General features: G+C 71.9%; 57 protein-coding genes (2 of these 57 running past the window's edge). 36 read left to right on the top strand and 21 right to left on the bottom strand.

Annotated features, from left to right (window positions below; genetic code table 11):
• The 25 genes from ABKA19_RS09760 to ABKA19_RS09880 form a co-directional block, all read left to right on the top strand.
• Positions 1–510, top strand: partial view of a CDP-glycerol glycerophosphotransferase family protein gene (locus ABKA19_RS09760; RefSeq protein ID WP_353688733.1) — the 3' end only. It extends 795 nt beyond the left edge of the window; only the last 510 of its 1,305 coding nucleotides appear in the window; its start codon lies off the left edge, out of view; its stop codon occupies positions 508–510.
• Positions 507–4,022 carry a glycosyltransferase gene (locus ABKA19_RS09765; protein ID WP_353688734.1) on the top strand — a complete coding sequence of 1,172 codons (3,516 nt, stop codon included), beginning with the start codon at positions 507–509 and terminating at the stop codon, positions 4,020–4,022. The genes ABKA19_RS09760 and ABKA19_RS09765 overlap by 4 nt, the downstream gene beginning before the upstream one ends.
• Before the next feature lie 215 nt (positions 4,023–4,237).
• Complete coding sequence (fliE, locus tag ABKA19_RS09770; protein ID WP_162375341.1) at positions 4,238–4,615, top strand: flagellar hook-basal body complex protein FliE; 378 nt, start codon at positions 4,238–4,240, stop codon at positions 4,613–4,615.
• 18 nt (positions 4,616–4,633) lie between these two features.
• Positions 4,634–6,352 (top strand): flagellar basal-body MS-ring/collar protein FliF, encoded by a 1,719-nt coding sequence (gene fliF / locus ABKA19_RS09775; RefSeq protein WP_353688735.1) that lies wholly within the window; start codon positions 4,634–4,636, stop codon positions 6,350–6,352.
• The gene (fliG, locus tag ABKA19_RS09780; protein WP_162375339.1) at positions 6,339–7,355 is read left to right on the top strand and encodes a flagellar motor switch protein FliG; all 1,017 of its coding nucleotides are present in this window, start codon (positions 6,339–6,341) and stop codon (positions 7,353–7,355) included. The genes fliF and fliG overlap by 14 nt, the downstream gene beginning before the upstream one ends.
• Positions 7,352–7,969, top strand: a complete 618-nt coding sequence (locus ABKA19_RS09785) for a FliH/SctL family protein (RefSeq protein ID WP_162375338.1) — start codon at positions 7,352–7,354, stop codon at positions 7,967–7,969. Before fliG ends, ABKA19_RS09785 begins: the two co-directional genes overlap by 4 nt.
• Positions 7,966–9,396 carry a flagellar protein export ATPase FliI gene (gene fliI / locus ABKA19_RS09790; RefSeq protein WP_353688736.1) on the top strand — a complete coding sequence of 477 codons (1,431 nt, stop codon included), beginning with the start codon at positions 7,966–7,968 and terminating at the stop codon, positions 9,394–9,396. The genes ABKA19_RS09785 and fliI overlap by 4 nt, the downstream gene beginning before the upstream one ends.
• Positions 9,393–9,851: a flagellar export protein FliJ gene (fliJ, locus tag ABKA19_RS09795; protein ID WP_353688737.1), complete on the top strand. Its 459-nt coding sequence runs from the start codon at positions 9,393–9,395 to the stop codon at positions 9,849–9,851. Before fliI ends, fliJ begins: the two co-directional genes overlap by 4 nt.
• A complete protein-coding gene (locus ABKA19_RS09800) occupies positions 9,848–11,050 on the top strand; it encodes a flagellar hook-length control protein FliK (protein WP_353688738.1) in 1,203 nt (400 codons plus the stop codon). Before fliJ ends, ABKA19_RS09800 begins: the two co-directional genes overlap by 4 nt.
• Before the next feature lie 276 nt (positions 11,051–11,326).
• Positions 11,327–11,857: a flagellar basal body-associated FliL family protein gene (locus ABKA19_RS09805; protein ID WP_353688739.1), complete on the top strand. Its 531-nt coding sequence runs from the start codon at positions 11,327–11,329 to the stop codon at positions 11,855–11,857.
• A gap of 13 nt (positions 11,858–11,870) precedes the next feature.
• The gene (gene fliM, locus ABKA19_RS09810; RefSeq protein WP_162375333.1) at positions 11,871–12,890 is read left to right on the top strand and encodes a flagellar motor switch protein FliM; all 1,020 of its coding nucleotides are present in this window, start codon (positions 11,871–11,873) and stop codon (positions 12,888–12,890) included.
• Positions 12,887–13,225 carry a flagellar motor switch protein FliN gene (fliN, locus tag ABKA19_RS09815; protein WP_353688740.1) on the top strand — a complete coding sequence of 113 codons (339 nt, stop codon included), beginning with the start codon at positions 12,887–12,889 and terminating at the stop codon, positions 13,223–13,225. Before fliM ends, fliN begins: the two co-directional genes overlap by 4 nt.
• Positions 13,222–13,638, top strand: coding sequence for a flagellar biosynthetic protein FliO (gene fliO, locus ABKA19_RS09820; protein ID WP_502945757.1), 417 nt, complete (start codon positions 13,222–13,224; stop codon positions 13,636–13,638). The genes fliN and fliO overlap by 4 nt, the downstream gene beginning before the upstream one ends.
• Positions 13,639–13,641: 3 nt before the next feature.
• Positions 13,642–14,409 carry a flagellar type III secretion system pore protein FliP gene (gene fliP, locus ABKA19_RS09825; protein ID WP_353688741.1) on the top strand — a complete coding sequence of 256 codons (768 nt, stop codon included), beginning with the start codon at positions 13,642–13,644 and terminating at the stop codon, positions 14,407–14,409.
• A gap of 533 nt (positions 14,410–14,942) precedes the next feature.
• Entirely contained in the window at positions 14,943–15,212 is a 270-nt protein-coding gene (locus ABKA19_RS09830) for a flagellar biosynthetic protein FliQ (protein WP_162375330.1), read from the top strand.
• A 17-nt stretch (positions 15,213–15,229) separates the two neighbouring features.
• Complete coding sequence (gene fliR, locus ABKA19_RS09835) at positions 15,230–16,024, top strand: flagellar biosynthetic protein FliR (protein WP_353688742.1); 795 nt, start codon at positions 15,230–15,232, stop codon at positions 16,022–16,024.
• A 202-nt stretch (positions 16,025–16,226) separates the two neighbouring features.
• Entirely contained in the window at positions 16,227–18,431 is a 2,205-nt protein-coding gene (locus ABKA19_RS09840; RefSeq protein ID WP_353688743.1) for an EAL domain-containing protein, read from the top strand.
• A gap of 80 nt (positions 18,432–18,511) precedes the next feature.
• Positions 18,512–19,657, top strand: a complete 1,146-nt coding sequence (gene flhB / locus ABKA19_RS09845) for a flagellar biosynthesis protein FlhB (RefSeq protein ID WP_353688744.1) — start codon at positions 18,512–18,514, stop codon at positions 19,655–19,657.
• Between the two features lie 77 nt (positions 19,658–19,734).
• Positions 19,735–21,741: a flagellar biosynthesis protein FlhA gene (gene flhA, locus ABKA19_RS09850; RefSeq protein ID WP_502945774.1), complete on the top strand. Its 2,007-nt coding sequence runs from the start codon at positions 19,735–19,737 to the stop codon at positions 21,739–21,741.
• Between the two features lie 47 nt (positions 21,742–21,788).
• Entirely contained in the window at positions 21,789–23,195 is a 1,407-nt protein-coding gene (gene flhF / locus ABKA19_RS09855) for a flagellar biosynthesis GTPase FlhF (RefSeq protein WP_353688746.1), read from the top strand.
• A complete protein-coding gene (locus ABKA19_RS09860; protein ID WP_202935564.1) occupies positions 23,182–24,063 on the top strand; it encodes a P-loop NTPase in 882 nt (293 codons plus the stop codon). Before flhF ends, ABKA19_RS09860 begins: the two co-directional genes overlap by 14 nt.
• A complete protein-coding gene (locus ABKA19_RS09865) occupies positions 24,060–24,803 on the top strand; it encodes an RNA polymerase sigma factor FliA (RefSeq protein ID WP_353688747.1) in 744 nt (247 codons plus the stop codon). The genes ABKA19_RS09860 and ABKA19_RS09865 overlap by 4 nt, the downstream gene beginning before the upstream one ends.
• A 49-nt stretch (positions 24,804–24,852) precedes the next feature.
• Complete coding sequence (gene cheY, locus ABKA19_RS09870) at positions 24,853–25,245, top strand: chemotaxis response regulator CheY (protein WP_353688748.1); 393 nt, start codon at positions 24,853–24,855, stop codon at positions 25,243–25,245.
• A complete protein-coding gene (locus tag ABKA19_RS09875) occupies positions 25,242–25,865 on the top strand; it encodes a protein phosphatase CheZ (protein WP_353688749.1) in 624 nt (207 codons plus the stop codon). The genes cheY and ABKA19_RS09875 overlap by 4 nt, the downstream gene beginning before the upstream one ends.
• A gap of 13 nt (positions 25,866–25,878) precedes the next feature.
• Complete coding sequence (locus tag ABKA19_RS09880; RefSeq protein WP_353688750.1) at positions 25,879–27,744, top strand: chemotaxis protein CheA; 1,866 nt, start codon at positions 25,879–25,881, stop codon at positions 27,742–27,744.
• Positions 27,745–27,786: 42 nt separating this feature from the next.
• Here ABKA19_RS09880 and ABKA19_RS09885 read toward each other — a convergent pair whose 3' ends face one another.
• The 4 genes from ABKA19_RS09885 to ABKA19_RS09900 all read right to left on the bottom strand — a co-directional run bounded on the left by ABKA19_RS09885 (position 27,787) and on the right by ABKA19_RS09900 (position 32,435).
• Positions 27,787–29,940 carry a M56 family metallopeptidase gene (locus tag ABKA19_RS09885; RefSeq protein ID WP_353688751.1) on the bottom strand — a complete coding sequence of 718 codons (2,154 nt, stop codon included), beginning with the start codon at positions 29,938–29,940 and terminating at the stop codon, positions 27,787–27,789.
• Entirely contained in the window at positions 29,933–30,352 is a 420-nt protein-coding gene (locus ABKA19_RS09890) for a BlaI/MecI/CopY family transcriptional regulator (RefSeq protein ID WP_353688752.1), read from the bottom strand. Before ABKA19_RS09890 ends, ABKA19_RS09885 begins: the two co-directional genes overlap by 8 nt.
• 124 nt (positions 30,353–30,476) lie before the next feature.
• Positions 30,477–31,424: an HDOD domain-containing protein gene (locus ABKA19_RS09895; protein WP_353688753.1), complete on the bottom strand. Its 948-nt coding sequence runs from the start codon at positions 31,422–31,424 to the stop codon at positions 30,477–30,479.
• 90 nt (positions 31,425–31,514) lie between these two features.
• Positions 31,515–32,435, bottom strand: a complete 921-nt coding sequence (locus ABKA19_RS09900) for a M14 family metallopeptidase (protein WP_353688754.1) — start codon at positions 32,433–32,435, stop codon at positions 31,515–31,517.
• Positions 32,436–32,712: 277 nt separating this feature from the next.
• Here ABKA19_RS09900 and ABKA19_RS09905 point away from each other — a divergent pair, with 277 nt between their 5' ends.
• Positions 32,713–32,928 (top strand): hypothetical protein, encoded by a 216-nt coding sequence (locus tag ABKA19_RS09905; protein WP_353688755.1) that lies wholly within the window; start codon positions 32,713–32,715, stop codon positions 32,926–32,928.
• Between the two features lie 113 nt (positions 32,929–33,041).
• Here ABKA19_RS09905 and ABKA19_RS09910 read toward each other — a convergent pair whose 3' ends face one another.
• From ABKA19_RS09910 to ABKA19_RS09920, 3 genes are all read right to left on the bottom strand, one after another.
• The gene (locus ABKA19_RS09910; protein ID WP_353688756.1) at positions 33,042–33,521 is read right to left on the bottom strand and encodes a YciI family protein; all 480 of its coding nucleotides are present in this window, start codon (positions 33,519–33,521) and stop codon (positions 33,042–33,044) included.
• Between the two features lie 126 nt (positions 33,522–33,647).
• Positions 33,648–34,553: a 1-acylglycerol-3-phosphate O-acyltransferase, YihG family gene (gene yihG, locus ABKA19_RS09915; RefSeq protein ID WP_502945758.1), complete on the bottom strand. Its 906-nt coding sequence runs from the start codon at positions 34,551–34,553 to the stop codon at positions 33,648–33,650.
• Between the two features lie 295 nt (positions 34,554–34,848).
• Positions 34,849–35,382: a hypothetical protein gene (locus ABKA19_RS09920; protein WP_353688757.1), complete on the bottom strand. Its 534-nt coding sequence runs from the start codon at positions 35,380–35,382 to the stop codon at positions 34,849–34,851.
• A 237-nt stretch (positions 35,383–35,619) separates the two neighbouring features.
• Between ABKA19_RS09920 and ABKA19_RS09925 the strand changes: the two genes are divergently transcribed.
• Together ABKA19_RS09925 and ABKA19_RS09930 are read left to right on the top strand one after the other, a co-directional pair.
• Positions 35,620–36,015, top strand: coding sequence for a DUF1398 domain-containing protein (locus ABKA19_RS09925; protein ID WP_162375310.1), 396 nt, complete (start codon positions 35,620–35,622; stop codon positions 36,013–36,015).
• Positions 36,016–36,128: 113 nt separating this feature from the next.
• Positions 36,129–37,238, top strand: a complete 1,110-nt coding sequence (locus tag ABKA19_RS09930; RefSeq protein WP_353688758.1) for an NAD(P)/FAD-dependent oxidoreductase — start codon at positions 36,129–36,131, stop codon at positions 37,236–37,238.
• 41 nt (positions 37,239–37,279) lie between these two features.
• Here the strand turns inward: ABKA19_RS09930 and ABKA19_RS09935 are convergent, their stop codons facing one another.
• The 4 genes from ABKA19_RS09935 to ABKA19_RS09950 form a co-directional block, all read right to left on the bottom strand.
• On the bottom strand, positions 37,280–37,471 hold the full coding sequence (locus ABKA19_RS09935) for a DUF885 family protein (protein ID WP_353689002.1): 192 nt from the start codon (positions 37,469–37,471) through the stop codon (positions 37,280–37,282).
• A 96-nt stretch (positions 37,472–37,567) separates the two neighbouring features.
• The gene (locus ABKA19_RS09940; RefSeq protein WP_353688759.1) at positions 37,568–38,608 is read right to left on the bottom strand and encodes a S66 peptidase family protein; all 1,041 of its coding nucleotides are present in this window, start codon (positions 38,606–38,608) and stop codon (positions 37,568–37,570) included.
• A 108-nt stretch (positions 38,609–38,716) separates the two neighbouring features.
• Entirely contained in the window at positions 38,717–39,274 is a 558-nt protein-coding gene (locus tag ABKA19_RS09945; RefSeq protein WP_353688760.1) for a cysteine hydrolase family protein, read from the bottom strand.
• A 45-nt stretch (positions 39,275–39,319) separates the two neighbouring features.
• Positions 39,320–39,520, bottom strand: coding sequence for a hypothetical protein (locus ABKA19_RS09950; protein WP_353688761.1), 201 nt, complete (start codon positions 39,518–39,520; stop codon positions 39,320–39,322).
• Positions 39,521–39,830: 310 nt separating this feature from the next.
• Here ABKA19_RS09950 and ABKA19_RS09955 point away from each other — a divergent pair, with 310 nt between their 5' ends.
• On the top strand, positions 39,831–40,841 hold the full coding sequence (locus ABKA19_RS09955; RefSeq protein WP_353688762.1) for an SDR family oxidoreductase: 1,011 nt from the start codon (positions 39,831–39,833) through the stop codon (positions 40,839–40,841).
• A 90-nt stretch (positions 40,842–40,931) separates the two neighbouring features.
• Here ABKA19_RS09955 and ABKA19_RS09960 read toward each other — a convergent pair whose 3' ends face one another.
• The 6 genes from ABKA19_RS09960 to ABKA19_RS09985 form a co-directional block, all read right to left on the bottom strand.
• Positions 40,932–41,129 carry a hypothetical protein gene (locus ABKA19_RS09960; protein WP_353688763.1) on the bottom strand — a complete coding sequence of 66 codons (198 nt, stop codon included), beginning with the start codon at positions 41,127–41,129 and terminating at the stop codon, positions 40,932–40,934.
• A 13-nt stretch (positions 41,130–41,142) separates the two neighbouring features.
• Complete coding sequence (locus tag ABKA19_RS09965) at positions 41,143–41,433, bottom strand: hypothetical protein (RefSeq protein WP_353688764.1); 291 nt, start codon at positions 41,431–41,433, stop codon at positions 41,143–41,145.
• Positions 41,433–41,648: a hypothetical protein gene (locus tag ABKA19_RS09970; protein ID WP_353688765.1), complete on the bottom strand. Its 216-nt coding sequence runs from the start codon at positions 41,646–41,648 to the stop codon at positions 41,433–41,435. Before ABKA19_RS09970 ends, ABKA19_RS09965 begins: the two co-directional genes overlap by 1 nt.
• 132 nt (positions 41,649–41,780) lie before the next feature.
• The gene (locus ABKA19_RS09975; RefSeq protein WP_353688766.1) at positions 41,781–42,629 is read right to left on the bottom strand and encodes a hypothetical protein; all 849 of its coding nucleotides are present in this window, start codon (positions 42,627–42,629) and stop codon (positions 41,781–41,783) included.
• 220 nt (positions 42,630–42,849) lie between these two features.
• The gene (locus ABKA19_RS09980) at positions 42,850–43,824 is read right to left on the bottom strand and encodes a GGDEF domain-containing protein (protein WP_353688767.1); all 975 of its coding nucleotides are present in this window, start codon (positions 43,822–43,824) and stop codon (positions 42,850–42,852) included.
• Positions 43,825–44,422: 598 nt separating this feature from the next.
• Positions 44,423–45,760, bottom strand: coding sequence for a tyrosine/phenylalanine carboxypeptidase domain-containing protein (locus ABKA19_RS09985; RefSeq protein ID WP_353688768.1), 1,338 nt, complete (start codon positions 45,758–45,760; stop codon positions 44,423–44,425).
• Between the two features lie 212 nt (positions 45,761–45,972).
• On the opposite strand from ABKA19_RS09985, the gene ABKA19_RS09990 reads away from it, so the two are divergent.
• The 4 genes from ABKA19_RS09990 to ABKA19_RS10005 all read left to right on the top strand — a co-directional run bounded on the left by ABKA19_RS09990 (position 45,973) and on the right by ABKA19_RS10005 (position 48,395).
• Complete coding sequence (locus tag ABKA19_RS09990; RefSeq protein WP_353688769.1) at positions 45,973–46,878, top strand: SDR family NAD(P)-dependent oxidoreductase; 906 nt, start codon at positions 45,973–45,975, stop codon at positions 46,876–46,878.
• Between the two features lie 308 nt (positions 46,879–47,186).
• Positions 47,187–47,708, top strand: a complete 522-nt coding sequence (locus tag ABKA19_RS09995; RefSeq protein ID WP_353688770.1) for a DUF2975 domain-containing protein — start codon at positions 47,187–47,189, stop codon at positions 47,706–47,708.
• 1 nt (position 47,709) lies between these two features.
• Positions 47,710–47,931, top strand: a complete 222-nt coding sequence (locus ABKA19_RS10000) for a helix-turn-helix domain-containing protein (RefSeq protein WP_353688771.1) — start codon at positions 47,710–47,712, stop codon at positions 47,929–47,931.
• 2 nt (positions 47,932–47,933) lie between these two features.
• Positions 47,934–48,395, top strand: a complete 462-nt coding sequence (locus tag ABKA19_RS10005) for a hypothetical protein (RefSeq protein ID WP_353688772.1) — start codon at positions 47,934–47,936, stop codon at positions 48,393–48,395.
• A gap of 35 nt (positions 48,396–48,430) precedes the next feature.
• Here the strand turns inward: ABKA19_RS10005 and ABKA19_RS10010 are convergent, their stop codons facing one another.
• The gene (locus ABKA19_RS10010; protein ID WP_353688773.1) at positions 48,431–48,790 is read right to left on the bottom strand and encodes a DUF2200 domain-containing protein; all 360 of its coding nucleotides are present in this window, start codon (positions 48,788–48,790) and stop codon (positions 48,431–48,433) included.
• Positions 48,791–48,881: 91 nt separating this feature from the next.
• On the opposite strand from ABKA19_RS10010, the gene ABKA19_RS10015 reads away from it, so the two are divergent.
• On the top strand, positions 48,882–50,231 hold the full coding sequence (locus tag ABKA19_RS10015) for a hypothetical protein (RefSeq protein ID WP_353688774.1): 1,350 nt from the start codon (positions 48,882–48,884) through the stop codon (positions 50,229–50,231).
• 138 nt (positions 50,232–50,369) lie between these two features.
• Here ABKA19_RS10015 and ABKA19_RS10020 read toward each other — a convergent pair whose 3' ends face one another.
• The gene (locus ABKA19_RS10020; protein WP_353688775.1) at positions 50,370–51,218 is read right to left on the bottom strand and encodes an amidohydrolase family protein; all 849 of its coding nucleotides are present in this window, start codon (positions 51,216–51,218) and stop codon (positions 50,370–50,372) included.
• A gap of 293 nt (positions 51,219–51,511) precedes the next feature.
• Between ABKA19_RS10020 and ABKA19_RS10025 the strand changes: the two genes are divergently transcribed.
• Entirely contained in the window at positions 51,512–51,961 is a 450-nt protein-coding gene (locus tag ABKA19_RS10025) for a VOC family protein (RefSeq protein ID WP_353688776.1), read from the top strand.
• 268 nt (positions 51,962–52,229) lie between these two features.
• A complete protein-coding gene (locus tag ABKA19_RS10030) occupies positions 52,230–52,709 on the top strand; it encodes a VOC family protein (RefSeq protein ID WP_162375291.1) in 480 nt (159 codons plus the stop codon).
• 367 nt (positions 52,710–53,076) lie between these two features.
• Here ABKA19_RS10030 and ABKA19_RS10035 read toward each other — a convergent pair whose 3' ends face one another.
• Complete coding sequence (locus ABKA19_RS10035; protein WP_353688777.1) at positions 53,077–54,021, bottom strand: DUF4344 domain-containing metallopeptidase; 945 nt, start codon at positions 54,019–54,021, stop codon at positions 53,077–53,079.
• Between the two features lie 104 nt (positions 54,022–54,125).
• Positions 54,126–54,380, bottom strand: the 3' end of a protein-coding gene (locus tag ABKA19_RS10040; RefSeq protein WP_353688778.1) for a metallophosphoesterase. The gene runs 1,197 nt beyond the window's last position; 255 of the gene's 1,452 nt are visible here — the last part of the coding sequence; its start codon lies beyond the right edge, outside the window; its stop codon occupies positions 54,126–54,128.

Below are 54,380 nucleotides of genomic sequence, written 5' to 3' on the forward strand. Positions count from 1 at the left end.
GACACCGAGGTGCAACGGCTGAAACTGCTGCTGGAGCGCCACGGCGCCATGCTCGGGATGCGCGGCCACTACCTGGCCAACGCGCCTTCGCCGTTCGCGCGCGAACACTTCGACGGCCGCACCCTGGTCGACCTGGACCACGCCAGCTTCCACGAGCTGGCGCCGCTGCTGCGCGAGAGCGCGGTGGTGCTGACCGACTACTCCTCGGTCTACATCGATGCGCTGTACCTGGACCTGCCGGTGGTCAGCTTCGCCTACGACCTGGAGCACTACAGCCAGCGCCAGAACGGCCTGCTCTACGACATGGAGCTGGCCTTCCCCGGCCCGGTCGCGACCGACTTCCAGGCCTTGCTGGCCGCGCTGGAGGCCATCCTGTCGCGCCCGGCCTGCGTTCCGGACGAGCGCTACCGCGCCGCGCAACGGCTGTTCTTCCAGCACGGCGACGCCGGCAACTCGCGAAGGCTGGTCGAGCGCCTGCAGGCGGCCATCGCCGCGCGGAGCCGGCGATGAGCGGGGAACCGGCGATGCAGGGGCCGCTGGTCAGCGTGGTCATGCCCGCCTACAAGCCGACCTGGCTGCCGCAGGCGCTGGAGAGCGTGCGCCGGCAGACCTACCGGCCGCTGGAACTGGTGGTCTGCGACGACTCCCGCGACGGCCGCATCCAGGCCATCGTCGAGGCGTTCGCCGCCGGGGCCGGGTTCCCGGTGCGCTACTCGCGCAATCCCTCGCGCCTGTGGGAGACCCGCAGCACCGCGCGCGCCATCGCGATGAGCGCGGGCGAATACATCAAGTTCCTGCACGACGACGACGTGCTGCACGACGGCTGCATCGCCGCGCTGGTGGAGGCGTTCGCGCGCGCCCCGCAGGCGGCGCTGGCGACGGTGCGCAGGCGACTGGTGGACGAGGCCGGCGAGCCGCTGCCCGATACCGTGGCCACCGCCTTCCCGCCCGCGGACCTGCTGGTCGACGGCCACGACATCGCCTGCTTCCTCGCCGACCGCACGCTCAACTTCCTCGGGGAACCGAGCGCGGTCATGTGCCGGCGCGAGCCGCTGCTGGCGATGGGCGACGGCCTGTCGGTGCTGGACGGCGTGCGCGTTACCTGGGTCGCCGACCTGGCCCTCTACGTCAAGCTGCTGCGTTCCGGACCGGCGGCGATGCTGGGTGCGGCGCTGGTGGACTTCCGCGTATCGCCCGAGCAGTTCAGCCAGATCGGGCGCGACCGCCCCGGCATCGGCAATCCCGGCCACGAGGCCCTGCGCGCGGGCATCCGCTCGCTGGGCTGGTACCGCGGCGAGGATGGGTCGCGGCAGGTGGCGGCCGGTCCCCTCGACGGGTCCGCGCCGATGCAGCGGATCGACCTGGTCGATGCGCTCGAGCAGGCCCACGCGGCGAGGATGCCGCACTGGCACCGCGCCGATTGGCTGCGGGTACGCCGGCCGGCCGGCGTGCAGGCGGAACTGCTGGACGCGCACCTGGCGGCCGCTGCCCCTCCCCGCCTGGGCGTGCTGGTCGTGCCGGATGCGCGTGCACCCGGCGGCGCGCAGGCCACCGTGCACAGCCTGGCCGCGAACGCCCGGCCCGGCCTGCGGGTGCAGGCCAGGGTGGCGGGTGCGCCGGTCGACGCCGCCGGGTCCATCGACATGCAACCACTGCCCTGGGACGAACGCGACCCGGCCGGCGCGCTCAATGCCGCCATCGCCGGCTGGGACGTGGAATGGCTGCTGGTGGTCGAGGCCGGCACCGAATTCACCGCCGGCGGCCTGGCCCGCCTGGCGGTCGCGCTGGCCGCCAGCGGCAGCCTGCGCGCGCTGTTCGCCGACGAGTGGTACCGCGATGCCGCCGGCAACACGGCGCCGGCGCTGCGCCCGGACCTCAACCTGGACCTGCTGCTGGGCAGCCCCTGCGCCATGGCCGGGCACTGGGTGTTCCGCCGCGATGCGGTGCTGGCCGCGGGCGGCTTCGACCGCGCGCATGCCGGCGCCCACGAACTGGACCTGATCCTGCGCCTGCTCGAACGCGACGGACTGGACGGGATCGGCCACCTGGCCGAACCGCTGCTGGTCTGCGCGCCGCCGCGCCGCGCCGACGCCGCGCAGCGGAACGCGATCGCCCGCCACCTGCACGCCCGCGGCTACGAACAGGCGCAGGTCCATGAGGCCGGGCCCGGCCTGCACCGGATCGACTACGGGCACCCGGCCCAGCCCCGGGTGTCGCTCATCGTCCTTGCTCCGGACAGCCTGGCGGTGCTGGAGCGGTGCGTGCTCTCGATCCTCGAGCACACGGCCTGGCCGGACTACGAACTGCTGCTGGTCGACAACGCCAGCACCCCCGAGGTGCGCGACTGGATGCACCAGGTCGCTGGCCTCGCTGCCGGGCGCGTGCGGGTGGTCGCGACGACCGGCCCGCTCGCCCCGTCCGCCGCCCGCAATCTCGCCGCCGCGGACGCGAGCGGGGTCTTCTGCCTGTTCCTGGATGCGGACGCGGCGGCGGTGCAGCCGCAGTGGCTGCATGCCCTGCTCAACCACGGCCTGCGCCCGGAGGTGGGGATCGTCGGCGCGCGAACGGTTTCGGCCGACGGCACCATCACCCATGCCGGCCTGGTGCCCGGGCTGCGCGAGGGCGCTGGCCGGATGTTCCTCGGCAAGCCCATGCAGGCCGGCGGTTACATGGAGCGCCTGCGGGTGGCCCAGGACTGCTCGGCGGTCTCCGGCAGCTGCCTGCTGGTCGAGCGCGGCCTGTTCGACCAGCTCGGTGGATTCGACGCCGCCGCGTTCCCGGCCGGGGGCGCGGATGTCGATCTGTGCCTGCGCGCCGGCGCGCTCGGGCGGCTGGTGGTCTGCACGCCCGAGGCGCTGCTGCTGCACGGGCCCGACCCGGCGCCGCTGCCGGAACCGGCGTTCGATGCCCTGTGCGAGCGCTGGCTGCCGGCGTTGGCGCGCGATCCCGCCTACAGCCCCAACCTGCGCCTGGACGTGGCCGCTGGCTTCGAGCTCGAGCAGAGCGAGCTGACCTGGGATCCGCTGCCCTGGCGACCGCTGCCGCGGGTGCTGGCGCTGCCCAGCGATGGCCACGGCAGCGGCCACTACCGGGTGCTGCAGCCGTTCGCGGCGTTGCGCGCCGCCGGGACGATCGACGGTGCGGCATGCCCGCGGCCGCTGGACGTGGTCGAGGTCGAGCGCTTCGCCCCGGACGTGCTGGTGATGCAGCGGCGCGTGGCCGATGCCGACCTGGCGCGCCTGCGCCGGCTGCACCGCTTCTCCCCGGCCTTCAAGGTCTACGAACTCGACGACTGGCTGCCGGACCTGCCCGCGGCCAACATCCACCGCCGGCACATGCCGCGCGACGTGACCCGGCGCCTGCGCGAGGGCCTGGCCCATGCCGACCGCTTCGTAGTCTCGACCCCGGCGCTGGCCGAGGCCTGCGCCGGCTGGCATGCCGATATCCGGGTCGCGGAGAACCTGCTCGATCCGCGCCATTGGACGGCACTGCCGGCGCCGGGCAAGCGCGCCGGCAAGCCGCGGGTCGGCTGGGCCGGCGGGGTCAGCCACGATGGCGACCTGGCGGTGATCGCCGAGGTGGTCCGCGCGCTGGCCGGCGAGGTGGACTGGGTGTTCTTCGGCATGTGCCCGGAACCGCTGCGCCGCCACGTGGCCGAGTTCCACCCGGGCGTGCCGATTGGCCAGTACCCGCGGGCGCTGGCCGCGCTGGGCCTGGACCTGGCGGTGGCGCCGCTGCAGGACCATCCGTTCAACACCTGCAAGAGCAACCTGCGCCTGCTCGAGTACGGCGCCTGCGGCTACCCGGTGGTGTGCAGCGACCTGCTGCCCTACCGCGGCGACCTGCCGGCCACGCGCGTGCGCAACCGCCGGCAGGACTGGATCGAGGCCATCCGCATGCACCTGGCCGACCGCCCGGCCAGCCTCGCCGCCGGCCAGGCGCTGCGCGCGGCGGTGCGCCGGGACTGGATGCTGGAAGGCGCCGGCCTGGACGCCTGGCGTAGCGCCTGGCTGCCGGACTGAACCTTCCAGGCCCGCGCCCCTGTAGGAGCCGATCTTTATCGGCGACACGGGCGCCGGGACTATCTGGGTGCCCCCTTTGCCGAGTGGCGTCGGGTCGCCGATGAAGATCGGCTCCTACAACGGGGCACCCGCTCCCCCCAGCGCTCCGCCGGGAACCCGGCACCGTCGCGGCACGCCGCTTGCATCGTGGACGGCGTGCACCGCCCGGGGGTCCCATGACCGATTCGATCAGCTCCGTCCTGTCGCAGATCCGCGCCTACCAGAGCCAGCTGGGTCAGGCCCCGCGGGTGGCCGGCGACATGGCGCGCAGCGATGCGATCCAGGGGCTGCAGGGGCTGCAGGCGCCCGGCCAGGCCGGCGCGGTCTCCGGCCCGAGCTTCAGCGAGACCCTGCGCAGCGCGATCGACGGCGTCAGCGCCGCGCAGGAGAAGGCCGGCGCCTTGCAGCGCGCCTTCGAACGCGGCGACCCCGGTGCCGACCTGGCCCGGGTCATGGTCGCCTCGCAGCAGTCGCAGGTGGCGTTCCGCGCCACCGTGGAAGTACGCAACCGACTGGTACAGGCGTACCAGGACGTCATGAACATGCCGCTCTAACGCAGGGACCGGACCGCGATGGCGCTTTCGATCACCAAGGATTCGTTCAACCGCGAGCAGGCGACCGAAAAGGCCGCCTCGGCCGTGGTCAAGCTGCAGGAGATGCAGCTGGGCCGCAAGGCCGGCACGCTGCTGATGATCGCGCTGGCCGTGGCCGTCGGGCTCTACGTGTTCTTCTGGTCGCAGAAGCCGAACTTCAGCCCGCTGTACACCGGCCTGGACCCGAAGGCCACGGCCGAGGCCGCCGACCTGCTGCGCGCCGCGCAGATTCCGTTCAAGCTCGACCAGGCCACCGGCGCGATCTCGGTGCCCGAGGCCAACCTCCACGACGCGCGCCTGAAGCTGGCCGGCTCCGGCCTCACCGACAGCGGCCGGCTCGGTTTCGAGCTGATGGAGCGCGACCCCGGCTTCGGCGTCAGCCAGTTCGTCGAGAACGCCCGTTACCAGCACGCGCTGGAAACCGAACTGGTGCGCACCATCGCCACCCTGCGCCCGGTCCGCGACGCGCGCGTGCACCTGGCCATCCCCAAGCCGTCGGCGTTCACCCGCCAGCGCGAGGCCGCCAGCGCCTCGGTGGTACTGGAGCTGCGCTCGGGCGCGCTGCTGGAGCGCAACCAGGTCGACGCCATCGTCCACCTGGTGTCGTCCTCGATCCCGGACCTGGCGCCAGAGCGGGTCACCGTGGTCGACCAGAACGGGCGCCTGCTCAGCAGCAACAGCGCCGACAGCGAATCGGCGCTCAGCGCGGCCCAGTTCGAACAGGCACGCCGCCAGGAAACCTCGTACAACCAGCGCATCCGCGAACTGCTCGAGCCGCTGACCGGGCCGGGCCGGGTCAACGCCGAAGTCACCGTCGACATGGACTTCTCGGTCACCGAGGAGGCGCGCGAGCTGTTCAATGCCGAACCGCCGAAGCTGCGCAGCGAGCAGGTCTCGGAGAACAGCTCGGCGGCCGAAGGCCCGCAGGGCATCCCCGGCGCGACCAGCAACACCCCGCCAGGCGCGGTCGCCGCGCAGCAGGCCAATGGCACGCCGGCGCCTGCCGGTGCGGCTCCGGCCGCGGCCACTGCGGCGGCCGCGGCGCCGACGGAAACCTCGCGCAGCGCCACCCGCAACTTCGAGCTCGACCGCACCCTGCAGCACACCCGCCAGCCGGCCGGCCGCATCCGCCGGGTCACCGCGGCGGTGCTGGTCGACCACGTGCCGCGCCCGGGCAAGGACGGCAAGCCGGCGCTGCAGGCGCTCAGCGCCGAGGAAATCAAGCGCGTGGAGGACCTGGTCCGCCAGGCCGTGGGCTTCGACGCCGCGCGCGGCGACGTGGTTTCGGTGGTCAACGCGCCGTTCGTGCGCGAGGACGGCCAGGCGGTCGAGCCGGCGAAGTGGTGGGAGGACCCGCGCCTGCGCGACATCGCCCGCCTGGTGCTCGGCGCCCTGGTCGTGCTGGCGCTGCTGTTCGGCGTGCTGCGCCCGGCCCTGCGCCAGATCGCCGGCCCGGCGCCGAAGGCGAAGTCCCGCGCCGAGGCGCTGGCCGAGCAGACCGCCGAGGTGTCGCTGGTGGAAGACGAGTTGCCGGCGCTGGCCGACGACGTCGCCCAGATCGGCCGGAGCCGGCAGCCCATGGCGCTGCCGTCCGATGCCTACGAGGACCGCCTGCGCAACGCGCGCGAGGCGGTCAAGACCGACTCCAAGCGGGTCGCGCAGGTGGTCAAGGACTGGTTGGGAAATGAAGCCGCATAACGCCCACGAAGACCTCAACGGCGTGCAGCGCGCCGCGGTCCTGCTGCTGTCGCTGGGCGAGGCCGACGCCGCCGAGGTGCTCAAGCACATGAGCGCCAAGGAAGTGCAGAAGCTCGGCCTGGCCATGGCCACGATGAGCGGGGTCAGCCGCGAGCAGGTCATGCGGGTGATGGACGACTTCACCGGCGCGCTCGACAAGCAGACCTCGCTGGGCGTGGGCGCCGACGACTACATCCGCAACGTGCTGATCCAGGCGCTGGGCGCGGACAAGGCCGGCGGCCTGATCGACCGCATCCTGCTCGGCCGCAACACCACCGGCCTGGACACGCTCAAGTGGATGGACGCGCGCGCCATCGCCGACCTGGTCCGCAACGAGCATCCGCAGATCATCGCCATCGTGCTCTCCCACCTGGACGGCGACCACGCCGCCGACACCCTCAAGCTGCTGCCCGAGCGCACCCGCGCCGACGTGCTGCTGCGGATCGCGACCCTGGACGGCATCCCGCCCAACGCCCTCAACGAGCTCAACGAGATCATGGAGCGCCAGTTCGCCGGCGCGCAGAACCTGAAATCGTCGAACATCGGCGGGGTCAAGGTCGCGGCCAACATCCTCAACTACCTGGAGACCGGGCAGGACCAGTCGATCCTCGGCGCGATCTCGCAGGTCGACCAGGAGCTGAGCAACCGCATCCAGGACCTGATGTTCGTGTTCGACGACCTGGTCGAGCTGGACGACCGCGAGCTGCAGTCGCTGCTGCGCGAAGTGTCCGGCGAGCGGCTCGGCATCGCCCTGCGCGGCGCCGACGTCAAGGTGCGCGAGAAGATCACCCGCAACATGTCCCAGCGCGCCGCCGAGATCCTGCTCGAGGACATGGAAGCGCGCGGCCCGGTGCGCCTGTCCGACGTGGAGGCGGCGCAAAAGGAGATCCTCACCATCGTGCGCCGCATGGCCGACGAAGGCGTGATCGCGCTCAACGGTGGCGGCAGCGAGGAGCTGGTATGAGCGCGGCTGTCCGCTGGCTTGCACCGGACCTGGCGGCCGGCCCCCGGGCGGCCGCCGAGGCGGTGGCCGACGTGCCGGTGCCGCGCCCGCCCAGCCTGGAAGAGATCCAGGCGATCGAGGAAGCCGCGCGCCGCGACGGCTACGAGGCCGGGCTGGCCCAGGGCCACCAGGAGGGCTTCGCCCAGGGCCAGGCCGAGGTGCGTCGCCTGGCCGCCCAGATCGAAGGCATCCTCGACAACTTCACCCGTCCCCTCGCCCGCCTCGAGGACGAGGTCAGCGCCGCGCTGGGCGAGCTGGCGGTGCGCATCGCCGGCTCGCTGGTCGGCCGCGCCTACGATGCCGACCCGGTGCTGCTGTCGGACCTGGTCGGCGAGGCCCTCGACGCGGTCGGCGGCACCAGCCGCGAGGCCGAGGTGCGCCTGCATCCGGACGACATCCACGCCCTGGCGCCGCTGCTGGCGCTGGTCTCGGGCGCGCGCCTGGTCCCGGATCCGTCGCTGGGCCGCGGCGACCTGCGCGTGCATGCCGAAAGCGTGCGCATCGACGGCACCCTGGAGGCGCGCCTGCGCGGCGCGCTGGAAACGGTGATCCGCAAGTCGGGGAGCGGCGCATGACGCCGCCGCCCTCCCCGGCCAGCGAACACCCCGTCACCGGCGCGGTGCCGGCCGACTGGCTGGCCGCGCGCAACCTGCGCCTGGCCGCGCGGCTGGAAGGTATCGCGCTCGACACCGCCAGCGGCCGTGGCCTGATCCGCGAGGGCATCCTCCGCCGCGCGGTCGGCCTGACCCTGGAAGCGGTCGGCTGCGAGGCGCCGATGGGCGCGACCTGCAAGGTCGAAGTAGCGGACGGCGGCTGGGTCGAAGCAGAAGTGGTCGGCTTCGCCGGCGAGCGCACCTCCCTGATGCCCAGCGCCGAGCTGCACGGGTTGCTGCCGAACGCGCGGGTGGTGCCGGTGCGCCGCCGCGGCGGCGTCGAGGTCGGCGAAGGCCTGCTCGGCCGGGTGATCGATTCCGACGGCGTGCCGCTGGACGGCAAGGGCCCGGTCCGGGCCGAGGGCAGCGTCGGCATGGCCGGCGTGGCGATCAACCCGCTGGCTCGCGAGCCGATCATCCAGCCGCTGGACGTGGGCGTGCGCGCGATCAACGCCTTGCTGCCGATCGGTCGCGGCCAGCGCGTGGGCCTGTTCGCCGGCTCGGGCGTGGGCAAGTCCACGTTGCTGGGGATGATGACCCGCTTCACCGCGGCCGATGTCATCGTCGTGGGCCTGATCGGCGAGCGCGGCCGCGAGGTGCGCGATTTCGTCGAGACCACCCTGGGCGAGGAAGGCCTGCGGCGCGCCGTGGTGGTGGCCGCGCCGGCCGACCGACCGCCGCTGGCGCGCCTGCACGGCGCCTACCGCGCCACCGCCATCGCCGAGTGGTTCCGCGACCAGGGCCTGAACGTGCTGCTGCTGATGGACTCGCTGACCCGTTTCGCCCAGGCCCAGCGCGAGATCGGCCTGTCGGTCGGCGAGCCGCCGACCACCCGCGGCTACCCGCCGTCGGTGTTCGCCAAGCTGCCGGCGCTGGTCGAGCGCGCCGGCAACGGCGCGGCCGGCCGCGGCTCGATCACCGCCTTCTACACCGTGCTCACCGAAGGCGACGATCCGCAGGATCCGATCGCCGACGCGGCGCGCGCGATCCTCGACGGCCACATCCTGCTTTCGCGCCGGATCGCCGACGCCGGCCTGTACCCGGCCATCGACGTGGAGTCCTCGGTCAGCCGCGTGGTCCAGGACATCGCCGACGAGACTTGGCGCGAGCGCATCCGTGCGCTCAAGCGACTGGTCGCCGCCTACAACAGCAACCGCGACCTGATCGCGATCGGCGCCTACCAGCGCGGCAACGATCCGGTGGTGGACGAGGCGCTGGAGCGCTGGCCGGAGATCGTCGAGTTCCTCGGCCAGGACGTGGCCCGCGCCGCCGACCTGGAGCACAGCCGCGGCGCGCTCGCCGACCTGCTGCAGCGCAACCGGGCGCAACACAAGGAGAACGCCGCATGATGCAGTCCCGCCGCTTCGACCCCCTGCTGCGCCGCGCGCAGGACCACGAGGACGCGGTGGCCCGCGAGCTGGCCGAGCGCCAGCGTGCGCACGAGATGCAGGAATCGCGGCTGGCCGAGCTGCGCCGCTACGCCGAGGAATACGCCTCCAGCCAGATGGCGGCGATCAGCCCGGCGCAGCTGGCCAACCGGCGCGCATTTCTCGACCGCCTGGAGAGCGCGGTGGAGCAGCAGAGCCGCACCGTCGACAGCAGCCGCGAGCGGCTGGAGGCCGAGCGTACCCGGCTGCTGCTCGCCAGCCGTGACAAGCAGGTGCTGGAGCAACTGGCCGCCAGTTATCGCGCGCAGGAGCGCAAGGTCGACGAACGCCGCAGCCAGCGCGAGATGGACGACCTCGGCGCGCGCCGGGTCCGCGCCGCGCAGCAGGCCGGCGAAACGGAAGGAGAACCGCGTTGAACCTGTCGGTGATCGCCGGGACGGCCCCGAAGCCGCCGGCCAATGGCGGCGGCGCGCCGGCCTCGGCTTCGGGGAGCGGCGACGACGATTTCTCGCGCGTGCTCGGCCGCGCCGGGGACAGCGGGCCGCAGGCCGCCCGTGCGGGGACCGGCCCGTCGCGTCCGGCCTCGCGCGACGCGGCCCACTCGCGCGCCGATGCCGAGGCGCCCGCTGCGTCATCGCGGGAAACGGCTGCGAAGAACCCAGCTGCCGAAGCGCAGGCGTCGCCCGCGGACGCGGCCGGCGACAGCGCTACCGATACCGACGTCGCCGAGCGCGCCCCGACGCAGGCCGGCGAAGAGACCGGTGCGACCACCGACGGCTGGCCGCCCCCGGGACTGGCCAGCCTGCTGGCCGCCCCGCCGGTGCCGGCACCGGCCCCGCCGGCAGCCATGCCTACCGTCCAGGCTCCCGCGTTCCCCGCACAACCCTCCGCCTTGCCGACCCTGGACTTGCCGGCCGGACATTCCGTCGGCAAGGTCGCCTCCAGCCCGGGGCCCGCGCCCGTCGCCGGCACCGCCGGCACCGCTACGGCTCCCGCGCCGGCCGGACCCGCCCTGCCGGCCATGGCGGCCGGCGGCGAGGGTTCGGTACCCGCGCTCGTGCTAGCCGGTGCCGAGGCCAATGCAGCGGCCCTGCCGGAACCGTCACCGGCCGCCACGCCGTTCGCGCTCCACCTCACGCCGGCGCCGGGTCACGGCAATACCGCCGGCGCGACCGCGGTTCCGCTGTCGGCGCCGCACGACGCACCGGTGCCGCAGCTGCAGGGCGAAGGCTTCGCCGACGACATCGGCACCCATGTGCAGTGGCTGGCCGGGCAGAAGATCGGCCACGCCCACATCCGCATCGCGCCGCAGGAGCTGGGGCCGGTCGAGGTCCGCCTGCAACTGGATGGCGACCGCGTCCGCGCCGACTTCACCAGCGCCCAGCCCGAGGTCCGCCAGGCGCTGGAAAGCAGCCTGCCGCGCCTGCGCGAGATGCTCGGCCAGCAGGGCTTCGAACTGGCCCATGCCGGCGTCGGCCAGCAATCGCACTCCCCAGGCAATGGCAGCGGCCAGTCGCGCACCGGGCCAGGCGACGAAGTGGCCACCGCGGCGGACGACACGCCGACGCCGGCCCCGCGCACCCTGCGCCTGGGCCTTCTCGACGCCTACGCCTAGCGCCTCTCCCTTTCTGCAGGAGCCCATCCTCATGGGCGACCCGACGCAAGCCCGGCCAGGCGACTCCCGAAGGTCGCGCACGCCGCGCTCGCCCGGCGCCGCGGGCACACACAGTCGCGGTCGCGCGCAGTCGCGGTCGCCCATGAGGATGGGCTCCTACGGAAGCTGGGTCGCATCGCCCCCGTTCGCGCCCGCCCGCGGCCGGCGACGGATTCCCGTCTTCGCCACGGCACGCCGCTTGCATCCTGAACCGGGGACCTTCCTGGAGATCGACGCGTGGCCACCGCAGCCGACAAGAATTCACGATCCCCGGCGCAGAAGAGCGCCGCCCCGCCCGCCAAGGGCGGAAGCAAGCTGCCGCTGATCATCAGCGCGGTCGCCGTCCTGGCCGCCGCCGGCGCCGGCGGCGGCTGGTACTGGAGCTCGAGCAAGGCCGCCGCCGCCGAGCACGCGGCCGCCGAAGCGGCCAAGCCCAAGCTGCCCGCCCCCGCGCAGTACCTGGCCCTGGAACCACCGTTCGTGGTCAACCTCAACGGCGCCACCGGCGGCCCGCAGTACCTGCAGGTCGAGATCCAGCTGATGACCCGCGACGCGGTCGCGCTGTCGGACCTCGAGCGCCACGCGCCGGCGATCCGCGCCCGCCTGCTGATGCTGCTCGCCCAGCAGGATGCGCGGGGCATCGCCGATCGCGCCGGCAAGGAGAAGCTGCAGGCGCAGGCGCTGGCCGAGGTGCGCAAGCTGATGCGCGCCGAAACCGGCAAGCCCGGCGTCGAAGACCTGCTGTTCACCAGCTTCGTCACCCAGTAACCGGCGCGCCTCCATGAGCATCAACGACCTGCTGTCCCAGGACGAGATCGATGCGCTGCTGCACGGCGTCGACTCCGGCGCGGTCAGCACCGAGCCCGAGCCGGTCGACCCGGGGACGGCGCGCACCTACGACTTCGCCAGCCAGGACCGGATCATCCGTGGCCGGATGCCGACCCTGGAGATGGTCAACGAGCGTTTCGTGCGCCTGTGGCGGATCGGCCTGTTCAGCCTGATCCGGCGCTCGGCCGACCTGTCGGTGCGCGGCATCGACCTGGTCAAGTTCGGCGACTACATGCATTCGCTGTACGTGCCGACCAACCTCAACCTGATCCGCTTCAAGCCGCTGCGCGGCATGGGCCTGATCGTGTTCGAGCCCAAGCTGGTGTTCACCGTGGTGGACAACTTCTTCGGTGGCGACGGACGTTACCCCACCCGCATCGAGGGCCGCGAGTTCACCCCGACCGAGATGCGGGTGATCCAGCTGCTGCTCAAGCAGACCTTCACCGACCTGGTCGAGGCCTGGGCGCCGGTGATGGACGTGGAGTTCGAGTACATCAATTCCGAGATCAACCCGCACTTCGCCAACATCGTCACCCCGCGCGAGTACGTGGTGGTCAGTCGCTTCCACGTCGAACTGGAGGGCGGCGGCGGCGAGATCCACGTCACCCTGCCGTACTCGATGCTCGAGCCGATCCGCGAACTGCTCGACGCCGGCATCCAGAGCGACCGCATCGACCGCGACGAGAGCTGGAACAGCACCCTGCGCGAGCAGCTGATGCTGGCCGAGGTCACCGTCTCCAGCGTGCTGGCGCAGAAGCGCATCGACCTGCGCCAGCTCACCCGGCTGAAGGTCGGCGACATCCTGCCGATCGAGCTGCCCTCGAGCGTGCCGGTCTGCGTCGAGGACATCCCGGTGTTCACCGGCGAGTTCGGCCTGTCCCACGGCCGCAACGCGGTGAAGATCGTCCAGACCCGCCCGCCGGGCGCGCCCCAGCCGCGCACGGCCACCCTTTCCGAGGAATCGCCCGCATGAACACCCAGGAAGACTCCGCCACCGCGCTGGCGCAGTTCGACGCGCTGCAACCGGACGCGGCACTCGAGGCCCGCGACCTCAACCTCGACGTGATCCTCGACGTGCCGGTGACCCTGTCGCTGGAAGTGGGCCGCTCGCGGATGCCGATCCGCAACCTGCTCCAGCTCAACCAGGGCTCGGTGATCGAGCTGGAGCGCGGCGCCGGCGAACCGCTGGACGTCTACGTCAACGGCACCCTGATCGCCCACGGCGAGGTGGTGGTGATCAACGACCGCTTCGGCGTGCGCCTGACCGACGTGGTCAGCCCCAGCGAGCGGATCCGGAGACTGAGGTGAGCAGCGCACTGGCCGCCCTCGCCGTCGCCGCCGCACCGGCGGCGAAGGCCGCGGTGCCGGCCGCGCATGCGCCCTCCTCGCCGGGCCTGGCCGGGGCGCTCTTCGCCCTGCTGCTGGTGCTGGGCCTGATCCTGGGCCTGGCGTGGATGCTGCGGCGCCTGCCCGGCGCCGGCTTCCGCCCGGCCGAGGGCCTGCGCGTGGTCGCCAGCCTGCAGCTGGGGGCGAAGGAACGCGCGGTGGTGGTCGAGGTCGGTGGCCAGCAACTGCTGCTCGGCGTCACCGCCGCCGGCATCAGCCGCCTGCACGAGCTGCCGCAACCGTTGCCGCCGGCCGAGCCGCCCAAGCTCCCGAACCTGAAAGACCTGCCCAACTTCGCCCAGCTGCTGTCGCAGCGGCTGCGCAAGGACGCCTGACCCATGTCGCGCCGCACCCTGCTCCTGCTCGTCCTGCTCCTGCTCGCCCTGGTACCGGCGCTGGCCCTGGCCGCCCCCGGCGGCACGCCGCAGGTGCCGTCGCTGCCCAACCTGACCGTGGGCCGCATCGGCGACGCCCCGGTGAGCGTGCCGCTGCAGACCCTGCTGCTGATGACGGCCATCACCCTGCTGCCGTCGCTGCTGCTGGTCATGACCGCCTTCACCCGGATCATCATCGTGCTGGCGCTGCTGCGCCAGGCGCTGGGTACCGGCCAGACGCCGTCCAACCAGATCCTGGTCGGCCTGGCCCTGTTCCTGACCGCGATGATCATGATGCCGGTGTGGCAGAAGGCCTGGGATGGCGGCTTCGCGCCGTACCTCAACGGCGACATCGACTTCCGTACCGCCTGGGACCTGGGCACCGCGCCCCTGCGCGGCTTCATGCTGGCCCAGGTGCGCGAAACCGACCTGATGACCTTCGCCGGCCTGGCCGGCCACGGCACCTACGCCGGCCCGGAAGACGTGCCGTTCCCGGTGCTGGTGGCCTCGTTCGTGACCTCCGAACTGAAGACCGCCTTCGAGATCGGCTTCCTGATCTTCATCCCGTTCGTGATCATCGACCTGGTCGTGGCCAGCGTGCTGATGTCGATGGGCATGATGATGCTGTCGCCGATGCTGATCTCGGCCCCGTTCAAGATCCTGCTGTTCGTGCTGGTCGACGGCTGGGTGCTGACGGTGGGCACGCTGGCGGCGAGCTTCAACGGGGTCTGACGCCTTCGCACCTGCGGTCACGCGCGCCATCACCGAGGCCAATGCGCTTGCGGTTGCGGTCGATCTATTTGCTCTTGATGTCCCCGCCCGTAGAGCGAGCCGAGCATCGTTTGCCCTCGCTTCGCATTGGGCAGATCAAGCGCACAGCTTTCACTCGCTGCTTCGCATCGAGCGAGTCACTTTTCTTTGCTTGTGCAAAGAAGCGCTTTACAGCAGCCAAAGGCTGATCAAAGTAAACAAAAAAAGAAAGCACAGCCGGGGACGCGATCCGGCCGGCTGCGCCGGCCGGTTCCCTGCGCTTCTCGGATGACGGGGCATTTATCCCCTTTTCGGGACGCTGCCCAAACTCGCTTCGCTCAGACAAGGGCAGCTCTTCGGCCCCGCCATCCTGCGATGCTCGGCTCGCTTTACCGGCGGGGAAGTCAAAAGCGGAGGAGCTAGCAGCACTTGCAACGACAACAGCAACCACATCGACAGCGCTATGCGCCGGGATGCCAGCACCACACTGGCACCGTCCTTGCATCAGCCCGCCCATGAGCCCTGAACTTGCCCTCACCGAACTGCGCCGCGGCCTGGAAGTCGCCCTCTGGGTCGGTGGCCCACTGCTGGTCGCGGTGCTGGTGGTCGGCGTGGTGGTCGGCGTGGTCCAGGCCGCCACCCAGATCAACGAGCCGACCATCGCCTTCATCGCCAAGGCGGTGGCGCTGACCGCTTCGCTGTTCGCGCTGGGCAGCTTCCTGCTGGCCTACCTGGTCGACTACACCACCGCGCTGTTCCAGCGCATCCCGCACCTGATCGGCTGAGCCGGGCGCGCTGCACGATGGATCCGGCGACCGCCACCCTGATCGACGGCCAGCAGGCGTTCGGCATGATCGGCACGGTCATGTGGACCATGCTGCGCACCGGCGCGATGCTGATGGCGATGCCGCTGGTCGGCACCCGCGCCGTGCCGGTCCGGGTCCGGGTGCTGCTGGCCGGGGCGCTGGCGATGGCGATCGCACCGCTGCTGCCGCCACCGCCGGCCTCCGCCGGCATCGACGCGGCCACCGTCCTCGGCGTGGCCCGCGAGGTGGCCCTCGGGGTTGCGATGGGGTTCGTCCTGCGCCTGGTGTTCGAGGCCGGGGCCGTGGCCGGCGAGCTGGTCTCGCAGGGCATGGGCCTGGCCTTCGCACAGATGAACGATCCCCTGCGCGGCACCAGCTCGGGCGTGGTCGCGCAGTGGTTCTACCTGGCCTTCGGCCTGCTGTTCTTCGCCGCCGACGGCCACCTGGCGATGGTCGCGCTGCTGGTGCGCAGCTACCAGGCGCTGCCGGTCGGCACGCCCTGGAGCGACGTGGGCGGCAGCCTGGGCAGCATCGTCGAACTGTTCGGCGTCGTGCTGCGCGGCGGCCTGCTCCTGGCGCTGCCGGTGATGGTCGCGCTGCTGGCGACCAACCTGGCCTTCGGCGTGCTCGCCCGCGCCGCGCCGGCGCTCAATCCGATCCAGCTCGGCCTGCCGGTGGCGGTGCTGATGGGCCTGTTCCTGCTGGCGGCGCTGGCCGGGGAGCTGGCGACCCCGGTGCAGCGGCTGTTCGACGCCGCCTTCGAGGCCGGGGCCCGGGTCGCCTCGCCCTGACCGGCCCCGGCGGTAAAGCCCGGCGCCGGCGACGCCGATATCCCGGCGATGGCCGCCGCGGCGCGGCACGGAGCACCCGATGCGACGTTCGTCCCGGAACGGCCACCCGCCGTGCGGCACCGGCCCCGGCCGGGCCGAGCGGCGCTTTCCATTTGCCACGGGCCGCCGCATAGTGGCACCAGGCACTGGCGCAGGGGGCGTCATGCAGCGATGGACACGGCGCAATACGCGTGACGCGATCCTCATCGCGGTGGCCTGCTTCGTCCTTCCCCTTCCTCTGCTCAGGATTCCCTACTGGCCGGGCTTCGGGAGCGGGGCCACCGCGTCGCTGGCGCACCTGCAATGGGGCCTGCTGCTGGCGCTGGCGATGCTTTCGCCGCACAAGCTGTACTTCCGCATCGGCTATCTGTCGCTGTTCCTGGCCTGGTGCGTGCAGTTGCTCTGGCGCTCGCCGCCGGATGTCATGCAGCTGCTGTTGCGCTCGCTGCCGCTGTACGCGGCGATGTACGGCTGGACCGTGCTGTGCGCGCACTGGATGGGATGGCCGCGGCCGCCGGAGCAGGCGCGGATCCGCCAGCGCGACATCGTGCCGTTCGGCGCGATCGCCCTGGTCCTCTATCCGCTGGGCTGGGCGCTGGCCCACGCCCTGGTCAACGGCCTGTTCTCCGCCGTCAGCCCGCCCGACCTGCTCGCGCAGACGCTGCAGGTGGGATTCGCGCGCTTCTTCGGCGTGCTGTGCCTGACCTTGCCGCTGCTGCTGTTCTTCACCGGGCGCGACGAACCGGCGCCGATGCCCAGCCGCCCGCCGTGGTGGGAATGGGTATTGCTGGGCGCCTACTCGATGCTGCTGACCGCGCTGCTGTGGGCGCTGCCCGGCAGCGGCGAACATCCGCTCGGCGGCCTGCTCGACCAGCGCTTCATGCTCGCCGCACTGATGATCTGGGCGGTGCTGCGCCTGCCCTGGCGCTGGTCGGCGCCGCTGATCGCGGCGGTCACGCTCCTGCTCACCTACCTGGTCGGTGCCGGCACCCGCGTCGGCCTGCGCACCGACGCCCTGCACCTGCTGCAGATCGCCTTCGAGATGAGCGTGCTGCAACAGCTGATGGTGCTGACCCAGGTCATCGCCCGCGACAACCGCCGCGCGATCGCGCGCCTGGCCCAGGAAAGCCGCCGCGATGGCCTCAGCGGCGTGCCGAACATCAACGCCCTGCGCCACGACCTGGCCGATGGCGCGCTGGTGCCCACCGAGATCGCCTGCCTGGGGATCGAGCACCTGGACAACCTGATGGCCGGCTACGGCCTGCCTGCGCAGGAGGCCCTGACCGCGGCGATCCACGACCACCTGGCGCCGGACATCCGCGCCTATACCCTGGGAATGGGACGCTTCGCGCTGCTGCCCGCGGCCGGCGAGGTGTCGTGGAAGGACCTGCTGGCCCGGATCGAGCAGGTCGAGTTCAGGCTGGGCGATACCCAGGTCAGGCTCGAACCGCACCTGGGCGTGTGCCCGCTGCGGGACGGCAGCAGCCAGTCGCTGGACCTGGCGCTCGATGCGGCCTACGGGGCCATGCAGGCGGCGCGCCAGCGCGGCGAGACGGCGCCGGTGTTCGCCACCCCGGGGCTGAGCGACCCGGCCGCCCTCCGCGCCGTGCTCGAGACCCACTCCCTGGCGCTGTCGCTGCTGCGGCGGCGGCAGCTGGAACTGCACGTGCAGCCGATCCGCCGGCTCGCCGGAGGCGCGGCGCAGATGGGCGAGATCCTGTGCCGCCTGCGCACCGATGACGGCCGCCTGCTGATGCCGCGCGACTACATGGACGAGCTGGACGCCAGCCGCGGCGTGGTCGAACTGGACCGGGCGGTGATCGAGACCCTGCTGCCGTGGCTGCGCGAGCATGCCGACGCGATGCCGTTCCAGCGGCTGACCGTGAACCTGACCGGCCGCAGCCTGGTCTCGGAGAACTTCCGCAACTGGCTGCTGTACCAGCTCGACGTGCAACCCGGCACCGCCGAACGGCTGTGCTTCGAGATCACCGAGCGGGCGATCACCGGCGGCCTGGGCCAGGTGCGGCCGCTGTTCGACGGACTGAGCCAGCGCGGATGCCTGATCGCGCTGGACGATTTCGGCACCGGCATGCAGAGCTTCGAGCGGCTGCAGCAGCTGCCGATCGACCTGGTCAAGATCGACGGCGCCTTCGTCCGCAACGTCGCCCACAACGCCCGCGACCGCGACCTGGTGCAGGCGATGGTGACCATCGCCCGCGCCTACCAGGCCGAGACGATCGCCGAGTACGTCGAGGACGCCGACATCCTGGCCGCGCTGGAGCCGCTGCAGGTCGACTGGATCCAGGGCTACCACATCGGCCGCCCCGTGCCGCTGTCGACGCTGGACCTGACGCCCACCGGGGCCTGACGCGCCGCCGCGGCCGCTTCTGGAACGGCGCTTGCATCGCTGCTCCCGCAGCCCCGCTCCCGCGGGCACCGGAGCCGGCGATGGCCGAGAACGAGGACGGCCAGGAACGTACCGAACAACCTAGTGCCAAACGCCTGCGCGAGGCCCGCGAGAAGGGCAACATCGCGCGCTCGCGCGAACTGGCGACGGCGGCGGTGTTCGGCGCCGGCGTACTGGCGCTGATGGCGGCCGGGCCGATGATCGCCCGCGGCTCGCGCAACTGGATGCGCGGCGCCCTGCGTCCGGACCCGGCCCTGCTCGACCAACCCGGCCTGCTGTTCGGGCACATGGGCCTGCTGGTCCTGGAACTGGCCTGGGTGATGCTGCCGCTGGTGCTGGCCGCGCTGCTGGCCTCCTTCGCCGCGCCGTTGCTGATGGGCGGGCTGCAGTTCTCCGGCAAGTCGCTGGTGCCCGACCCGGGCCGCCTCAACCCCCTCAGCGGGATCAAGCGAACCTGGGGACCCGAGGGCCTGGCCGAACTGGCCAAGTCGCTGCTGCGCGTGGCCCTGGTGGGCACGGCCGCCGTGCTGACCCTGAGCCACGGCATGGACGTGCTGCGGACCATGCCCAACCAGAGCCTGGAGGACGCCAGCCGCACCGGCCTGCACTTCGCCGGGCGGCTGTTGCTGGCGACCGCCGGCGCGCTGGCGCTGCTGGCCGCGCTGGACGCGCCGTACCAGAAGTGGAACTGGCTGCGGAAGCTGAAGATGACCCGCCAGGAACTGCGCGACGAAATGAAGGAGAGCGAGGGCAACCCGCAGGTCAAGGGCAAGATCCGCCAGATGCAGTTCCAGCTGTCGCAGCGCCGGATGATGGAGGCGGTGCCGGCGGCCGACGTGATCGTGGTCAACCCGACCCACTACGCGGTGGCGCTCAAGTACGACGGCGGCAGCATGCGCGCGCCCACCCTGGTGGCCAAGGGCGTGGACGAGGTCGCGCACCGGATCCGCGAGGTGGCCGACCGGCACCGGGTGGCGATCGTCTCGGCCCCGCCTCTGGCACGCGCCTTGTATCGGGAAGGCCAGCTCGGCAAGGAAATCCCCGTGAGACTGTACGCCGCTGTCGCCCAGGTCCTCTCCTACGTCTACCAGCTGCGCGCCTGGCGCGCCGGCACCGCGCCCGCCTCGCCCGAGCTGGGCGAGGTGGCGGTGGACGAGTTCGCGCCCGGCCAGGGTGACCGGCGGTGAGCGCGGTGCCCGCCCCGCCGCTGTCGCGCCGCCTGCTCGAGCTGGCCCGCAACGGCCTCGGCGCGCCGCTGGCGGTGATGGCACTGCTGGCGATGATCGTCGTGCCGATGCCGCCGATGCTGCTGGACGCACTGTTCAGCGTGAACATCGCCATCTCGCTGGTGGTGCTGCTGGCGGTGGTCTACGTGCAGCGGCCGCTGGACTTCACCATCTTCCCGATCATCCTGCTGACCACCACGATGCTGCGCCTGGCGCTGAACGTGGCCTCCACCCGGGTGATCCTGCTCAACGGCCAGGGCGGCCACGACGCGGCCGGCAAGGTGATCGCCGCGTTCGGCGAATTCGTGGTCGGCGGCAACTACGCGGTCGGAATAGTCGTCTTCGCGATCCTGACCATCATCAACTTCGTGGTGGTGACCAAGGGCTCCGGCCGCATCTCCGAGGTCACCGCGCGCTTCATCCTCGACGCGATGCCCGGCAAGCAGATGGCCATCGACGCCGACCTCAACGCCGGCCTGCTGACCCGCGAGGAAGCCAAGGCCCGCCGCGAAGAGGTGCGCGAGGAAGCCGACTTCTACGGCGCGATGGACGGCGCCAGCAAGTTCATCCGCGGCGATGCGATCGCCGGCATCCTGATCCTGTTCATCAACCTCATCGGCGGCCTGGCCGTGGGCGTGCTCCAGCACGGCATGCCGGTGGCCGACGCGGCCTCCACCTACACCCTGCTGTCGATCGGCGACGGCCTGGTCGCGCAGCTGCCGGCGCTGCTGGTCTCCACCGCGGTGGCGATCCTGGTCACCCGCGCCTCGCGCGCGCAGGACATGGGCCAGGCGATGGTCGGCCAGGCCTTCGGCCAGCACAAGGCACTGGCGATCGCCGCCGGCATCCTGATCGTGGTCGGCCTGGTCCCGGGCATGCCCAATGTCGCCTTTTTGACACTGGGCGTGGCGCTGGCCTACGGCGCCTGGAAGCTGTGGAAGCGCAGCGAACTGGAGCAGGACGGCGGCGGCGAGATCGCCGGCGCCCTGCCCGCCCCCGGCGCCGGCGGCAGTGCCGAGCTGGGCTGGGACGAACTGCGCCCGGTCGATCCGCTCGACCTGGAGGTCGGTTACCGGCTGATCCCGCTGGTCGACAGCGGCCAGGGCGGCGAACTGATGGCGCGGATCAAGGCGGTGCGCCGCAAGCTGACCCACGAGATCGGCTTCCTGGTGCCGCCGGTGCACATCCGCGACAACCTGGAACTGCAGGCCAACCACTACCGGCTGCTGGTCCACGGCGTGCCGGTGGCCACCGCCGAGATCCATCCGGATCGCGAACTGGCGCTGGATCCCGGCGGCGCGCTGGGCGCGATCGAGGGGATCAAGGGCAAGGATCCGGCGTTCGGCCTGGACGCGACCTGGATCCAGCCGCACCAGCGCGCCCAGGCCGAATCGATGGGCTACACCGTGGTCGACCCGGCCACCGTCGTCGCCACCCACCTTTCCCACCTGGTCCGCGAGCACGCGCCGGAACTGCTGGGCCACGAGGAGGTGCAGGAACTGCTGGCCACCCTGGCCAAGCGCGCGCCCAAGCTGGCCGAGGACCTCAGTCCGAAGACGCTGTCGCTGTCGGTGCTGGTGCGCGTGCTGCAGAACCTGCTGGTCGAGCGGGTGCCGATCCGCCAGCTGCGCAAGATCGCCGAGGCGCTGGTCGAGCATGGCGCCCATACCCAGGACCCGGCCGTGCTGACGGCCGCGGTACGCAACTCGCTCGGCCGTTTCATCGTCCAGGAGATCGCCGGCGCCGCGCCGGAGCTGCCGGTGTTCACCCTGGCCGCGCCTCTGGAACGGGTCTTGCAGGATTCCGCGCAAGGCGCTTCCGGCGCCGCGCTGGAACCCGGACTGGCCGAGCGGCTGCAACAGAGCCTGGCCGATTGCGCGGGGCGGCAGGAGGCCCGCGGCGAACCGGCGGTGGTGCTGGTGCCGGCGACGGTCCGCGCCGCGCTGGCGCGGCTGGTCCGCCACAGCGTGCCCTCGCTGTCGGTGCTGGCCTACACCGAGGTGCCGGAAGACAAGCGGCTCAAGCTGGTCGGAACGATCAGCTGACCGACGGAACAAGAACGCGGTAACGAACGAGCGGGTAAGGAGCAGTCATGAAGATCAAACGATTCGTCGCCGCCGACATGCGCACCGCGCTGCGCATGGTCCGCGCCGAGCACGGCCCGGACGCGGTGATCCTCTCCAACCGCCGCACCGAAGAGGGCGTGGAGATCGTGGCGGCCAGCAACTACGACGAGAACGCGGTGCAGAAGGCACTGGTCGATGCGCAGCGCAGCGCCGAGGCCGAGGCCGCCGCCCGCGCCGCCGCGCGGCCGAATCCCTTCCTCGACAACCTGCCGCCGGCACCGGCGGTGCCGCAGCCGGCGCCCGCGCCGCGCATGACCCCGGATTTCGCCGCGGCCATGGCGGCCGCGCTGGCCACGCCGGCCGCGGCGCCGGTCGCCGCGCAGGCGTCGGCGCCGGAACCGGCACAGCCGACGATGGCGGTGGCGGCGCGTGCGGCCGACGCCGGTGAACCCGCACCGGCCACGGCGCCGGCCAGATCCGAACCGGCCCACCTGTCCGCGGTGCCCGCGTCCCCGGCGCCGGCCAACGACGAACAGCTCGTGGCCATGCGCGAGGAGCTGGCGCAGATGCGGCAGATGATCGAGCGCGAAATGCACCGCCTCACCGACGAACGCCTGCGCGGCTCGGCGGTACGCCTGCAGGCGATGGAGCTGATGGAGGACTACGGCTTCGACGCCGGCATCACCCGCGACACCGTGCTGCAGCTGCCGGCCGACACGCCCCCGCATCGCGGCCGCGGCCTGATGCTGGGCCTGATCTCGCGGCGGCTGCCGGTGTGCCCGGCCGACCCGCTGGAGCAGGGCGGCGTGATCGCCCTGGTCGGTCCGACCGGCGCCGGCAAGACCACCACCATCGCCAAGCTGGCCGCCCGCTACGCCGCCGAGCACGGCGCGCGCAACGTCGCCCTGGTGACCACCGACACCGCCCGCATCGGCGGTCGCGAACAGCTCTACAGCTACGGCCGCCAGCTGGGCGTGGCGGTGCACGAAGCCGATAGCGACGCGGCCCTGATCGGCCTGCTGCAGCGCCTCCAGGACTACCGGCTGGTGCTGGTGGATACCGCCGGCCTGGGCCAGCGCGACCGCGCCCTGGCCAACCAGCTCCACTGGCTGCGCGCCGCGCGCGAGGTCCGCACCCTGCTGGTGCTGCCGGCCAACTCGCACTACGCCGACCTGGACGAGGTCGTGCGCCGCTTCGGCCCGGCCAAGCCGCAGGGCGTGGTCCTGACCAAGCTGGACGAGACCGGCCGCCTGGGCAGCGCCCTGTCGGTGGTGGTCGACCACCAGCTGCCGCTGACCTGGGTGACCGACGGCCAGCGCGTTCCCGACGACCTCCACCGCGCCAATGCCGCCAGCCTGGTCCTTCGCCTTGAAGATCTGCGCCGCGCGGCCGATAAGCCGAACATCCCGGAGCACGACCATGCCGCCGCGTGAGTACCCGCCCTTGAGCCTGAACACCGCCAACCCGAGCCTGGCCCCCGTCCGCAGCATCGCCGTCACCGGCGGCAAGGGTGGCGTGGGCAAGACCAACCTGTCGGTCAACCTGGCCGCCTCGCTGGCCGGCCTGGGCAAGCGCACGCTCCTGCTCGACGCCGACCTGGGCCTGGCCAACGTCGACGTGCTGCTGGGGCTGTCGCCGCAGAACACCCTGGCCGACCTGGTCTCCGGCCGCTGCGAGCTGGACGAGGTCATCCTCGAAGGCCCGAACGGCATGCTGGTGGTGCCCGCCGCCTCCGGCCGCCGGCACATGGCCGAACTGCAGCCGGCCCAGCACGTGGGCCTGGTCAACGTCTTCAACGAGCTGCAGCGCGACCTGGACATCCTCATCGTCGACACCGCCGCCGGCATCACCGACAGCGTGCTGACCTTCTGCCAGGCCGCGCAGGACGCGGTGGTGGTGGTCTGCGACGAGCCGGCCTCGATCACCGACGCCTACGCCCTGATCAAGGTCCTCTCGCGCGAGCGCGGCGTGGACCGGGTGCAGGTGGTGGCCAACATGGTGCGCAGCCCGGCCGAGGGCCGCGGCCTCTACGACAAGCTATCGCGCGTGTGCGAGCGCTTCCTCGGCGATGTCTCGCTCAACTTCCTCGGCGCGGTGCCGCAGTGCGACTGGCTGCGGATGGCGGTGCAGCGCCAGCAGGCCGTCGCCACCGCCTACCCGGCCAGCCCCTCGGCCCGCGCCATCGCCGAGATCGCCCGCCGCGCGGCGCGCTGGGAAGCCCCGGCCAGCCCGCGCGGCAACATCGAATTCTTCGTCGACCGCCTGCTCGCGCAGGGCGTGCGGCAGGGAGCGGCGGCATGAACGCCCTGGCCGAATACCGCGCGGTCCAGCGCAGCGTGGCCGACGACGCCGTCGCCCGCCATGCCGACCTGGTGCGCCGCATCGCCCACCACCTGGCGGCGCGCCTGCCGGCCAGCGTGGAGGTCGACGACCTGATCCAGGCCGGCATGATCGGCCTGATCGAGGCCTCGCGCAGCTACGACCCCGACCAGGGCGCCTCGTTCGAGACCTACGCCTCGATCCGCATCCGCGGTTCGATGATCGACGAGATCCGCCGCGGCGACTGGGTGCCGCGCTCGGTGCACCGCCGCGCCCGCGACGCCGCCGCCGCGGTGCGCCAGATCGAGCAGGCCACCGGCCGCGCCGCCAGCCCGCAGGAAGTGGCCGCGCACCTGGAGATGCCGCTGCCCGAGTACCTGCGCCTGCTCGAGGACGCCTCGCGCGGCCAGGTGCTGAGCCTGGACTCGCACGTGGAGGACCACGGCGAGGTGACCATCCACAGCGGCGGCATGACCCCGCAGCAGGTCCTGGAACGCAGCGACTTCGGCCGCGAGCTGGCCGCGGCCATCGGCCTGCTGCCCGAGCGCGAGCAGCTGGTGCTGTCGCTGTACTACGAGCAGGAGCTGAACCTCAAGGAGATCGGCGCGGTGCTCGGGGTCAGCGAGTCGCGCGTGTGCCAGATCCACGGCCAGGCCGTGCTGCGCCTGCGCGGCCGCCTGGGCCAGTACGAATCGCGCGACGCCGGGCTGGAAGACGAATAGCCGGCGCCTCCCACCCGCTACACCGCACCACCCTGAAACGGAGCAAGAAGTGAACAAGAACATGCGCATCCTGATCGTGGACGACTTCTCGACGATGCGTCGCATCGTCAAGAACCTGCTCAACGATCTGGGCTACACCAACACCGCCGAGGCCGACGACGGCCACACGGCCCTGGCCGCGTTGCGCTCGGCTCCGTTCGATTTCGTGGTCACCGACTGGAACATGCCCGGCATGACCGGCATCGACCTGCTGCGCTCGATCCGCGCAGACGAAAAGCTCAAGACCCTGCCGGTGCTGATGGTCACCGCCGAGGCCAAGCGCGAACAGATCATCGAGGCCGCGCAGAACGGCGTGAACGGCTACATCATCAAGCCGTTCACCGCGCAGACCCTGGAAGAGAAGCTGGGCAAGATCTTCGAACGCCTGGCGGCCACCGCATGAGCGCGGTGGCCGTGTCCCCCGAACGCGCCGCGCTGATCCAGCGCCTGCACGAGGCCCTGGATGCGCTCGAGCGCGGCGACGAGACCTCCATGCGCGCGGTGATCGACGCGCTCGCCTCCGCCCGCACCCGGCCGCTGGTGCAGGGCCTGGGCCGGCTGGCGCGCGAACTGAGCCAGGCCCTGGGCGAACTGCCGCGCACGCCCGAGGAGGACGGCCGCCCGGTCGAGCTCGACGATGCCTGCGCGCGCCTGGACCACGTGGTGGCGGTGACCGAACAGGCCACCCACCGCACCCTGGACCTGGCCGACCAGTGCCGCGACCTGCTCGAGAGCGTGCGCATCGAGGGCGTCTCCGCGCGCCAGGACGAAGTGCTGGACAGGATCCGCCACAACCTCACCGAGATCGGCCTGACCCAGAGCTACCAGGACCTCACCGGGCAGATCATCCGCCGGGTGGCCGGCATCGTGCGCAAGGTGCACGAGGGCTTCGGCGCGCTCGGGCTGCCGCCGCGAGAGGAAACCCCCGGCCCGGCGCTGGCCGGCCCCGCCGTGCACGGCCTGGACCGCCACGCGGTGACCCAGGTCGACGCCGACGCGCTGCTGGCCGACCTGGGCCTGTAACGAGACCCATGCCATGAGCGGAGTGACCGCGGAGATCGCGGCTGATTTCATCGTCGAGGCCCAGGAGATCCTGGACCGCCTCGGCGAGCAGCTGGTCGCGCTGGAACATGCGCCGGACGACCGCGACCAGCTCAACGCGGTGTTCCGCGGCTTCCACACCCTGAAGGGCGGCGCCGGCTTCCTCAGCATCACCCCGATGGTGGAACTGTGCCACGCCGCCGAGGAGACGCTCGGCAGCGTGCGCGCTGGCCAGGCCGCGCTCGAGGCGCAGCACTTCGACGCCGCGCAGCGATCGCTCGACTGGCTGCAGGCCATGCTCGATGCGGTCGGCGCCGGAACCGAACCGGCGCACGCGCCGGCCGAGCTGATCGCGCAGTTCAGCCTGGACCCGGTCGTCGCCGCGGCACCGGCCCCTGCCCCGTCCGCGACCTCCCCGGCGTCGCCGGAGATGATCGGCGACGACGAGTTCGAAGCCCTGCTCGACCAGTTGCATGGCGCCGCCGCACCCGGCAGCGCCCCGCCCCCGGCCAAGCCGGCGGCCGCCCGGCCGGCGCCGGACATGATCGACGACGACGAGTTCGAAGCACTGCTCGACCAGCTGCACGGCGGCGCCGCACCGGGCGCCTCCCCGGCGGCGCCGGCACCGGCCACGCACGTCGCGCCGGCGGTGCCCGCCTCGCCGCCGCGACCGGCCACGCCACCACCGCCGCGCACAACGGCACCGGTCGAGGCCGAGCAGACCGTGCGCGTGGACACGCGCCGGCTGGACGCGATCGTCAACCTGATCGGCGAGCTCGTGCTGGCGCGCAACCGGCTCAAGACCCTGCGCGTGCGCCTGAAGGACGAGGAACTCGACCGTGCGGTGGGCACCCTGGACGTGGCCACCGCGCGCCTGCAATCGGCGGTGATGCGCACGCGCATGCAGCCGGTCGGCAAGGTGTTCTCGCGCTTCCCCAAGGTGGCCCGCGACGTCGCCCGCTCGCTGCGCAAGGAAGTCGAGCTGGAGATGGTGGGCGCGGAGACCGAACTGGACCGCAACCTGGTCGAGGCGCTGGCCGATCCGCTGGTGCACCTGGTCCGCAACGGCATCGACCACGGGGTCGAATCGCCGGAACTGCGCGAGGCGGCCGGCAAGCCCCGGGTCGGCCGGCTGCGCCTGTCGGCGCAACAGGAAGGCGACTACGTCAGCATCGAGGTGCAGGACGACGGCGCCGGGATCGACCCGGAGCGGCTGCGCGCCAAGGCCCGCGAGAAGGGCCTGCTCGACCCGGAAGCCGCCGCCCGGCTCGGCCCGGACGAGTGCCTGCACCTGGTGTTCCTGCCCGGCTTCTCGACCAAGGCCGAGGTCACCGACATCTCCGGCCGCGGCGTGGGCATGGACGTGGTCCAGTCGCGCATCCGCGAGCTCGGCGGCCAGATCCAGATCCAGTCCGAACTCGGGCGCGGCACCCGCTTCATGATCCGCGTGCCGCTGACCCTGGCGATCCTGCCGACGCTGCTGGTCCAGGCCGGCGAGGACGTCTATGCGCTGCCGCTGGCGCGGGTGCAGGAGGTGCTGCACGCCACACCGAAGTCGCTGGGCTGGTTCGACGGGCGCCCGGTGCTGGATCGCCAGAGCCACACCCTGGCCCTGCTCGACCTGCGCCGCTGGCTGGGCATCGAGCCGCAGGACACCGCGCTGCTGACCGTGGTCGTGCTGCAGATGGGCGATTCACGCTTCGGCCTGATCGTCGACCAGGTCCGCGGCCGCGAGGAGGTGGTGATCAAGCCGCTGCCGCGCGCCCTGCGCGGCCTGCCCGGCTATGCCGGCGCCACCCTCATCGGCGATGGCCGCCTGGCCCTGATCCTCGACGTCGACGGACTGCGGGCCTCGGGCTGAGGAAGCCGGGCCCCGCGCCGGGGCCCGCTTTCCCGCCCGCCATCACTGCCGCTGCGTCGGCGACAGCGGGCGCGCCAGGCCCGTTTCCAGCGCGTGGTCGATCTGCTGGCGGGTCTCGCGCTCGGCACGCTGGCTGACCACTTCCATCTGCTTGCCCAGGCCTTCCATCTGCTTGCCCAGGGCCTCCATCGGCCGCGAGGCTTCCTCCATGCGCCGCGACAGGCCCTCCATCGGCTGCAGCTGCCGCTGGTGGCGTTCGGCCTCCGCCTCGATCCGCAGCGACTGCTCCTGCATCCGGCGCGACACGGCTTCCTGCTGCTCGGCCAGCGAACGCATCTGCTGCTCGAGCGCGGCGCGCTTGCGCTCGTCGGCGTCGATCATCGCGATGGACAGGCGCGCCTGGCGTTCGGCGATTTCGCCCTGCTGGCGCCCGAGCACCTCCATCTGCCGCGAGGCTGCCTCGATCGCGGCCGGTTCGGCGACGTCGGACAGGTTCTCCATTTCGCGGCCGATCGCCTCCATCTTGCGGCCGTGGCCGTCCATCTGGTCACCGAGCACGCGCATGCGCTCGCCCAGCGCATCGGCGCCGGCCCACGACTTGCGCACCTGCGCCAGCGTGGCCGGATCGGTCACCACGTAGGCCTTGCCGTCGCGGCGGAACCAGAGGAAGTCGCCCTTCATCGAGCGCCGCAGCGCTTCGATCTGCGGCATGTCATCGCTGGAGCCGGACATCAGGTAACCGTCGCTGCCGTTGCCCACCAGCGCGTACGACTCGCCGCCGTTCCCGTGCATGCGTACCTGCACCGCCGGCGGGGCCGGTGGGGCCGGCACGTTCGCCGGACGGGCCGGCGCCGGTGGCGCGGGAGGCGCCGGCACCGCCGTCGGCGTCGCCGGTGCGGGTGGCGCCGGCGGTGCCGGGACGTTCGCCGGCGATGGTGGCGCCGGCGGTGCCGCAGGCGCGGTGGCGACCGACGCGCTTGCCGTCGGCACCGCGGCCGGGGTCGCCCGGACGGCGGTGGTAGCGCGCGCGGCCGGCGTCGGTGATGCCTGCGCCACCGCGGCGACGACGCCGCCGCGCGGCACCGTCGCCGCCGCCGGCGCCGCGGTGCCGATCGCCACTGAAGGCGTGGAATTGAAGACATTCATTCCCGCCGGCGACGCCGAAGGGTCGCGGTGCGCGTGGGCGTAGAAGGCCAGCCCCGCGGCGGCCAGGCCCAGCAGCGGAAATACGATGCGCCCGCCGCTGGTGGCGTGTCCGGGACGTACGAGCTGTTCGATCCGTTTCATGAGCGGTCCTCCAGTGGGAGACAGGGCGGCGAGTGCCGGTTCGGGGGGGGCGCGCAGGCTCGCCTGGTGGTCGGCCAGCGCCGCCAGCGCCAGCGCGAGCCGTCGCGGGTCACCGGTGGCCTCGGCGGCTAGCCGGTCGGCCACGTGTTCGCGTTCGACGCGGATGCGGCGCGACAGCCACCAGGTGGCCGGGTGGTAGAACAGCAGCGCCTCGGCCACGCCCTGCAGCAGGTTGACCAGGTAGTCGTGGCGTCGCACGTGGGCCAGTTCGTGGGCCAGCAGGGCCTCGAGGTAATCGGCCGGCAAGCGCGTCAGCAACGAGGCCGGCAGCAGCACCACCGGCCGCCACCAGCCCACCACCACCGGCGAATCCAGCGCCGCCACCAGGCGCAGGGCCACCACGCGGCGCAGGCCGGAGCGTTCGCCCAGCGCATCCAGGCGCTGCTGCCAGCTGCGCTGGAGTTGCGGCGAGGCCAGCACCGGCAGGCGTCCGAGCCACCACACGCCCGCGGCAAGCCGCAGCGACAGCGTGCAGGCGCCGGCGGCCCAGAGCAGCACGACCGCCGGCAGGAAGGCCTCGACCCCGCGCACCGCTTCGCCGGCGTGGCGCAGCGGCGCGGCGATGGCTGCGATCGCGTTGCCTGGCGCGGGCGCCAGCGCCGCGGCGGCCGGCAGCACCGAGCCGGCAGCGACGTAAGCACGCGGCCATGCCCAGGCGATGTAGCCCAGCGGCGCCAGCACGCAGGCCAGCAGCGCCAGGCAGGCGACCGCGTAGCGCAGCTGCGGCCGCGCATCGCGCAACAACTGCAGCGCGATCGCCGCCAGCAGCGCGACCAGGGTGCCTTGCCAGAGGAAGTGCAGCAGCGCCCGGCCCAGCACCGGCACCAGGGTATCGGTCAGCTCATGCATGGTCCTTCCCCCCCTGGCCGGCGGAATCGTCCTGGCCCTGCTCGAGCAGGCGGCGGATCTCGGCGCGTTCGCGTTCGCTGACATGCCCGTCCAGCGCGGCCAGGACCAGGGCCTTGCCCGAGCCGGCGAACGCCTTCTGGATCAGCTCGCCCAGCAGGTTGGTCTGCAACGCGTCCTGCGCATGCGCGGCCGCATAGACGTGCGAGCGCTGGCTCTCGTCGCGCACCACCAGGCCCTTGCCGTGCATCACCTGCAGCAGGCGCAGGACCGTGGCCGGCTGCATGTCCGGCCGGTCGGCCTGCAGCGCCTGGTGGACTTCGCGCGCAGTGGACGGCCCCAGCCGCCAGATCGCCCGCAGCAGGTCGAGCTCGGCGGCGGTGGGCTTGGGTGGACGCGTGTTCGAACGGGACATCGGCGGGCTTCCACGATGGCGACGGCCGCATCGTGCACCCTCCAGACAAACTTGTCTAGACATTCTTGTCTAGATCAAAAGTCATGGTCCCGGAGCGATCGGCCTGGAACGCGATCCAGGCGCCTCAGTCCCGGGCGGCCGCCCCGTCGCGCATCCGCGCCACCGCTTCGACGCTCGCCTGCGCGAGCAGGCCAGCCAGGGATCCGCGTTCGTGCGGCACCCCGCTGGCCTGTCCCGCCAGCGCGGCCAGCAGCGCGGGCGCCAGTTGCCATTCCTGCGCCACCAGGCGGCCGATCCGCGGTGACCAGTGCTGCAGGAGGCTGGCGATCGCAACCGCGGGTGGCGCTGGCTGGCCCGCACGCATGCATTCGTCGCGCAGGGCCTGCACGACCACGATCGCGCCCAATCCCTGCAGCAGGACCGGCAGCTGGGCGGCGAAGGCGTCGACGCCTTCCCGACGCGCCGCCTCCACCACCCATGCGGACGCATGCTGGGTGTGTTCCCAGAGCCGGGCGGGCAGCTCGCCCAGCACCCCGCCCTCGGTGCGCATCACCGGCTGCATCAGCGCCACCGCCAGCATCCGTCGCACGCCCTCGGTCCCGAGCAGGGCCACGGCCCGCTCCAGGCCTTCCACGGGCGTGGACTGGAGCCGGTACATGGGACTGTTGGCCAGCTTCAGCAGGTTCGCCGCCAGCGCCGGATCGCGCGCGATCAACACGGCGATGTCGCGCGCCGAGGAAGCGTCGTCGTTGAGCATGCCCAGCAACTGCGGAAGCAGCTGCGGTCGCCGCGGCAGCCGTTGCGGTTCGGAGGCGAAGCGCGACAGGACCTGCGCGGCACCCGCGCAGGCGCCCGCATCGGCGGTGGCGGCGTCCCCGCCGATGCCCGCCAGCTCGACCAGGGCCAGGGCCCATCCGCCATCACTTGCGAATGCTTCGGCGCCGGCCTGGGCAGCCGATTCGACGCGCGGCGCCATCGTCGCCGGTGCGGCGCCGGTGCGGCGGGAACGCCACCACCAGCCCCCCGCCGCGAGCGCGATTACCGGCAACCCGATCCAGGCCAATGTCGACATCCGTCCCCTGCACTCACTGCGTGACCCTGCGCCAGGCGCGATGGTAGCAACCGCCGTGCCGGCACACGGCCGCGCCGGCGCGCGCGACGGTCAGCCGTGGGCGAGCGCGTAGTCGATGGCCGCGCGCACGGCGGCCACCTGCGCGGCATTGCACTGTTCCGGGGTGGCCTGCGGGCTGTCCGGATAGACCTCGGTCGTGGTCGTGTAACGCGCATCGGTGGCGCCGGCGCACAGGCCCAGCGACTTGACCGGGTAGTTGATCACCCCGTGAGCCACCACCGGCGAGCCGATCATCTTCCCGTCGGCGTCGGCCGGCGCGATATGCGTGACCCGCTCGACCGCGGCGATGACCGCCTGCTGGAACGCCGGCTGCGGATTCTCCGAATCGCCGACCAGGTAGAACCCGTCGGGAACGCCTTCCGGCTGGAATGGCTTGCCATCGCGCGCGGCCAGGGCCGGGCGGAACTCGCTCTCGTCGGTATCGGTGGTCTCGTGCAGGTCGATGTGCACCAGGAAGCGGCCCTGCATTGGCGCCAGCAGCCGCATCAGCGCGATCGACTCCAGCGCCTTGCCGTGCGCGCTGAAGGACCGGTTCGGATCGACCGCGGCGGGATTCCAGCGCTGGACGTGCTCGTAGCCCCACGGGCTCACGCAGGGCACCACCAGCACGTTGATGCGGCCCTCGTAGGCGCTGCCGTGCCCGGCGGCGAAACGCAGCGCGCCGTGCACGCCGCTGGTCTCGTAGCCATGCACGCCCCCGGTCACCAGGGCGATCGGCCGGTCATGGCTCCAGTCGGCGCTGTGCAGGGCGACCAGGGGATAGAAATCCGGGGCATAGTCCAGCTCGCCATAGGGCTGCACGTCCCAGTGCGCATGCAGGTGCGCGACCGCTTCGAGCACGTCGCTGGCATAACTGCGCTGGCGACGCTGGCGCGAGCGCCACAGGCTGCGCTCCGCCTCCCCCCAAGGCTGGCCGGGGGTTCCGATCGGATGGGCGTGTCGTGGCGTCATGGAAGCACCGGGCCGGGAAACGGGCGACCACTCTAGCAGCGGCCCGCCGTCGGCCGGACGGGGCGGCCCGCATTCGGGCCCGCTTCACGCCGATGGAGTAGGATCGGAGACAAGGCTCGTCGAGGCGCCCGCCGCTCCGGCCCACCGGATCGCCGCCCGCCATCCCTGCCCTGATCGCGCGGAACCTCCGCACGTCCCCGCCGCCGCCACCTCCCACGGAATACCGCGGGGGTGCTGGCCTTCCCGACGAACCTCCCGCACTGGAGACCCGCCCTGCATGGCCACCCGCAAACCCCCAAGCCCACCCTCTGCCGACCGCAGGCCCGCCGGTGACAGCGGCAAGAGCGGCGGCTCGCTGACCAGCGAGCGCATTTCCGGCGACCTGGAAGCGTTCCGCAAGGCCGGCGGCCGGATCGAAGTGCTGGGCAACACGCGCGTGCTCACCCGCATCGAGGAGGCCGCGAAGGAAGACGGGAAGAAGCCCGGCAAGTAGGCGGCCGCAACCGGAACCGGCGGCGCGACCCCGGCAACGGCGTTCGCGGCGCATCCGCCCCACCCCGCCAGCCCGGCGTGCGCCGCGCGCACGATCCCGCGTGGATCCCGGGCTCAGGGCGCCGGTGGCGCCACCGCCGGCTTCACCAGCTGCTTGTGCAGCTCCGGCAGCAGCATGTTCGCCGCGCTGCCGTACCAGCGGTGGTATTCGGCCACCATCTCGCCATTGGCGATGACCGGGTCGGTCGCGGTGAGCGCACGCGCCTGCTCGATATCCTCGACCGCGAACACGAACAGCCCGCGCCAGCCGTCCGGGTCCTTCATGAAGGGACCGGCAAGCGCCAGCTTGCCCTCGCCCGCCAGGCGCTCCATGCTGGCGAAATGCCCGGCGAACATCGCATTGCGCGCCTCGCCGTCGGGCATCCGCTTGGGCCCGGTCTTGAGGATCACCAGGACGTACGGCCGCATCCCGTACTCGTCGGCACCCACGCGCCGGGCCAGGGCCTCGTCGTAGGCCGGCGCAACGGGTCCGGCTGCGAACACCGGCGGTGCCGCCAGCAGGGCCAGCAGCAAAGGAACGGTTGGCCATCTCATGCGCGGGGCTCCAGGCTGGCGTGGCACGCCGCAACGGCGGCGATGGCCGGGATCGTAGTCCCCGCCCGCGCCGGCCGCCAGCCTCCCCACGGGCCGCATCGAACGGCCCAGGAAATGCCGCATGGCTCAGCCGGCCCGGTCGACCGGCGACGCCAGCATGGCCTCGAGATCGGCGTCCTTCTGCTCCCAGAGCCCGTTCATCCATTGCTGGAAACGCGCGCGGAAGGCACGGTCGTCCTGGTAGTTGCCGCCGGCCAGGTCGGCGGGGATCGGCCGCTGGCGCACGCGGATGCTGACCCGCGGCACGCGGTCGGCCATCAGGTCGATCATCGACGGCCGGCCCGCCGGGTAGGCGATGGTCACGTCCAGGATCGCATGCAGCCCCTCGCCCATCGCGTCGAGCACGAAGGCCACGCCGCCGGACTTGGGCTTGAGCAGGTGCCGGTACGGCGACGCCTGGCCTGCGTGCTTGGCCGGTGTGAAGCGGGTGCCCTCGACGAAGTTCATCACCGCCACCGGGATGTCGCGGAACTTGGCGCAGGCACGGCGCGTGGCCTCGATGTCGCGGCGGCCGAGTTCCGGGTTGCGCGCGATCTGGCGGCGGTTGTAGCGGCCCATGAACGGGAAATCCAGCGCCCACCACGCCAGCCCCAGCACCGGCACCCAGAACAGCGAACGCTTGAGGAAGAAGCGAAGCAGCGGGATGCGCCGGTTGAACACCTTCTGCAATACCAGGATGTCGACCCAGCTCTGGTGGTTGGCCAGCACCAGGTAATGGCCGTCGCGCTGCAGGTCGCTGGCGCCGTCGACGTCGAACCGCGCCGAGGTGAAGAGGTCGATCATCGCGCTGTTGACCGCGATCCAGTTCTCGGCCAGGCCGGTCAGCAACGGGTTGCAGGCCCGCCGCACGGCGGCCAGCGGCAGCGCCGCCTTGAACAGGCCTACCAGCAACAGCGGCAAGGCGTGGACCAGGGTATTGGCCACGACCAGCAACAGGATCGACGCAAGACGCAACCCGATCAGTAGGGACACCAGCGGTTTTCCGGGCGATGCAGGGCTGCGAAGGGTATCAAACACCCGCCTGACGCCAGTAGCGGCGCATACGCCGTAACGGAAACAGTCGCTACCTGCTGACCGGTGCAGCGTCGCAGCGATGCGACGTGGCGCCGCGGCGCCCACCGCCCCCGCGTTAACCGTCGATCCGCATCGGCGGCTGCCGCTGCCGGTTTACCAGCGGCATGGGGCTGGCGCAGCGTGAGTACGGGCCGGGCCGAGGCACTGGCCGATGTGGCCCACCCGCGGCAGCTGGACCCCTGTGGCCCGGCAGCTACAGCGTGCGGATCGTCTCGCCGCCATGGGCCGCCAGGACCTCCTGCGCACGATCGCGCTCGCTGTCGTTGAACGCATGCACCACGATCGCGCATCGTCCTTCGTCCAGGGCGGTGCGCACCTTGGCCACGTAGGGGGCGTGGTCCGGACGCAGGGAGACCAGGCCGCCGGCCATCAGGCCGAACACGCCCCCGTAGCCGATGATCAGCGCCGCCGCCAGCCGTGGCGACAGCACCACCGGCTCCAGGCCGGCCAGGTAAAGGCAGGCAAACAGCAGCGCGCCCAAGCCCAGGCCGGCGAGCCCGAGGCGGTAGTGGGCGACCAGGATCGTGCGGAAGATGCCGCGGCCTTCGGGCTCCAGCTTGCGGCCGGGACGCGCGTCGTGCGGCGTTACCACCTGGACCTGCGCCGGTTGCATGTGCAGCATGTGCTGGACCTGGCGGGCGATGGCACGCGCTTCGGACTCGTCGTCGAATACGGCGGCGACCTTGCTGTCGGACATCTCGCCGGTCACGGAAGAAAGGAGGTTCATGGCCTTCTGCCGGCAGTGGGGGTGCGCGCAGGCTGGCATGCGTGCGGTCGCCGAGGCGTGAGCCGGAATCGCCTGTATCGGGCAGCGGTTCAGGCTTGCGGCCGCCTCCTCCGCGCGGATCCAGCGGCCTTAACCGTTCCCATGCATTTTCCTCACGATCGGCCACGCACAGTCCGGCTGTCGCCGCCGCTTCCGTTCGCTTTACCCTGTCGTCGCGCGCATCACCCCGGAGCCCGCATGCCCTCCCCGACCCTCGACCTGATCCGTGAGGCCGCCGCCGGTTCGTCGGAGGGCCGCCTGCAGTTCAGCCAGGTGGTCGGCCTGATGGTGGTCGCGGGGGTGGAGTCCTACACCGTCGATTACCGCAGCGGCCGCACCACCTACTATCCGCGCGACGGCGCACCGCTGGACCTGGCACTGGACACGCCGGAGATGCCGATCCCGGCGATGCTGGACATCGCCGCCCTGCGCGCGGCGATCGCCGGGTCCCAGCGCGGCGTGGTGATGTATCCGCAGTTCAAGCGGCTGTCGATGGCGGCCGGATGCATCGGCTACACGGTGTGGATCGACGGGCGCCACGTCAGCTATTACGGCCGCCGCGGCGAGGTCCACGTCGAGAAGTTCCCGGACTGACAGCCAGGCACGCGCGGCGTCGCGCGTCCGCCGCGCGGCCTCGCTTCACCCTGGCCCCACACACGCGCCGCATGCCGCGCGTAGCTTCCCGGTCCCGCCCCGCCGGAACGACCATGGAAGCCTTTCCCCCGCGCGCCACCCGCTCCGCCCCCGACCTGGTGGTGGTCGGCGCCAGTTTCGCCGGCGCCGCCTGCGCCATCGCCGCGGCCCAGCGCGGCCTGCACGTGGTCGTGCTCGAGCGCAAGCGCGATCCGGGCGCGAAGCTGCGCACCACCGGCATCATCGTCAAGGAGGCCGCCGAGGCGACGCTGCTCGGCCAGCTGCCGGCCGCCCTGGTGCGGCGCGTGGAACAGGTGCGCCTGTACGCGCCGAGCCTGGAGCAGGTCGCGCTGGCCGCGCCCGGCTACTACTTCCACACCACCGACACGCCCGCCGCCATGCGCTGGCTGGCCGGGCGGATGCGGGAGAACGGGGTCGACCTGCGCCTAGGCCAGGCGTTCACCGGCTGCATCCGGGCGGGTGATGGATGGCAGGTGGAAGGCGTCGGCCCCACCCGCTATCTGGTCGGCGCCGACGGGGCGCGTTCGCGCGTGGCGCGGCACTGCGGCCTGGGCCAGGTGCGCCAGTTCCTCTATGGCATCGAGTACGAATTCCCCGGCTCGCTGCTTGCCGATCCCGGCGCACTGCACTGCTTCATCAGCAAGCGCTACGCACCCGGCTACATCGGCTGGATCGCCCAGAGCCCGACCGGCATCCAGGCCGGCCTGGCGCTGCGCCACGACCCGGCCCATGCACGCCTGCCCGACATCGACGGCTTCCTGCTGCGCGTCGGGGTCGCCGCCGGCCTGCCACGCCAGCTCAGCCCCGGCAGCACGCGGGCCGGACTGATTCCGTGCAGCGGGCCGGTGTTCGACCTCGCGCGCGACCGCGCGATCCTGGTCGGCGACGCGGCCGGCGTGGTATCGCCGGTAACCGCGGGCGGCATCCATTCGGCCTGGACCCACGGCTGGACGGTCGGCGAGGCCATCGCCCGCCGCCTGCGCGACGGCGGTCCGCCTGCCGAAAGGGTCGCCATCGACGCCGCGCCCAGGTTCCGCCTCAAGCGCGCCCTGCGCTGGGCCTACGACCACCTGCAGTTCGACTGGCCCTTCGACCTGCTGCTGCACTCGCCGCCGCTGCGCTGGGCCGCCAGCCAGGTGTATTTCCACCGGCGCGGCGGCTGAGATCGCGCCGGCCTGCACGACCGGTGCACAAGCGGTGCCGGTCAGCCCGCCGGCGCCGCCAGCGTGGTCGCGATCCAGTCGTCCACCGTCGCTTCCAGCACCGCCAGCGGGATGGCGCCGTTGCCCAGCACCAGGTCGTGGAAGGCGCGGATGTCGAAGCGGTCGCCCAGCTGCGCGCGTGCGCGCTCGCGCAGTTCGACCATCTTCAGGTGGCCGACCTTGTACGAGCACATCACGTCGCGGATCGGGAGATGGACAGGCGCGGGCGGCGGGCGCCGCTACGGCCGCTCGGGCGAACGCAGGCATGGCGGCCCGGCTGCGCGGTGTCCCTAGCCCGTGAACACCGGCTCGAGCATCCGCAACGTCCCCGCGTCCGCATCCAGTTCCACCACGCCACCGACCGGCAGGATGAACTGCTCGCGGATGTGGCCGATCATGGCGCCGCGGTAGGCGGGGATGCGCAACGGCCGGATGTAGTCGTCGAGGATCTGCTCCAGGGTCAGCGAGCCGTATCCGTCGCCGGGGTCGCAGTCGGTGCACTGGCCGAAGACGAAGCCGGCGATCCGGTCCAGCGCGCCCATCAGCTTGAGCGTGCTGAACATGCGGTCGATCCGGTACGGCGCTTCGGCCACGTCCTCCAGGAACAGGATCCGCCCGTCGAACGCCGGCAGGTAGGAGGAGCCGGCCAGCGCCACCAGCACCGACAGGTTGCCGCCGACCAGCTCGCCACGCGCCTTCCCGCCGCGGAGGGTGATCGTGCGGTTGCTGCGCTGGACCAGCTCGTCGCCGGGGTCGGCGGCGTTGCGGTATTCCATCAATTGCCGCTCGAGGAACAGGCGCCGGAACTGGTCGACGTTGAAGCGGTTCCAGCTGCCGGACCCGATCGGCCCGTGGAAGGTGACCAGGCCGGTCCTGGCCTGGATCGCGCAGTGCAGCGCGGTGATGTCCGAGTAGCCCAGCAGCACCTTGGGATCGCGCCGGATCGCGTCGTAGTCCAGCAGCGGCAGCAGCCGCGCCGCACCCGAGCCGCCACGCACGCACACGATCGCCCTGACCTGGCGGTCGGCGAACATCGCGTTGAGGTCGCCGGCCCGCTGCGCATCGGTGCCGGCCAGGTGGCCCCATCGCGCGCCGTAGTGCTCGCCGGTGCGCACCTTGAAGCCCAGCGCCTCCATCGCCTCGCGCGCCAGCTGCAGGCTGAAGCTGTCATCGGTGGCCGACGACGGGCTGACCAGGCCGACGGTGTCGCCGGGTTGCAGCGGCGGTGGTAGCAGGCGACCGCGCACGGCGGCGAACGCCGGGCTGCTGCCGGCCATCCATGGCAACAGCGACGCGCCCAGGGCGCCTCCCAGGAACTGCCGTCGATGCATGCGTGCCGATCCTCTCCGGTGGATGATCCGCCGAGGGTAGCAACCGGGGGGGATCCGCGCCCGGGCCCAGCGCCGCCCTCCCAGGTGCACATCGCACTGCACCGCGGCTCAGCCGCGGGGAAACACCGCCTGGATCGCACTGGCAGGATCGGTCCGCACTCCCATGGATTCGGCCAGCAGCGCCAGCGCGCGCCGGCCCAGCGCCGCCCTGCGCGAAGCGACGCAGTCGGAGGGCACCCAGATCCCGAACTCGCGCATCTTGGCGTCCTGGGCGGTCGCCAGCACGCACGAATCGGTGGCGATGCCGGCGATCACCAGCCTGGCCACGTCCAGCTGCGCGAGCAGGACCGGCAACGCCGTGCCCAGGAAGGCCGAGTGCCGCGGCTTGAGGATGTAGTAGTGGTCCGATTGCGGGGCGAGCGCTGCGGCGATCCAGGCCGGCGTACCGCCGTTGGCGCGGCAGCGCTCGACCAGGTCGGCGAACTCGCCGCGCCAGTGCGCGAAGTTGTCGTTGACATGGATGACGGGGGCGCCGGCGCGGTCGAAGCGTTGCCGCAACCGAAGCAGCGCCGGTGTGATCCGGCGCGCGGCCCGGGCCATCGCCTGCCCGTCCGGGAAATCGAACAGGTTGAACATGTCCAGCACGAGCAGCGCCGTGCGCGCCATCAGAAGGCCGTCCCCCGACGGTGCGCGGGCCCGGGCCAGTGCGCCTCAGCCGAGGTCCGCAAGGGCATCCGATTCGATGTCGCCCTGGATTCCATCCAGGTCGCTACGCTGGCGCGCGGCCTCGCGTATATAGGCAAGAGCGTGGTCCGGATCGCGGTACACGGCCACCGGATTGCGACGATCGGAGACATGCACCTCCCAGGTGTCACCCGCTTCCACGAGCGAGTATTCGCGACGTTCGACCATTGCCGGTCCTCCAGGGACTGGGATTTTCATTGGGGCGCGAGCCGGATTTATCGTAGATGAAAGACGCGGAAGGTTTTTGTTGGAATGTGAAGCGGTTCACATTGACTGCTTGCATCGCTTCGCCATTGAACCTATGAGTGCAACGAAGCGCGCGACCAGTAGCGCATCGTCCGACCGCCGGTCGCGATGACCGACGCGTGAACGGTCGCCCCCTATGGGCTGCGTACCGCACCGGCGCCACGCTCCCATCACGCAATGGCGACCAAGGGTTTCGCACGCTGCATGCATCGCATTGCAGAGGGTCGACTCCATGGCCAATCCGAAGGGATCCCGCGCGCGGGCCGGCAACAGCGCCGCAACGGCGAACCGCACCGCAGCGCGGCAACGCCAGCTGCAATCGGGCATCGACAGGAAGGATGCCAAGCCCGGGAAGAAGGCTGCGCCGAAGAAGGCGGTACAGGCCGGCGTTCGCCGCCAGCCCGTGCGCATGCCTGCGCAGCACCTGGCCAAGCCCGGCCATGAGTCCGACCTGGCGTTGGCGCCCCGGTTCGAGGCGCGCGACTACGTCGGCAGCGGCAAGCTCGCCGGGATGAAGGCGATCGTCACCGGCGCCGACTCGGGAATCGGGCGTGCGGTGGCGGTGCTGTTCGCCCGCGAAGGCGCCGACGTGGCGCTGTTCTACCTCAACGAGCACAAGGACGCGCGCGAGACTGCGCGCTGGGTCGAGGCCGAGGGACGCACCGCGGTGCTGGTCCCGGGCGATGTCCGCGATCCGGCATTCTGCAACCGCGCGGTGAAGCGCATCGCGCGCAAGTTCGGGCGCATCGACGTGCTGGTCAACAACGCCGGCTTCCAGTTGCACGCCGACCGGCTCGAGGACCTCACCGACGCGCACCTGCAGGAAACCCTGCAGACCAATGTCGCCGGCTACATCCAGATGGCGCGCGCCTGCCTGCCGCACATGGAACGCGGTGCGTCCATCGTCAACTGCGGCTCGGTCACCGGTCTGTTCGGCAGCCCCGGCCTGATCGACTACTCGGCGACCAAGGGCGCGGTCCATGCGTTCACCAAGGCCCTGGCCGCGAACCTGCTCGGGCGCGGGATCCGGGTCAATGCGGTGGCGCCCGGCCCGGTCTGGACGCCGTTCAACCCGGCCGACAAGCCGGCCGCGGAGGTCGCCGAGTTCGGCAGCGACAGCGCCATGGGCCGGCCGGCGCAACCGGAAGAACTGTCGCCGGCGTTCGTGTTCCTCGCCTCGCCGGTGATGTCATCCTACGTCAACGGCATCGTGTTGCCGGTGATGGGCGGTCCCAAGGGCTGAAGCGCGCCGTCATGCCGCGCCGATAGGCGCCCGGCCATTCCGGCGCGCCCGCCTCGGGCCGTCAATGCCTTCGGCAAGCGCGCGGCGGGCTCAGCCGGTGTTGCCCAGCGACGCTTGCAGTGCCGTCGCCAGCGCGGCATCGCCGTTGACCAGGTCGGTCCAGGCCAGCTCCAAGCCGTTGCGGTGCCCTTTCGGCACCAGCTTCAGGCCTTCGGGCGAGATCGTCAGGGTGAAGAGGCGGTCATCGACCTGCAGTTCGCGGCGCAGGGGCTTGTCGAGCGGGGTCATGCGCACCTCCAGATCAGGGGTCCACGCGTGAACCGGCAGCCGCATCGTCTGCACGCCGCCGCCGGCGCCAGGACAGGACCTGTCCGGCCAGCGCAGTGACCAGCAGGCAGCTGTTGGTGACGATGAAGACCCAGTTGCCGACCAGCACCGAGTACAGCACGAACAACGCGGAGGCGGTCGCCTGGCCGATGAACAGCCAGGTCGACACGGCCTCGCTGTGCGGGTCGCGGGCCTGCTTGGCGATCTGGCGCACCAGCGTGGCCAGCAGGATCGCCGAAGCCAGCCAGCCGACCAGGTCTTCCATCACGCCGCTCCGTGCCGCGTCGGTGCCGGTTGATCGGGCCCTGCCCCCTCCGGCAGCAGGCCCGCGCGCGCCAGCATGCGAGCGATGCGTTCGCGCACCAGCGCGATCTCCACCAGCGAAGACAGGCCGGCGAGCGAATCCGCCTCGGCGGCGAAGGCCGCCAGCACCTCCTCCGCGGGCAGGCGGGCAACGAGCATCGGCAGCAGGTCCTGCAATCGCCTGAGCTCGTTCTCGAGGTCAACGTGGGGATGCATGCGCACACGTTGGTGCGCCGCGCGTGATGGAGGCGTCGTCGCCGCCTGTCCCGCAGGCTGCACCGCACGTGCATCGGCACGATCGCAGCGTGATCAGCGGTACGGCCCCGGCCCCCGCCACACCAGTTCGCCGCGCCGGTAGACGTACATCACCACCACCACCTGGCGCGCGTCGCCGATCTCCTGCATCTGCGGATCGGTGGGCTCCAGCAGCCGGCACTTGCCCGAGCCGCGGCGCAGCGCGATCTCCACCGGACAGACCATGCGCTGGCGCAGGCCCGGCAGCGGGAACGAGATCTCCTTCATGCCGGCCGCCTGCCAGGTGCGCAAACGTTCCTCGGCGAGCAGGTCGTAAATGATCTGGAAACCGCCGATGTCCATGCTCGGCTCGCCGCCGGACATGTCGCGCTGGGTGCCCGGGTCCTCGGCCGCGCCGCCGGTGGTGCCCGCGTCGCGCGGGCCGAGGTCCTCCTCGAGCAGGCCCGGCGGGCGCCCGGTCCAGCGCGGATTGCGCTGCGCATAGGCCGGCGAGCCGGACGCCTGCGCCGGGGTCCTGGCCGGCGGCTCCGGGGCGGGCATAGGTTCGGGCGCGGGCGGCGGCAGCACGTATTCGGCATGCGGGACCGGCTTGCTCTCGACCAGGCGGTCGCGCGCCCGCTCCGGTTGCGGGGGCGTGGGCGCCGGCGTGGGTGACGGACTCGGCGGCGCCTGCGCCGGTTCGCCGATGAAGTTCACCCGCACCCGGCCGCCGCTGGATGCGCCCTGCGGCGAGGTCACCACCGGCGGCGGCGCGGCGAACATCAGCACCAGCAGGAAGGCCACGTGCAGCAACACGCTCAGGCACGCGGCGATCCACCGCGACCAGCGTTCGATCCGGGGTTCGGCCTCCGGCGCGGCCTGGGGGGCGACCTGGCGTTCCAGGTCCGTCGATGTGTCGCTCATGCCGCCAGTGGATGGTGGGGGGTGGCGGCCCTCATGCGGGAACCACGCAATGCTGCCGGTGAAGAGTGCGTCATCCCGCCGCCCGGTGTCGACCACGGATGCAGCTCGGGGCGTTGCCGCGATGCGCTTTGTCGCCGCGACCGGTGCCGCGGCGCGGCGGTCGCCGCGCGGGCGCCGCCGGGGGAGGTACCGGCGTACCCCGTCGCACGCCCGTCCGGCCTCAGTCGGCCAGCACCTCGATCCGGTTGCGGCCGCCGTGCTTGGCCGCGTACAGGCGCGCATCGACCGCGGCGACGAAGTCGCTGGCCTCGCCCGCGCTGGCGGCCGTCGCCGTGCCCACGCCGAGGCTGGCGGTCACCACCGGCCCGGCTTCCGGGGCGCCATGCGGAATCCCCAGCGCGGCCAACCGCTCCATGCACTGCCGGGCCAGGGCCAGCGCGGCGGCCGCGTCGGTGTCCGGCAGCAGCAGGATGAACTCCTCGCCGCCGAAGCGCGCCACGACATCGCGCGGGCGCTGGGCTACGCCGCGCAGCAGCGCCGCCACCCGGCGCAGGCAGTCGTCGCCAGCGACATGGCCGTGGGCGTCGTTGAACTGCTTGAAGTGGTCCAGGTCGAGCACCACCAGCGACAGCGGGCTGCCGCTGCGGCGGGACTCGCTCCACTCCGTCTCCAGGCGCTGGTCGAACATGCGCCGGTTGGCGATGCCGGTCAGGCCGTCGGTCAGCGACAGCTGCTCCAGCTCGCGGTGCAGGCGCATCCGCTCTTCCTCGGCCTGCTTGCGCTCGCTGATGTCGAACATGAAGCCGACCAGGCTGTCGACCGCGCCGCTGGCGTCGCGGACGACGTGGACCACGTCGCGGATCCAGACGTAGCCACCGTCGCGGGTCAGGGCGCGGTAATCGGCCTCGTGGTCCACGCCGGCCTGCGACTGCGACACGCAGAACCCCACGACCGCATCCCGATCCTCCGGGTGCATGCGCGCCACCCAGTCGTCCACGGTCTGCCAGCTGTCCTGCGACCAGCCCAGCAGGGTCTCGATCTGCGGGCCGATGTAGGCGAAGCGCATGCTCGCCCAGTCGATCTTCCAGGGGATGGCGCGGGTGGATTCCAGCAGGGTCCGGTAGACGTCGGCCGATTCGGGCAAGGGCTGCGGCTGGCCGGTACGGGCCGGGACCGCCTCGGGTCGGGTACTCATGCCGCCATGGTAACGGGCAACGCCCCGCCCTTCACCGCGCGGCGACCTGCCGCTCGCATGCCGCCACGCCCCCTGTAGGAACCCATCCTCATGGGCGACCCGACGCACCTTCCCGCCCGATTCGCCTCCCCCTCCAACGCCCTCGGGTCGCCGATGAATCGGCTCCTACAGAAAAGCGATGTGACCGCTCGCTGGCCCGCCGGCCGCGCCCCCTGTAGGAGCCCATCCTCATGGGCGACCCGACGCACCCTTTCCGCCCGGATGCGCCCTCCCCCTCCAACGCCCTCGGGTCGCCGATGAATCGGCTCCTACAGAAAAGCGATGTGACCGCTCGCTGGCCCGCGAGGCCGCGCCCCCTGTAGGACCCCATCCTCATGGGCGACCCGACGCACCTTCCCGCCCGATGCGCCCTACCCGTCCTCCAACGCCCTCGGGTCGCCGATGAATCGGCTCCTACAGAAAAGCGATGTGGGCGCTCGCTGGCCCGCCGGCCGCGCCCCCTGTAGGAGCCCATCCTCATGGGCGACCCGACGCACCTTTTCCGCCCGATGCGCCCTACCCGTCGTCCAGCGCCCTCGGGTCGCCGATGAACCGGCGCCTACAGAAGAGCCGGCGCCGCCCATTCCGCCTCGTCCATCGTCTCCTCCTCGTGCTCGGCGAAACGGTCGAGGGTGAACGCGTCCAGGCGTAGCGACTGGGCCGCGGTGGAGAACGCCAGCGTTGCCAGCACCCGCTCCGGGTAGCGCGCCCATGGCGGCACGTAGTGCGCGGGCGCGACCAGGCCGCTGTCGCGGCTGGCCGACAGCGCCACCAGGTCGCCCAGCGCCACCCGCCCGCAGAACAGCAGGCGCAGCGTGTCGGCGCGGTTCTCGTGCAGTGCGCGCTTGATGAACGCGGTCACCAGCAGCAGGCCTTCCAGGTAGGCGCCGTCCTTGGTGAAGCACACCCGTCCGCGCACGTCGCCACCGCGGAAGATCCGCACCGCGCTGCGGTAGCTCTCCACGTCCGACTGCCCGGCCGCCAGGAACGCGCGGAACACCTCGATGAAGTCCGCCCCGGCCAGCGCCTCCTCCAGCCGCAGCACGCGCAGGGCGAGCCGGCGCAGGCGGTTGATGTCCATCGCCCCGGTGATGATCTCGGCGAAGGTGGCCAGCCCCTCCTGGGTGCGGGTGGTGCGCGGCGCGCCGGCGCCCAGGCAGCGCAGCCACGGCTGGCGCTTGCCGTTGAGCATGGTCAGCGAGTGGATGTAGGCCTCGTGCTCGACCAGCTGGTCCAGGTCGAGCGCGGAGAACAGCGCGTCGGCGCGGAGGCGGATGACCTTGCTGCCGGCGGCGGCCTTGGAGGCCAGTTGCGGATCCAGCACGACCTCGACCGGGTCGTCGCTGAAGAACGGCCCGATCCGTTCGCGCAAGCGCGCGGCGAACAGCGGTGCCGGGATGTCGTAGGGCACCTCGGGGATGAAGCGCGCGTCGATCAGCTGGTCGGTGATCTCCAGCATCTTCGCCGCCGACTCCAGCGTGGTCGTGTCCTGCGAGCGGTAGTGCGTGGACGGATGCCCGTAAAGCAGGGTCGAACACTCGGTGAACCGCGGCGTGCCGACGGCGGAAAGCATCAGAGCGGCGACGCGGTAGCTCCATGCGGTGCGATAGAGCCAGTCGCCGACCGGATGGCCGCGGTCGAGTTCGCACATGATCGCGTCCAGTGCTTCGATCGTGGCGGCATGGTCCACCGGGGCGGTGGGCGGCGCCGGCATCTCGACCCGTCCGGCGCGCCAACGCTCGAGGAAACGCAGCTCGTGCTCGACCGGCCAGGCCAGGCCGGACAGGATCCGGACCCGTGCGCCCAGCCGGGCGATGCGCGCGTCGTGTTCCAGCAGCGGGGCCAATGCCGGGTCGTCCCCGGTCGGATCGGTGATGCCTGGCTCGACGGCATGCATGCGACGCTCTCCTCGCCACGGAAACCGGCGACGGACCCGCGCCGGACCACACGGTTGCGAACGCCGGCTACCGCGCGGAGCGGACCGGCGTCCGGCACGGCGTCCAGCCTCGCCCAGCGCCGGCCTCCGCTCAATGGCCTCTTGGCCCCATGCCACCGCCGCGCAGGCGCCCTCTGGCCTATGCTGCCGGCGAGCCCGACCGGAATCCCGTCATGCGCATCCTGCTGGCTGCCGTCGTCCTTTCCCTGCTGCTGGCCCTGTCGCCGCAGGCCATCCGCGCCGCCGACGCACCGCTGTCCTACGCCGGCAAGAACGTGCTGGTCACCGGCTCCACCGATGGGCTGGGCCGCGAGCTGGCGCTGGCCCTGTCCGCCGACGGTGCGCATGTCATCGTCCACGGCCGCAACGCCGCCCGCGGCCAGGCCGTGGTCGACGAGATCACCCGCGCCGGCAAGGGCTCGGCGCGCTTCATCGCCGCCGACTTCTCCTCGCTGCAGGCCACCCGCGAGTTCGCCGACACCATCGCCCAGGACTACCCACGCCTGGACCTGCTGGTGAACAACGCCGGCATCGCCTTCAACAACGCACCCGCGCGCAGCGCCAACGCCGACGGCTACGAACTGCAGTTCGTGGTGAACTACCTGGCCGGCTGGATCCTGGCCAACCGGCTGCTGCCCAACCTGGAGGCGGCCGCGCCCTCGCGCGTGGTCAACATCGCCTCCGGCAGCGCCGCGGCGATCGACTTCGACGACGTCATGCTCGAAAAGCCGGATGCCCATCATCGCGGCTACGGCCAGAGCAAGCTGGCCCAGGTGATGATGACGATGGAGCTGGCGCCGGCCTTCGCCGAGCGCGGCGTCACCATGATCTCGCTGCATCCGGCCACGCTGATGGACACCACCATGGTCAAGGGCATCGGCATCCCGCCGCGCACCACCGTGGCCGAGGGCCGCGACCACGTGATGGGCCTGGTCACCGCGCCGTCCCTGCAGCCCGGTGCGTATTACGAAGACGGCCAACCGGCCACGCCGCGCGATCCACAGGCGGCCGACCCGAAGGCGCGCGCGCGGCTGGCGGCATTGAGCGCCGGACTGACGGGTGTGCCGGCGGCGCGCTGAAACGCCGCGGCCAAGCCGCCCCAGGCGGGGGTGCCTGTCCGTTCCCAGGCCGCGCGTCGCTGCCGGGGCGAATCACGGCACTTCGAGGCCGCGCAGCTGCCCGGCCACGCCCTCAGATCGATGCCTGGTCGCCGGGCCGCGCGTCCCGCCGGCAAGTAGCGGCGTTTGCGGGCCGTCGTGGAGGACTGGCGCAGGAACCCCATGACGCCATGCCGGCAACCCCCTGCGCCGCCCGGGCCGGATGGCCGTTGATTATTGTTATTCGATATGTTTAATATCGTTTAACGATGTCACGACCGGAGACGAGCATGTCCGCCCCCGCCAACGCCCTGGCCCTGTCCCGCCCGCTGCTGCGTGGGCTGGTGGTCCTCAACCTGCTCTACGCCACCGCCATCGGCCTGTTGTTCGTGGCCGGCCTGGTCGCACCGGATGTCGTCTTCGACGCGCTCGGCGTGCGCCACGGCGAACACCGTGCAGCGCTGGTCCTGGGCATGCGCACAGTCATGGTGGCCGGGCTGGTGGCCGCCTTCGTCGTGGACCGGGTCCTGCGCCACCTGCTGGCGATGGTCGACACCGTGCGCGCCGGCGACCCGTTCGTGGCCGGCAACGCGCGGCGCCTGCAGGCGATCGCCTGGTGGGTGCTGGCCGGCGAGGTGCTGCGCCTGGCGATCGGTGCGACCGCCTGGGCGGCCAGCAGCCCGGCGCAGGGGCTGGACCTGGACACGGGCTTCTCGCTGGCGCCGTGGCTGGCGGTGCTGCTGCTGTTCGTGCTCGCCCGCGTGTTCGCCGAAGGCACGCGCCTGCGCGACGACCTCGCAGGCACGGTGTGACATGGCCATTACCGTGCGCCTCGACGAACTGCTGCACGCGCGCCACATGACCCTGACCGAACTGGCCGCGCGCGTGGACATCACCCTGGCCAACCTGTCGATCCTCAAGACCGGCAAGGCGCGCGCGATCCGCTTCTCCACCCTCGAAGCGATCTGCGCGGCGCTGGATTGCCAGCCCGGCGACCTGCTCGTCTTCGATCCATCGCAACCGTCGGAGAATTGACCATGCACGCCCTGAAGCGCTTCTTCGCCCGCGACCACGTCCACCACGAAGGGGTCCGCCCGTTCCAGGTCTGGGGCCTGCGCCTGTTCTACCTGCTGATGCTGGTGTTCGTCGTGCCCGAAGCCTGGGGCGTGCTGCTGCGCCACCAGGGGCCGTGGGATCCGCTGCACGCGGTGGCGTTCTGCGTGTGGGCCACCTACCCCGCGCTGGCCGTGTTCGGCCTGTTCCGCCCGCTGCGCTGGCTGCCGCTGATGCTGTTCGTGCTCGGCTACAAGATCCTGTGGCTGGCGTTCGTCGCCTGGCCGCTGTGGAGGGCCGGCACCCTGGCCGGTTCGGCTGCCGCACCGATGGTGCCGGCGTTCGCACCGCTGCTTCCGCTGGCACTGGTGGTGCCGTGGGGGTATGTCGTGCGCAAGTACGTCGGACTGCCGCGCCGCCGCGCGGGGCTGGCCGGCGCGGGCTGACGCTTGAATGACGGGGGCGATCCGCGCGCGGGCGGCTAGGCATCCGCCTGGCGCAGCACCTTCTCCAGCGCCTTGCCCCTGGCGAGTTCGTCGACGAGCTTGTCGAGGATCCGGATCTGCCGCATCAGCGGATCCTCCACCTCCTCCACGCGCACCCCGCAGACCACGCCGGTGACGAACCCGCGTCGCGGGTTCATCGTCGGCGCCTCGGCGAAGAAGGTGGTGAAATCCACCTCCCGGGCAACCTGCCGTTCCAGCGCGGCCTGCGAGTAGCCGGTGAGCCAGCGGATCACCTGGTCGACTTCGGCGCGGGTGCGGCCCTTGCGTTCGGCCTTCTGCACGTACATCGGATAGACCTTGGCGAAGGCCGTCTGGAAGATGCGGTGGCCGGACATGCGGACTCCTGGAGGCTGGTGCGCGACGGCAAGCCGATGGCTGTGCACGCGGCCGATGCTATCGTCCCGCTGCATCGAACGGGAGGTTGGAATGAGCGTAGGCATGATCGGCTGTCGGCACCCGTCGCGCGCCGCCCGGGTGCTTGGGACGCTCGCCGCGCTGGCCCTGGCCGGACCGGCAACCGCCGCACCGGATCCGGCAGCGGCCCGCGAGGTGATCGCGCAGGCGCAGGCGCTGTGCGAACGCGACGGCGGAACGCTGTGGGGCGTATCGCTGTGCGGGCCGCTGATGATCGTCGATCCGGCCGACCGCGCCGTGGTCGCCAACCGGGCCGACGCCAAGGGCGCGCTGGTCGCCCGCGACGGCGCGTACGTGGGCACCCTGCCCGCCGACGCCATGCTGGCCAACACCGCCATGGACTGGTCCGGCATCCGCTGGACGCAGTTGCTGTGGCCGCTGCCGACGGAACCGGCGCTGCTGCGGGTGATGCTGCTGCACGAGATGTTCCACCGCGAGCAGCCGGCGCTGGGCCTGGCCCGCGACGAAGCCGGCAACCGCCACCTGGACAGCTTCGACGGCCGCTACCTGCTGCAGATGGAATGGCGGGCGCTGGCCCATGCGCTCATGGAGGACGAGCCGGCTGCACGCGGCGAGCGCCTCGCCGACGCCTTCGCCTTCCGCCAGGCGCGTCGCGCCCGCTTCCCCGGTGCCGCCGCCGAGGAAGCGGCGCTGGAGATCAACGAAGGCCTGGCCGAGTACACCGGCGTGCGCCTGGGCCTGGCCTCGCCCGAACAGCGGCGCGCCTATGCCATCTATGCCCTGGCCCGGTTCGTCGACGCGCCCAGCTTCGTGCGTTCCTTCGGCTACGCCAGCGGCCCGGCCTATGGCCTGCTGCTGGACCAGGCCGACCCGCAATGGCGCGGCAAGCTCGGCGCCGACGCCGACCTGGGCCGGCTGCTCGCCGGTGCGGTCGGCATCGACGCGACCGTGCCGACGGACCTGGACGCACGCGCACGCCGCTACGATCCGGAAGACCGCGTGCGCCAGGCCGAGCAAGCCCGCGAGCGCGAGCGGCAGGCGCGCCTGGCCGCCTGGCGCGCGCAGCTGGTCGAGGGCCCGGTGCTGGTGCTGCCGCTGGCGCGCTCGCGCTTCCAGTTCAACCCGCAGACCCTGGCCGCGCTGGACGGCGTCGGCACCGTCTACCCGACGTTGCGCCTGGCCGACGTCTGGGGCGAGCTGGTGGTCGACGGCGGTGCCGCCCTGGTCCACGCCGACCGCAAGCACGCGACGGTGGCCCTGCCGCGCGGCGGCGACGGCCGCCGCGGCGATGGCTGGACGCTGGCGCTCGAGCCGGGTTGGTCGCTGGTTCCGGGCGAAAGGGAGGGCGACCTCACCGTGGAGGCCGGCAAGGCGCAGCGCACCGCACCGACAACGAAGTGATCGCGGCAGGGCGTCAGCCCAGCCGCGGCGAGGCGTACACCTCCATCGCGCATTGCACCGCGCCTGGGGCGGTCGCGCCCACCGCGCAGGAGCGGCCCGGCCGGAGCGGACGGGACGACGCGGCTCAGCGCCGCCGCATCACGGCTGGCGCCCGAACAGCCGCCGCGCGTTGCCCGACAGGATCTTCGCCTTCTCCTCTGCGGTCAGGTCCAGCTTGTCCAGCGCCTGCACCGTGCGACCCAGGCCGATCTGCGGATAATCCGAGCCGACCAGCACGCGATCGATGCCGACATTGCGCAGGGTCCACACGAACTCGTCCTGCAGCGGCGAGCCGGCCGCCAGCAGCACGGTGCCGGAGATGTCGAAGTAGACGTTGTCGGCGAACAGGTTCTCGGCGGTGCGCACCAGCGCCAGGATGTTCCAGAAGCGGAATTCCATCCCGCCCATGTGCGCGAAGATGAACTGCGTGCGCGGCGCGGCCAGCGCCAGGTTGAACAGCGCCTGGCTGTCCCCGGCCACGATCCCGGCGTTGTCCATCAGCACCACCACGCCCAGTTCGCCGGCGCGCTGCACCAGCGGCAGCACGCGCGGATCGGCCAGCTCGAAACGCTGGGTATGCGGATGCAGCTTGAGCACGCGCACCCCCGCCTTCGCCACCCGCGCCAGTTCCTCCAGCGCGGCCGGGCCGTCGTACGGATGCACGGTGGCCACCGGCACCACCTGCGGATGCACGCGCGCCAGTGCGATGACGCCGTCGTTGCCGGCGCGGATCGCGGCGATGTCGCCGGCGCGCGCCTGGTAGGGGCCGCCGAACCACATCGCCGCCAGCCCGGCCAGTTCCACGCCGGACTTGGCCACGTCGGCCTCGTAGTCGGCGAGCGAGGCCTGGCCTTCGCGCAGGTGCACGTGGGTATCGAACACCGGCACCTGAGCGGCGGCGTGTTGGGCGAGCAGGCACAGCAGCAGGGCGGCAGCGGAACGGATCATGCGTGGGCACCGGGATCGGGATCGGCCCCGGAGTCTAGACCACGACGACATGCCGGACGTGCAGTGCGATCCAGCCGAGCCCGCCCGCGCAGTCCGTTTCCCTGCCGCGACGCGTTCATCGCCGTGATGTCGATTCCCGACCGGCCCGACCGTCGTAGCCCTGTGACACGCAGGAAGCGCACGCACTGGCGCCCGCCGTGCCATGCGCCGGACACCGGTCGTTCGCGGCCGGCTAACGCGTGCAGGCGTACCCCGTGATCCAGCTTTCCCCCCGACACCGCCAAGGAGACCGCATGAAGATCGTGACCAGCCTCAGCTTCCAGGGCCAATGCCGTGAAGCGTTCGAGTTCTACGCCAAGGTGCTGGACGGCCGCATCACCGCCGCCTTCCCCTACGGCGACGGCCCGCCGGGCATGGAAGTCAGCGACCCCAAGCAGAAGGACTGGCTGATGCACTGCTGGCTGGACGTGGGCGACCAGTCGCTGATGGGCGCCGACATGGCCCCGGAATGGGCGCCGAACATCGACAAGCCCAAGAACGGCTTCGACGTCACCCTGCACACCGACGACATCGCCCAGGCCCGCCGCTGGTTCGACGCGCTGGCCGCGGGCGGGAAGGAAGTGATGCCCTTCGCCGAAACGTTCTGGTCCCCCGGCTTCGGCTCGCTGGTCGACCGTTTCGGGATCCCGTGGATGGTCAACACCAACGCGGGTCCGGACTGGAAGCCGACGCAGGGCGCCTGATCGCCAGAGCGGGTTCGCAGTCGACCGCCAGGACCGGCCAGGCCGGCGCAGCCGCTGCCGGCCGTCCGGCCGGGCGGAGGATCGAGGTTCCGGAAAGGCCGCCGGGTCCACGCAGGCATCGCAGCCCGGCCTGCCACATGGCATCGACGCTGGCCCGGTGGCGTGCTTCCGCGTCCAGCCGGTGATGCCGACCCGACGGTGGCCCGACCGTTTTTTTCAGCGAAGGGGGCGGCGTCCAGCGCCTGCCCGACATGACCAGGAGTTCCTGATGATCCCCAAGAACACGATCTGCCTGTGGTTCAACGACGACGCCCTCGACGCGGCGAAGTTCTATGCCGCCACCTTCCCCGACAGCGCGGTCGGCGAGGTCCACCACGCCCCCGGCGACTTCCCCGGCGGCCAGGCCGGCAAGGTCCTCACCGTGCAGTTCACCGTCCTCGGCATCCCCTGCCTGGGCCTCAACGGCGGCCCGGTGTTCCCGCAGACCGAGGCGTTCTCCTTCCAGGTCGCCACCGACGACCAGGACGAGACCGACCGCTACTGGAACGCCATCGTCGGCAACGGCGGCAAGGAAAGCGAATGCGGCTGGTGCAAGGACAAGTGGGGCGTGTCCTGGCAGATCACCCCGCGCGTGCTGACCGAGGCCTTCCGCGACCCCGACCGCGCCGCGGCCAAACGCGCCTTCGAAGCGATGATGACCATGCGCAAGATCGACGTGGCCGCGATCGAGGCGGCACGCCGCGGCTGACCCCGTAGAGCGGGGCTTGCCCCGCTGCTCTTCTCGCCACCTCGTAGAGCGGGGCTTGCCCCGCTGCTCTTCTCGCCACCTCGTAGAGCGGGGCTTGCCCCGCTGCTCTTCTCGCCACCTCGTAGAGCGGGGCTTGCCCCGCTGCCCTTCTCCCGTAGAGCGGGGCTTGCCCCGCTGCTTCCCTCGTCGCCCCGCCAGCCGGGCAAGCCCGGCTCTACCACGCATCGATCCACCCCGTAGAGCGGGGCTTGCCCCGCTGCCCTTCTCCCGTAGAGCGGGGCTTGCCCCGCTGCTTTCCTCGCCGCTACGCCAGCCGGGCAAGCCCGGCTCTACGTCGTACCGGTCCGCCGTTGCGGCGATCGGGCGCCTACCGTTGCCGCAGGAACGCCGCCGCTTCTTCCCGGTACGCCTGCGCGCCCGGCGCCAGGTACGGCAGCAGCAGCCGCACCCAGGCGCGGCTGGTCTGGCGGCTTTCACGCGGGCAGCCGGCGGCGCGCGCGGCGGTGAGATCGCCGGCGTCGACCATGCCGGCGAAGGCGTCCGGGTCGGTGCCGTAGACCAGGCATTGCAGGTTGAAGAAGCGCTGTTCGCCCAGCGCGTGCTCGTCGGCGAAGGCGTCGATGTCGTACGCACCGGTGCTGCGCGAAAGCATCCAGTTGGCGACCAGGCGCAGGTCCTCGATCACCTCGCCCGGGCTCTCGTCGCGCCCGCCGAAGCGCAGCATCAGGATCGCGGCGAGCTGGTCCACCGCATCCTCCTGGCGGCCGGTGACCGGCAGGTCGAACAGGTCCACCAGCGCGTGCCCGGCCTCGTGCAGGACCATGAAGCGCACGTTGGCGCGCAGGTAGCGCAAGGGATGGTTCTCGGCCAACCCCAGCGCCTGCCGGTGCGCCTGGCCCTGCGCGTAGAGCGTGCGCAGGCTTTCGTAGCACAGCACCACCTCGCCCTGGTCCGGGCGATAGAACGCACCGGGCTCGCCGCATTCGGCGGTGACGAAACGCAGCCGGCGCGGCAACGCGAACAGGCCGTCGAGCTCCTGCAGTTCCGGCAGTTGCCGCCACAAGTCCGCCTCCACCACGCGTTGGTAGATCGGCTGCAGGTCTGGCGCGGACGGTGGACGATAGGCGTACTCGAAGGCGGGCCCGCGGCGCGCCGGTGCCGGCACGGCCGCGCGCGAAGTGGTGGCCCCCTCGCCCGAACGCACCTCCTCGTGCGCATCGCGTCCGGCCGGCGGAACCGTCGCACAGCCGACGCCGGCGGTTGCGGCGGCCAGCACGATCACCAGCGCGGGAATGCAGCTCCTGCAGGACATCAGCCCACCGGGCTCGTGGCTTTTGGCCGGCCAGCGTAGGCCAAACCGCAAGCCGCGATCCACAGCCGCACCGCGCACCCACCTCGACAGCACGCGCATGCCGGCTAGTCCCAAAAGCGCGCCCGGCTCTCGGCCTTGGCGGCGGTGTCCATCAGGCAGCGGACCCACTGCTCACGCTGCACAGGGCCATCGGCGGTAGCCAGCAGGCGATCGAGGTTGGCCCGCGCCTTCCTGTCGTCGTAGCCGGGCTTGCGATAGGCCACGGTCAGGCCCAGGCGCGCCGGCACGCTGGCATCGCCCGCCATGGGAAGCGCGTAGCTGTCATCGAGCCGAAGCCCGTCCAGCCAGGTCTTGCAGGC

Source organism: Pseudoxanthomonas sp. Soil82, from assembly GCF_040446535.1.
GTDB lineage: Bacteria > Pseudomonadota > Gammaproteobacteria > Xanthomonadales > Xanthomonadaceae > Pseudoxanthomonas > Pseudoxanthomonas kaohsiungensis.

Coding starts and splice junctions, on each gene's coding strand:
- ABKA19_RS09765 (WP_353688734.1), top strand. CDS start 507: ATGAGCGGGGAACCGGCGATGCAGGGGCCGCTGGTCAGCGTGGTCATG.
- fliE (WP_162375341.1), top strand. CDS start 4,238: ATGACCGATTCGATCAGCTCCGTCCTGTCGCAGATCCGCGCCTACCAG.
- fliF (WP_353688735.1), top strand. CDS start 4,634: ATGGCGCTTTCGATCACCAAGGATTCGTTCAACCGCGAGCAGGCGACC.
- fliG (WP_162375339.1), top strand. CDS start 6,339: ATGAAGCCGCATAACGCCCACGAAGACCTCAACGGCGTGCAGCGCGCC.
- ABKA19_RS09785 (WP_162375338.1), top strand. CDS start 7,352: ATGAGCGCGGCTGTCCGCTGGCTTGCACCGGACCTGGCGGCCGGCCCC.
- fliI (WP_353688736.1), top strand. CDS start 7,966: ATGACGCCGCCGCCCTCCCCGGCCAGCGAACACCCCGTCACCGGCGCG.
- fliJ (WP_353688737.1), top strand. CDS start 9,393: ATGATGCAGTCCCGCCGCTTCGACCCCCTGCTGCGCCGCGCGCAGGAC.
- fliM (WP_162375333.1), top strand. CDS start 11,871: ATGAGCATCAACGACCTGCTGTCCCAGGACGAGATCGATGCGCTGCTG.
- fliN (WP_353688740.1), top strand. CDS start 12,887: ATGAACACCCAGGAAGACTCCGCCACCGCGCTGGCGCAGTTCGACGCG.
- fliP (WP_353688741.1), top strand. CDS start 13,642: ATGTCGCGCCGCACCCTGCTCCTGCTCGTCCTGCTCCTGCTCGCCCTG.
- ABKA19_RS09830 (WP_162375330.1), top strand. CDS start 14,943: ATGAGCCCTGAACTTGCCCTCACCGAACTGCGCCGCGGCCTGGAAGTC.
- fliR (WP_353688742.1), top strand. CDS start 15,230: ATGGATCCGGCGACCGCCACCCTGATCGACGGCCAGCAGGCGTTCGGC.
- ABKA19_RS09840 (WP_353688743.1), top strand. CDS start 16,227: ATGCAGCGATGGACACGGCGCAATACGCGTGACGCGATCCTCATCGCG.
- flhB (WP_353688744.1), top strand. CDS start 18,512: ATGGCCGAGAACGAGGACGGCCAGGAACGTACCGAACAACCTAGTGCC.
- flhA (WP_502945774.1), top strand. CDS start 19,735: ATGGCACTGCTGGCGATGATCGTCGTGCCGATGCCGCCGATGCTGCTG.
- flhF (WP_353688746.1), top strand. CDS start 21,789: ATGAAGATCAAACGATTCGTCGCCGCCGACATGCGCACCGCGCTGCGC.
- ABKA19_RS09860 (WP_202935564.1), top strand. CDS start 23,182: ATGCCGCCGCGTGAGTACCCGCCCTTGAGCCTGAACACCGCCAACCCG.
- ABKA19_RS09865 (WP_353688747.1), top strand. CDS start 24,060: ATGAACGCCCTGGCCGAATACCGCGCGGTCCAGCGCAGCGTGGCCGAC.
- ABKA19_RS09875 (WP_353688749.1), top strand. CDS start 25,242: ATGAGCGCGGTGGCCGTGTCCCCCGAACGCGCCGCGCTGATCCAGCGC.
- ABKA19_RS09880 (WP_353688750.1), top strand. CDS start 25,879: ATGAGCGGAGTGACCGCGGAGATCGCGGCTGATTTCATCGTCGAGGCC.
- ABKA19_RS09885 (WP_353688751.1), bottom strand. CDS start 29,940: ATGCATGAGCTGACCGATACCCTGGTGCCGGTGCTGGGCCGGGCGCTG.
- ABKA19_RS09890 (WP_353688752.1), bottom strand. CDS start 30,352: ATGTCCCGTTCGAACACGCGTCCACCCAAGCCCACCGCCGCCGAGCTC.
- ABKA19_RS09895 (WP_353688753.1), bottom strand. CDS start 31,424: ATGTCGACATTGGCCTGGATCGGGTTGCCGGTAATCGCGCTCGCGGCG.
- ABKA19_RS09900 (WP_353688754.1), bottom strand. CDS start 32,435: ATGACGCCACGACACGCCCATCCGATCGGAACCCCCGGCCAGCCTTGG.
- ABKA19_RS09905 (WP_353688755.1), top strand. CDS start 32,713: ATGGCCACCCGCAAACCCCCAAGCCCACCCTCTGCCGACCGCAGGCCC.
- ABKA19_RS09910 (WP_353688756.1), bottom strand. CDS start 33,521: ATGAGATGGCCAACCGTTCCTTTGCTGCTGGCCCTGCTGGCGGCACCG.
- ABKA19_RS09920 (WP_353688757.1), bottom strand. CDS start 35,382: ATGAACCTCCTTTCTTCCGTGACCGGCGAGATGTCCGACAGCAAGGTC.
- ABKA19_RS09925 (WP_162375310.1), top strand. CDS start 35,620: ATGCCCTCCCCGACCCTCGACCTGATCCGTGAGGCCGCCGCCGGTTCG.
- ABKA19_RS09930 (WP_353688758.1), top strand. CDS start 36,129: ATGGAAGCCTTTCCCCCGCGCGCCACCCGCTCCGCCCCCGACCTGGTG.
- ABKA19_RS09935 (WP_353689002.1), bottom strand. CDS start 37,471: ATGTGCTCGTACAAGGTCGGCCACCTGAAGATGGTCGAACTGCGCGAG.
- ABKA19_RS09940 (WP_353688759.1), bottom strand. CDS start 38,608: ATGCATCGACGGCAGTTCCTGGGAGGCGCCCTGGGCGCGTCGCTGTTG.
- ABKA19_RS09945 (WP_353688760.1), bottom strand. CDS start 39,274: ATGGCGCGCACGGCGCTGCTCGTGCTGGACATGTTCAACCTGTTCGAT.
- ABKA19_RS09950 (WP_353688761.1), bottom strand. CDS start 39,520: ATGGTCGAACGTCGCGAATACTCGCTCGTGGAAGCGGGTGACACCTGG.
- ABKA19_RS09955 (WP_353688762.1), top strand. CDS start 39,831: ATGGCCAATCCGAAGGGATCCCGCGCGCGGGCCGGCAACAGCGCCGCA.
- ABKA19_RS09960 (WP_353688763.1), bottom strand. CDS start 41,129: ATGACCCCGCTCGACAAGCCCCTGCGCCGCGAACTGCAGGTCGATGAC.
- ABKA19_RS09965 (WP_353688764.1), bottom strand. CDS start 41,433: ATGGAAGACCTGGTCGGCTGGCTGGCTTCGGCGATCCTGCTGGCCACG.
- ABKA19_RS09975 (WP_353688766.1), bottom strand. CDS start 42,629: ATGAGCGACACATCGACGGACCTGGAACGCCAGGTCGCCCCCCAGGCC.
- ABKA19_RS09980 (WP_353688767.1), bottom strand. CDS start 43,824: ATGAGTACCCGACCCGAGGCGGTCCCGGCCCGTACCGGCCAGCCGCAG.
- ABKA19_RS09985 (WP_353688768.1), bottom strand. CDS start 45,760: ATGCATGCCGTCGAGCCAGGCATCACCGATCCGACCGGGGACGACCCG.
- ABKA19_RS09990 (WP_353688769.1), top strand. CDS start 45,973: ATGCGCATCCTGCTGGCTGCCGTCGTCCTTTCCCTGCTGCTGGCCCTG.
- ABKA19_RS09995 (WP_353688770.1), top strand. CDS start 47,187: ATGTCCGCCCCCGCCAACGCCCTGGCCCTGTCCCGCCCGCTGCTGCGT.
- ABKA19_RS10000 (WP_353688771.1), top strand. CDS start 47,710: ATGGCCATTACCGTGCGCCTCGACGAACTGCTGCACGCGCGCCACATG.
- ABKA19_RS10005 (WP_353688772.1), top strand. CDS start 47,934: ATGCACGCCCTGAAGCGCTTCTTCGCCCGCGACCACGTCCACCACGAA.
- ABKA19_RS10010 (WP_353688773.1), bottom strand. CDS start 48,790: ATGTCCGGCCACCGCATCTTCCAGACGGCCTTCGCCAAGGTCTATCCG.
- ABKA19_RS10015 (WP_353688774.1), top strand. CDS start 48,882: ATGAGCGTAGGCATGATCGGCTGTCGGCACCCGTCGCGCGCCGCCCGG.
- ABKA19_RS10020 (WP_353688775.1), bottom strand. CDS start 51,218: ATGATCCGTTCCGCTGCCGCCCTGCTGCTGTGCCTGCTCGCCCAACAC.
- ABKA19_RS10025 (WP_353688776.1), top strand. CDS start 51,512: ATGAAGATCGTGACCAGCCTCAGCTTCCAGGGCCAATGCCGTGAAGCG.
- ABKA19_RS10030 (WP_162375291.1), top strand. CDS start 52,230: ATGATCCCCAAGAACACGATCTGCCTGTGGTTCAACGACGACGCCCTC.
- ABKA19_RS10035 (WP_353688777.1), bottom strand. CDS start 54,021: ATGTCCTGCAGGAGCTGCATTCCCGCGCTGGTGATCGTGCTGGCCGCC.